This window comes from Microbacterium sp. GW821-FHT01D02 (assembly GCF_059422585.1).
Window position 1 is genome coordinate 56158 of sequence record NZ_JBWKXB010000004.1, and the last position, 56965, is coordinate 113122.

General features: G+C 70.2%; 51 protein-coding genes (2 of these 51 running past the window's edge). 18 read left to right on the forward strand and 33 right to left on the reverse strand.

Annotated elements, in window-relative coordinates; all coding sequences use genetic code 11:
- Together AC07VM_RS17325 and AC07VM_RS17330 are read left to right on the forward strand one after the other, a co-directional pair.
- Positions 1 to 1015, forward strand: partial view of an amidohydrolase gene (locus AC07VM_RS17325; protein ID WP_494912464.1) — the 3' portion only. 194 nt of this gene lie to the left of the window's left edge; only the last 1015 of its 1209 coding nucleotides appear in the window; the start codon falls outside the window, past its left edge; the stop codon is at positions 1013 to 1015.
- Entirely contained in the window at positions 999 to 2213 is a 1215-nt protein-coding gene (locus tag AC07VM_RS17330) for an MFS transporter (protein WP_494912466.1), read from the forward strand. Before AC07VM_RS17325 ends, AC07VM_RS17330 begins: the two co-directional genes overlap by 17 nt.
- Positions 2214 to 2285: 72 nt before the next feature.
- Here the strand turns inward: AC07VM_RS17330 and rpsO are convergent, their stop codons facing one another.
- The gene (rpsO, locus tag AC07VM_RS17335) at positions 2286 to 2555 is read right to left on the reverse strand and encodes a 30S ribosomal protein S15 (protein ID WP_005048780.1); all 270 of its coding nucleotides are present in this window, start codon (positions 2553 to 2555) and stop codon (positions 2286 to 2288) included.
- Positions 2556 to 2741: 186 nt separating this feature from the next.
- Here rpsO and AC07VM_RS17340 point away from each other — a divergent pair, with 186 nt between their 5' ends.
- Entirely contained in the window at positions 2742 to 4034 is a 1293-nt protein-coding gene (locus AC07VM_RS17340; protein ID WP_267418171.1) for an MFS transporter, read from the forward strand.
- Between the two features lie 34 nt (positions 4035 to 4068).
- Here the strand turns inward: AC07VM_RS17340 and AC07VM_RS17345 are convergent, their stop codons facing one another.
- The 4 genes from AC07VM_RS17345 to AC07VM_RS17360 form a co-directional block, all read right to left on the reverse strand.
- A complete protein-coding gene (locus tag AC07VM_RS17345; RefSeq protein ID WP_267418170.1) occupies positions 4069 to 4623 on the reverse strand; it encodes a YceI family protein in 555 nt (184 codons plus the stop codon).
- Positions 4624 to 4802: 179 nt separating this feature from the next.
- Positions 4803 to 5171, reverse strand: coding sequence for an FKBP-type peptidyl-prolyl cis-trans isomerase (locus AC07VM_RS17350; RefSeq protein WP_267418169.1), 369 nt, complete (start codon positions 5169 to 5171; stop codon positions 4803 to 4805).
- A 242-nt stretch (positions 5172 to 5413) separates the two neighbouring features.
- Positions 5414 to 6094, reverse strand: coding sequence for an alpha/beta fold hydrolase (locus AC07VM_RS17355; RefSeq protein WP_494912470.1), 681 nt, complete (start codon positions 6092 to 6094; stop codon positions 5414 to 5416).
- A gap of 45 nt (positions 6095 to 6139) precedes the next feature.
- On the reverse strand, positions 6140 to 7417 hold the full coding sequence (locus AC07VM_RS17360) for a PrsW family intramembrane metalloprotease (protein WP_494912471.1): 1278 nt from the start codon (positions 7415 to 7417) through the stop codon (positions 6140 to 6142).
- A gap of 89 nt (positions 7418 to 7506) precedes the next feature.
- Here AC07VM_RS17360 and AC07VM_RS17365 point away from each other — a divergent pair, with 89 nt between their 5' ends.
- Positions 7507 to 8376: a fumarylacetoacetate hydrolase family protein gene (locus AC07VM_RS17365; protein WP_267418166.1), complete on the forward strand. Its 870-nt coding sequence runs from the start codon at positions 7507 to 7509 to the stop codon at positions 8374 to 8376.
- Between the two features lie 63 nt (positions 8377 to 8439).
- Here AC07VM_RS17365 and AC07VM_RS17370 read toward each other — a convergent pair whose 3' ends face one another.
- From AC07VM_RS17370 to AC07VM_RS17385, 4 genes are all read right to left on the reverse strand, one after another.
- Positions 8440 to 9900, reverse strand: a complete 1461-nt coding sequence (locus tag AC07VM_RS17370) for an aspartate ammonia-lyase (protein ID WP_267418165.1) — start codon at positions 9898 to 9900, stop codon at positions 8440 to 8442.
- Positions 9901 to 9961: 61 nt separating this feature from the next.
- Positions 9962 to 10882: a phosphodiesterase gene (locus AC07VM_RS17375; protein ID WP_494912474.1), complete on the reverse strand. Its 921-nt coding sequence runs from the start codon at positions 10880 to 10882 to the stop codon at positions 9962 to 9964.
- Between the two features lie 106 nt (positions 10883 to 10988).
- Positions 10989 to 11324, reverse strand: a complete 336-nt coding sequence (locus AC07VM_RS17380) for a peptidase (RefSeq protein ID WP_267418163.1) — start codon at positions 11322 to 11324, stop codon at positions 10989 to 10991.
- Entirely contained in the window at positions 11321 to 12718 is a 1398-nt protein-coding gene (locus tag AC07VM_RS17385) for an inorganic phosphate transporter (RefSeq protein ID WP_494912475.1), read from the reverse strand. Before AC07VM_RS17385 ends, AC07VM_RS17380 begins: the two co-directional genes overlap by 4 nt.
- A 155-nt stretch (positions 12719 to 12873) precedes the next feature.
- On the opposite strand from AC07VM_RS17385, the gene AC07VM_RS17390 reads away from it, so the two are divergent.
- Entirely contained in the window at positions 12874 to 14973 is a 2100-nt protein-coding gene (locus AC07VM_RS17390; protein ID WP_494912476.1) for a S9 family peptidase, read from the forward strand.
- Between the two features lie 52 nt (positions 14974 to 15025).
- On the opposite strand, the gene AC07VM_RS17395 is transcribed toward AC07VM_RS17390, so the two are convergent.
- The 6 genes from AC07VM_RS17395 to truB form a co-directional block, all read right to left on the reverse strand.
- A complete protein-coding gene (locus AC07VM_RS17395; RefSeq protein WP_029263659.1) occupies positions 15026 to 16054 on the reverse strand; it encodes a 6-phosphofructokinase in 1029 nt (342 codons plus the stop codon).
- A gap of 201 nt (positions 16055 to 16255) precedes the next feature.
- On the reverse strand, positions 16256 to 18400 hold the full coding sequence (locus AC07VM_RS17400; protein WP_494912477.1) for a DEAD/DEAH box helicase: 2145 nt from the start codon (positions 18398 to 18400) through the stop codon (positions 16256 to 16258).
- A gap of 260 nt (positions 18401 to 18660) precedes the next feature.
- Positions 18661 to 19611, reverse strand: a complete 951-nt coding sequence (locus AC07VM_RS17405; protein WP_267418159.1) for a bifunctional riboflavin kinase/FAD synthetase — start codon at positions 19609 to 19611, stop codon at positions 18661 to 18663.
- A complete protein-coding gene (locus AC07VM_RS17410; protein ID WP_267418158.1) occupies positions 19608 to 20045 on the reverse strand; it encodes a hypothetical protein in 438 nt (145 codons plus the stop codon). The genes AC07VM_RS17405 and AC07VM_RS17410 overlap by 4 nt, the downstream gene beginning before the upstream one ends.
- A gap of 57 nt (positions 20046 to 20102) precedes the next feature.
- Positions 20103 to 20471, reverse strand: a complete 369-nt coding sequence (locus tag AC07VM_RS17415) for a hypothetical protein (RefSeq protein ID WP_267418157.1) — start codon at positions 20469 to 20471, stop codon at positions 20103 to 20105.
- Positions 20468 to 21361 (reverse strand): tRNA pseudouridine(55) synthase TruB, encoded by an 894-nt coding sequence (gene truB, locus AC07VM_RS17420; protein WP_494912478.1) that lies wholly within the window; start codon positions 21359 to 21361, stop codon positions 20468 to 20470. Before truB ends, AC07VM_RS17415 begins: the two co-directional genes overlap by 4 nt.
- A 97-nt stretch (positions 21362 to 21458) precedes the next feature.
- Between truB and AC07VM_RS17425 the strand changes: the two genes are divergently transcribed.
- Positions 21459 to 22355, forward strand: coding sequence for an HhH-GPD family protein (locus tag AC07VM_RS17425; protein ID WP_494912479.1), 897 nt, complete (start codon positions 21459 to 21461; stop codon positions 22353 to 22355).
- A gap of 37 nt (positions 22356 to 22392) precedes the next feature.
- Here AC07VM_RS17425 and AC07VM_RS17430 read toward each other — a convergent pair whose 3' ends face one another.
- The 5 genes from AC07VM_RS17430 to nusA all read right to left on the reverse strand — a co-directional run bounded on the left by AC07VM_RS17430 (position 22393) and on the right by nusA (position 29295).
- Positions 22393 to 24525 carry a helix-turn-helix transcriptional regulator gene (locus AC07VM_RS17430; protein ID WP_494912481.1) on the reverse strand — a complete coding sequence of 711 codons (2133 nt, stop codon included), beginning with the start codon at positions 24523 to 24525 and terminating at the stop codon, positions 22393 to 22395.
- Between the two features lie 105 nt (positions 24526 to 24630).
- Positions 24631 to 25056, reverse strand: coding sequence for a 30S ribosome-binding factor RbfA (gene rbfA / locus AC07VM_RS17435; RefSeq protein ID WP_267418151.1), 426 nt, complete (start codon positions 25054 to 25056; stop codon positions 24631 to 24633).
- 96 nt (positions 25057 to 25152) lie between these two features.
- Positions 25153 to 27900: a translation initiation factor IF-2 gene (gene infB, locus AC07VM_RS17440; RefSeq protein WP_267418150.1), complete on the reverse strand. Its 2748-nt coding sequence runs from the start codon at positions 27898 to 27900 to the stop codon at positions 25153 to 25155.
- Positions 27901 to 27994: 94 nt separating this feature from the next.
- On the reverse strand, positions 27995 to 28249 hold the full coding sequence (locus AC07VM_RS17445; protein WP_267418148.1) for a YlxR family protein: 255 nt from the start codon (positions 28247 to 28249) through the stop codon (positions 27995 to 27997).
- A 62-nt stretch (positions 28250 to 28311) separates the two neighbouring features.
- Entirely contained in the window at positions 28312 to 29295 is a 984-nt protein-coding gene (gene nusA, locus AC07VM_RS17450; protein WP_267418146.1) for a transcription termination factor NusA, read from the reverse strand.
- 132 nt (positions 29296 to 29427) lie between these two features.
- Between nusA and AC07VM_RS17455 the strand changes: the two genes are divergently transcribed.
- Complete coding sequence (locus AC07VM_RS17455; protein WP_494912484.1) at positions 29428 to 30783, forward strand: flavin monoamine oxidase family protein; 1356 nt, start codon at positions 29428 to 29430, stop codon at positions 30781 to 30783.
- On the opposite strand, the gene AC07VM_RS17460 is transcribed toward AC07VM_RS17455, so the two are convergent.
- On the reverse strand, positions 30752 to 31792 hold the full coding sequence (locus AC07VM_RS17460; protein WP_494912485.1) for an LOG family protein: 1041 nt from the start codon (positions 31790 to 31792) through the stop codon (positions 30752 to 30754). The two genes, AC07VM_RS17455 and AC07VM_RS17460, sit on opposite strands and share 32 nt — an antisense overlap.
- A gap of 138 nt (positions 31793 to 31930) precedes the next feature.
- Between AC07VM_RS17460 and AC07VM_RS17465 the strand changes: the two genes are divergently transcribed.
- Positions 31931 to 32434, forward strand: a complete 504-nt coding sequence (locus tag AC07VM_RS17465) for a pyridoxamine 5'-phosphate oxidase family protein (protein WP_267418143.1) — start codon at positions 31931 to 31933, stop codon at positions 32432 to 32434.
- Between the two features lie 18 nt (positions 32435 to 32452).
- Here the strand turns inward: AC07VM_RS17465 and AC07VM_RS17470 are convergent, their stop codons facing one another.
- The 3 genes from AC07VM_RS17470 to AC07VM_RS17480 all read right to left on the reverse strand — a co-directional run bounded on the left by AC07VM_RS17470 (position 32453) and on the right by AC07VM_RS17480 (position 36208).
- Positions 32453 to 34213 carry a proline--tRNA ligase gene (locus AC07VM_RS17470; protein ID WP_494912486.1) on the reverse strand — a complete coding sequence of 587 codons (1761 nt, stop codon included), beginning with the start codon at positions 34211 to 34213 and terminating at the stop codon, positions 32453 to 32455.
- A 52-nt stretch (positions 34214 to 34265) separates the two neighbouring features.
- Positions 34266 to 35036 (reverse strand): isocitrate lyase/PEP mutase family protein, encoded by a 771-nt coding sequence (locus tag AC07VM_RS17475; RefSeq protein WP_494912487.1) that lies wholly within the window; start codon positions 35034 to 35036, stop codon positions 34266 to 34268.
- A 116-nt stretch (positions 35037 to 35152) separates the two neighbouring features.
- Positions 35153 to 36208 carry a zinc-dependent alcohol dehydrogenase family protein gene (locus AC07VM_RS17480; RefSeq protein ID WP_267418140.1) on the reverse strand — a complete coding sequence of 352 codons (1056 nt, stop codon included), beginning with the start codon at positions 36206 to 36208 and terminating at the stop codon, positions 35153 to 35155.
- Between the two features lie 110 nt (positions 36209 to 36318).
- On the opposite strand from AC07VM_RS17480, the gene AC07VM_RS17485 reads away from it, so the two are divergent.
- The 3 genes from AC07VM_RS17485 to AC07VM_RS17495 all read left to right on the forward strand — a co-directional run bounded on the left by AC07VM_RS17485 (position 36319) and on the right by AC07VM_RS17495 (position 39095).
- Positions 36319 to 37734 (forward strand): RNB domain-containing ribonuclease, encoded by a 1416-nt coding sequence (locus AC07VM_RS17485; protein WP_494912489.1) that lies wholly within the window; start codon positions 36319 to 36321, stop codon positions 37732 to 37734.
- Positions 37735 to 37803: 69 nt separating this feature from the next.
- Complete coding sequence (locus AC07VM_RS17490; RefSeq protein ID WP_494912491.1) at positions 37804 to 38706, forward strand: hypothetical protein; 903 nt, start codon at positions 37804 to 37806, stop codon at positions 38704 to 38706.
- Positions 38703 to 39095 carry a GntR family transcriptional regulator gene (locus tag AC07VM_RS17495; RefSeq protein WP_267418137.1) on the forward strand — a complete coding sequence of 131 codons (393 nt, stop codon included), beginning with the start codon at positions 38703 to 38705 and terminating at the stop codon, positions 39093 to 39095. Before AC07VM_RS17490 ends, AC07VM_RS17495 begins: the two co-directional genes overlap by 4 nt.
- Positions 39096 to 39138: 43 nt before the next feature.
- On the opposite strand, the gene AC07VM_RS17500 is transcribed toward AC07VM_RS17495, so the two are convergent.
- Positions 39139 to 39996, reverse strand: a complete 858-nt coding sequence (locus AC07VM_RS17500) for a hypothetical protein (RefSeq protein ID WP_494912493.1) — start codon at positions 39994 to 39996, stop codon at positions 39139 to 39141.
- Between the two features lie 40 nt (positions 39997 to 40036).
- On the reverse strand, positions 40037 to 41167 hold the full coding sequence (gene ispG / locus AC07VM_RS17505; protein WP_494912614.1) for a flavodoxin-dependent (E)-4-hydroxy-3-methylbut-2-enyl-diphosphate synthase: 1131 nt from the start codon (positions 41165 to 41167) through the stop codon (positions 40037 to 40039).
- 81 nt (positions 41168 to 41248) lie between these two features.
- Here ispG and AC07VM_RS17510 point away from each other — a divergent pair, with 81 nt between their 5' ends.
- Entirely contained in the window at positions 41249 to 41875 is a 627-nt protein-coding gene (locus AC07VM_RS17510) for a pyroglutamyl-peptidase I (RefSeq protein WP_494912494.1), read from the forward strand.
- Between the two features lie 171 nt (positions 41876 to 42046).
- Positions 42047 to 43930: a chorismate-binding protein gene (locus tag AC07VM_RS17515; RefSeq protein WP_494912496.1), complete on the forward strand. Its 1884-nt coding sequence runs from the start codon at positions 42047 to 42049 to the stop codon at positions 43928 to 43930.
- Positions 43931 to 43935: 5 nt separating this feature from the next.
- Here the strand turns inward: AC07VM_RS17515 and AC07VM_RS17520 are convergent, their stop codons facing one another.
- Positions 43936 to 45249, reverse strand: coding sequence for a M50 family metallopeptidase (locus tag AC07VM_RS17520; protein ID WP_494912497.1), 1314 nt, complete (start codon positions 45247 to 45249; stop codon positions 43936 to 43938).
- A 66-nt stretch (positions 45250 to 45315) separates the two neighbouring features.
- Here AC07VM_RS17520 and AC07VM_RS17525 point away from each other — a divergent pair, with 66 nt between their 5' ends.
- The 3 genes from AC07VM_RS17525 (at position 45316) to AC07VM_RS17535 (ending at position 48408) form a co-directional block, all read left to right on the forward strand.
- Positions 45316 to 45900 carry a hypothetical protein gene (locus AC07VM_RS17525; RefSeq protein WP_494912499.1) on the forward strand — a complete coding sequence of 195 codons (585 nt, stop codon included), beginning with the start codon at positions 45316 to 45318 and terminating at the stop codon, positions 45898 to 45900.
- Positions 45901 to 46006: 106 nt separating this feature from the next.
- Positions 46007 to 46690, forward strand: coding sequence for a YcnI family copper-binding membrane protein (locus AC07VM_RS17530; RefSeq protein ID WP_494912500.1), 684 nt, complete (start codon positions 46007 to 46009; stop codon positions 46688 to 46690).
- A 95-nt stretch (positions 46691 to 46785) separates the two neighbouring features.
- Positions 46786 to 48408 (forward strand): Mur ligase family protein, encoded by a 1623-nt coding sequence (locus AC07VM_RS17535; protein WP_494912501.1) that lies wholly within the window; start codon positions 46786 to 46788, stop codon positions 48406 to 48408.
- A 40-nt stretch (positions 48409 to 48448) separates the two neighbouring features.
- On the opposite strand, the gene dxr is transcribed toward AC07VM_RS17535, so the two are convergent.
- A complete protein-coding gene (gene dxr / locus AC07VM_RS17540) occupies positions 48449 to 49531 on the reverse strand; it encodes a 1-deoxy-D-xylulose-5-phosphate reductoisomerase (RefSeq protein WP_494912502.1) in 1083 nt (360 codons plus the stop codon).
- Positions 49532 to 49571: 40 nt separating this feature from the next.
- A complete protein-coding gene (locus AC07VM_RS17545; protein WP_267418126.1) occupies positions 49572 to 50525 on the reverse strand; it encodes an FKBP-type peptidyl-prolyl cis-trans isomerase in 954 nt (317 codons plus the stop codon).
- A 123-nt stretch (positions 50526 to 50648) separates the two neighbouring features.
- Here AC07VM_RS17545 and AC07VM_RS17550 point away from each other — a divergent pair, with 123 nt between their 5' ends.
- Positions 50649 to 51446 (forward strand): lysophospholipid acyltransferase family protein, encoded by a 798-nt coding sequence (locus tag AC07VM_RS17550; protein WP_494912504.1) that lies wholly within the window; start codon positions 50649 to 50651, stop codon positions 51444 to 51446.
- A 17-nt stretch (positions 51447 to 51463) separates the two neighbouring features.
- Here AC07VM_RS17550 and AC07VM_RS17555 read toward each other — a convergent pair whose 3' ends face one another.
- On the reverse strand, positions 51464 to 51958 hold the full coding sequence (locus AC07VM_RS17555; protein ID WP_267418124.1) for an OsmC family protein: 495 nt from the start codon (positions 51956 to 51958) through the stop codon (positions 51464 to 51466).
- Positions 51959 to 52025: 67 nt separating this feature from the next.
- Here AC07VM_RS17555 and AC07VM_RS17560 point away from each other — a divergent pair, with 67 nt between their 5' ends.
- Entirely contained in the window at positions 52026 to 53021 is a 996-nt protein-coding gene (locus AC07VM_RS17560; protein ID WP_267418123.1) for an asparaginase, read from the forward strand.
- A 56-nt stretch (positions 53022 to 53077) separates the two neighbouring features.
- On the opposite strand, the gene AC07VM_RS17565 is transcribed toward AC07VM_RS17560, so the two are convergent.
- The 3 genes from AC07VM_RS17565 to AC07VM_RS17575 all read right to left on the reverse strand — a co-directional run.
- The gene (locus tag AC07VM_RS17565) at positions 53078 to 55813 is read right to left on the reverse strand and encodes an FtsK/SpoIIIE domain-containing protein (protein WP_494912505.1); all 2736 of its coding nucleotides are present in this window, start codon (positions 55811 to 55813) and stop codon (positions 53078 to 53080) included.
- 58 nt (positions 55814 to 55871) lie between these two features.
- On the reverse strand, positions 55872 to 56669 hold the full coding sequence (locus AC07VM_RS17570) for a PP2C family protein-serine/threonine phosphatase (RefSeq protein WP_494912506.1): 798 nt from the start codon (positions 56667 to 56669) through the stop codon (positions 55872 to 55874).
- 81 nt (positions 56670 to 56750) lie between these two features.
- Positions 56751 to 56965, reverse strand: the end of a protein-coding gene (locus AC07VM_RS17575; protein ID WP_494912507.1) for an aldo/keto reductase. Its footprint extends 769 nt past the window's final position; 215 of the gene's 984 nt are visible here — the last part of the coding sequence; its start codon lies beyond the right edge, outside the window; its stop codon occupies positions 56751 to 56753.

Sequence of the window (56965 nt, forward strand, 5' to 3'; positions counted from 1 at the left end):
GTTCCGCGAGCACACCGGGGCCCCTGGCGTCTGGGGCATGATGATGAACGACCGCGAGAACTGGCGTTCGGCGGAGATCGACCTCCCCACGCGCGTGGCCGGCACCCTCGAGCGGATGATCGCTCGCGGCACGACCCGCGTCCGCTCCTACGCGCAGGTCGACGTCGACTGCAAGCTGGAGAAGTTCGACGCCGTCATGGCCGCGAAGGAGAGGTTCGCCGCGCACGCCGACGTGCAGGTCATGACCTTCCCGCAGGCCGGCATCCTCCGCGAGGAGGGCACGGTCGAATACCTGGAGGAGTCTCTCAAGCAGGGTGCCGACGTGATCGGCGGCATTGACCCCTCACAGCTCGACCGCGATCCCGCCAGGCACCTCGACATCGTGTTCGGCCTCGCCGAGAAGTACCAGGTCGAGGTCGACATCCACCTGCACGAGCCCGGCGCACTCGGAGTCTTCAGCACCGAGCTCGTGATGGAGCGCACGCGCGCGCTCGGGATGCAGGGCAAGGTGACGATGTCCCACGCCTATGAGCTCGGCTCGGTGAACGAGGCCACCAGCCGACGCCTGATCGAGGAGTTCGCCGAGCTGGACATCTCGATGGCGACGGTCGCCCCGTCCACCAGCAACCACTTGTCGCTCGTGCAGCTCGTCGACGCGGGTGTGCGGATCGGACTCGGTCAGGACGGACAGCGCGACTACTGGAGCCCCTACGGCAACGCCGACATGCTCGACCGCACGTGGCAGCTCGCGTTCACGAACGGCTTCCGCCGTGACGACCACATCGAGATGGCGCTCGCGGTCGCGACGATGGGCGGAGCGAGCATCATGTCGCACACCTCGCCGCGCCTGGCCGACGTCGCCGATCGGCCCGGCCTCGCCGTCGGAGACCGGGCGGACCTGCTCCTGGTCGACGGAGAGACACCCACGAGCGCGGTGATGGACCGGGGCACCGACCGACTCGTCATCCACGACGGCCGTGTGGTCGCCGATGGTCTTCGTGTCCTCGCCCTCTGAGCATCGAGGCAGCGAGGTCCGCGACCGAGTGGTGGGGCTCGGCGCAGCCCTGCTGATCGGACTCAATCTGCGCCCGGCGATCACCTCGGTCGCCGCTCTGCTCGAACCGACGAGGGTGGCGTTCGACCTGGCTCCGGTGCAGCTGAACCTGCTGGCGACGCTGCCGGTCATCGCCTTCGGCATGAGCGCCCCGATCGGCCCCCTGCTCGCTCGTCGACTCGGTGTGACCAGGGCGCTGATCTGGACCATGGCGGCTCTGGCGGGCGCCCTTGCGCTCCGGGTCGTCATCCCCGGCGGGATGCTTCCCGGAACGTTCCTCGCCGGGGTGTCGATCATGGCCGCGGGCACGCTGCTTCCGCAGTATCTGAAGTCCCTCCGTGCGGGCGGCCTCTGGATCGGACTGAGCAGCATGTCCTTCAGCGCGGGTGCCGCGCTGGGAGCGGGACTCTCCGTGCCGCTGAGCACAGCGGCCGGCGGACCCGCCGTGGCGCTCGGGCTGTGGGCCGTCCCCGCGGTGATCGCGACGGGGGCCATGATCGGCGTGGCGCTGCGATCGGAGGCGCCATCGCCCTCGACGTCGCGGATGACGCTGTCCCGATCCTCACGACCGACCGTCGCTCTCGTCACGGCGATGTTCGGCCTTCAGGCGATGCTGTTCTTCGCCGTGGCGTCGTGGCTCCCCCGCATCCTCGGCGATCGCGGCGTGGATGCGCAGACCGCGGGCTGGCTGCTCGCCCTGACCAGCATCGCCGGCCTCGGCCCGACGCTGGTCGCGCCGATCCTCGCTCGACGCCACCGGGTGCTCCGCTGGTTCGGTCCGGGTCTCGGCGTCGTGATGTTCGCGGCGTTCGCCTGGCTCGCCTCCGGTGACGAGTCGTACGTGGCGATCGCCGTCGTGCTCGGCGCCGTCCAGAGTGCGACGTTCGGGCTCTCCCTCGCGCTCATCGTGATGCTCGCCGCGAACGAAGCCTCCGCGGGGATGCTGTCAGCCGTCGCGCAAGGCGTCGGCTATGCCTTCGCCGGCGCAGGGAGCCTCCTCGTCGGCGTCCTGCACGACCTCACCGGGGGATGGACCGCGAGTCTCGTCCTCATGATGGTGTGCGCCGCAGCGCTCACGCTCGTCGTGGGTCTCGTCATCCGCTGCCGCCCGGTCGATCTGCAGGTGCAGACGGCCCTGCCGGCTCTCCCCCGGACATGACGAAGGCCGCCCCACACCGTGGGGCGGCCTTCTCAAGAATGTTCTGCGCGATTGAACGCAGGATCGCCTTGCTTATCGACGCAGGCCGAGACGCTCGATGAGCGAACGGTAGCGGTTGATGTCGATGTCCTGCAGGTAACCCAGCAGGCGACGGCGCTGACCGACGAGGAGGAACAGACCACGACGCGAGTGGTGGTCGTGCTTGTGCTCCTTCAGGTGCTCGGTGAGGTCCTTGATGCGCTGCGTCAGCATTGCGACCTGCACCTCGGGGGATCCGGTGTCACCGGGGTGCGTCGCGTACTCTTCGATGATCGCCTTCTTGACGTCTGCTTCCAGTGCCATAGATTCGATCCCCTCTCTGCTTGTTGCGCGGCGCCCGACGCCTGATACGTGGGCTCTCTTTATCCGCGGCCGATCGAACGGCAACCTGACGAGTCTACCAGCCGGCGACCCCCTCGGGCGACACGGGCGCGGCCGATGCCCGGCCCGATTCAACTAGGCTCGAAAGGTGCTGAAGAAGATCGACGAGTGAGCGCGCGCCGCGGTCATCTGATCGACCTCACCCCGCTCAAGACCAGCCCCGCCTTCGCCCGGATGTGGATCGGGTCCACTCTCGCCGGCATCGGCGGGCAGCTCACGATCGTCACGGTGATGCTGCACGTCTTCGCGCTGACGCAGAGCACCTTCGCGGTGTCGATGATCGCGGTCGCCGGGCTCGTGCCGATGATCCTCGCCGGGCTGTACGGCGGCATGCTCGCCGATGCGTTCGACCGGCGCAGGGTGGCCCTGATCGCGGCCACGATCACCTTCGCATCGACCGCGCTGCTCGCCGCCCTCACCTGGACGGGCACCGAGACCATCTGGTGGCTGTACGCGCTGAGCATGATCAACTCGGCCGCCAACTCGGTCGGCATGGCCACGCGCACCGCCATCGTCCCCCGCCTCATCCCCCGCGAGAAACTGGCGGCGGCCTCGGCCCTGAACGGGGTGGCCTTCGGACTCACCGTGATGGCGGGCCCCGCACTGGCGGGACTCCTGGTCGCGCTCACGGGCTACGGCTGGACCTACACGATCGACGTCGTGCTGATGCTGTCCATGTTCCTCGGGCTGTGGACGCTCCCCGCCCTGCGCCCGGAGGGCGACGTCGTGCGCCCCGGCCTCGAGTCCCTGGTCGACGGCTGGCGGTTCCTGCGCAGGGCCGGCAACATCCGGATGCAGTACATCATCGACATCATCGCGATGACGTTCGGGCAGCCGCTCGTCCTCTTCCCCGCTCTCGGCACGGTGCTCCTCGGCGGCGGAGCGCTCACGACCGGCATCCTCACCGCGGCGGTCGCGGTGGGCACCTTCTCCTCGAGCCTGTTCTCCGGTCGCGTGGTGCACTACCGCTGGCACGGCCGCGGCATCGCCCGTGCGGTCGAGGCGTACGGGGCATCGATCCTGCTGTTCGGCGTCGTCCTCCTGATCGGCGCGTTCTCCTCGCCGGCGAGCGAGGAGCTTCCGCACGTCGGGCTGATCATCGCCGCCTGCGTCGCCCTGGCCCTGTCCGGAGCCTCGGACAACGTGAGCTCGATCTACCGCAACACGATGATGCAGGCGGCGGTGCCCGATGCGATGCGGGGGCGCCTGCAGGGACTGTTCATCGTGGTGGTCGCCGGCGGTCCGCGCGTCGGCGCCCTGTACGCCGGCACTCTCGCGACGCTGACCAGCCTGTGGTTCCCTCCCCTGCTCGGCGGGGTCCTGGTGATCGCCCTGGTCGCGATGCTCTCCCGCCGCAACCGTCGATTCCACGACTACGACGCAGAGAACCCCGAGCCCTGAGGGGCCCGGGGTCCGGAAGACGACCTGCGGAGGGTCAGTCCTGCTGCAGAGCGCCCTGCAGGTCGAGGCTGATCGTGATGTCCTTGCCCACGAGCACGCCGCCGGTCTCCAGCGCCGCGTTCCAGGTGAGGCCGAAGTCCTCACGGTTGATCACGGTCTTCGCCGACGCGCCGGCCTTGTAGTTGCCGTAGGGGTCGGTGCCGAACCCGCCGAAGTCGAGCTCGAAGCTCACCGGCTTGGTGATGCCGCGGATCGTGAGGTCTCCGTCGACGAAGAGGTCGTCGCCCTTGACGCGCGCGCCCGTGGAGACGAACTCCATGGTCGGGAAGTTCTCGGTGTCGAAGAAGTCGGCCGAACGCAGGTGCGCGTCGCGACCCTCGTCGTTGGTGTCGATCGAGGTCACGTCGACGCTCGCCTCCACCTTGGTGTCGAGCGGGTTCTCGGGAGCGATGAGCGTGGCGCTCTTGACGCCGAACGTGCCCCGCACCTTCGAGATCATCATGTGGCGGACGCTGAAGGTCACCTCGCTGTGCGAAGGGTCGAGGACCCAGGTGCCGGGACGGTAGCCGGGGATTTCGATGCTGGTCATGGGTTCTCCTTCAGAGACATCTGCCGCTGGCGCGGCGTCGGACAGGGGCCGCGGAGGACGCGACTCCTGTGACAACTTACATTCACCTGCATGTATTCCCCTGAATGGAGAACTTTTCCCGACACGCACGAAGCGCCCCACCCCCGAGGGGGAAGGGCGCCTCGTGAAGCGGCTCGGACTCAGCCGACGGCGACGAGATCGATGATGAAGATCAGCGTCTTGCCGGAGAGGAAGTGACCGCCGCCGACCGGGCCATACGCCAGGTGCGGAGGGATGATCAGCTCACGACGGCCGCCGACCTTCATGCCCGGGATGCCGTCCTGCCAGCCCTGGATCAGGCCGCGCAGGGGGAACTGGATGGTCTCGCCGCGGCCCCAGGAGGAGTCGAACTCCTCGCCGGAGTCGAACTCGACACCCGCGTAGTGGACCGTGACGGTGTCGCCGGGCTTCGCCTCGGCGCCGTCACCCTCGATGATGTCGCGGATGACGAGCTCCGAGGGAGCGGGGGCGCTGGGGGCATCGAACTCAGGCTTTGTGCGATCAGTCATGCCTCCATCAAACCCGAGGCCCCCGGACGGGGTCAACGCGAACGCACCTGCTCACAGCGAACACTTCGACAAGCTCAGTGCGGGCACTTCGACGAGCTCGACGCAGGCGCACCGACAAGAGGCTCTTGACACTCGTCAGGGGGCGGGTGCACCCTGATTACAGATCAACTCAGCGCCCGGGAGACTCGCAGGCATCGCCGCAGCACCGGGCGCTGAGTCTTGTCACCGGCAGGTTCCGGCTGTCAGCCGACGTAGCCGTCGAGCAGCGCCGCGACCTCGACGGGCCGGCTCAGCATCGCGCAGTGCCCGCCCGGGAGCTCGTCCGCCGTCACACCCAGCCGGTCCCGGGCGAGCTCGCGGAGGAAGGCCGCGGGGAAGAAGCGATCGTCCGTGAACAGGACGAACCTGGTCGGCACAGCCGACCAGGCCGCCAAAGGCCATGGCGTCTCCATGGCTGCCTGGGAAGGATGTGCGCGCTCCTGTCGCAGCGCCTCGTCCGCCAGCTCCCGGGGGACGTCGTGGTAGAAGCTCACGTAGGGGTCGTCGTTGCCGGTCAGCCCGCCGTCCCGAGCGGCCTGCGCCGCGGCGGCGGCCAGGTAGCCGGAGTCGGCCCACCACGCCTCCGGCGGCTCGCCCGGCGTCGGGATCATGCCCGCGACCAGCACGAGGAGGGTTGCGGACAGCCGTTCGGCGACGAGCGGCGCCGTGAACGCGCCGAAGGAATGACCGACCACGACCAGGTCGGGTCGCGTGCCGACCAGCCCCACGACCGCGTCGGCGTAGTCGTCGAGCGTCAGCGCGTCGTCGTCCGCGGGGAGGTCGGGCGCGAACACCTCGTGCCCGCGCGCCCGCAGCTCGGCGGCGACGAGATGCCAGGACCAGCCGACATCCCCACCGCCGTGGATCACGACGAAAGCACTCATGCCCACCGCCTTCCCTCCGAGAAGGGTACGCCGTCGTCGACCGCGTCAGTAGGCCAGCAGCGCCGCCCTGGCGGCACGCGTGCGGATCAGCAGCGCCCGCTCGTCCTCGACGGCCAGCGGGTCGCGACCGGTGATCGCACGCTGCCGGACGGCGGCCAAGGCCGTCGCATCCTTGATGAATTCGCGCATGAGCGGACGACGATCCCCGCGCAGCCCGGCCGCCCACGCCAGACCGGCCTTGCGTCCACTCGGTGTCGCGAGCATCGTGACCTCCTCCGGCGTGAACCAGCCGGCACTCGCGTACTCGGCCAGGCGCGCCCGCGTGAGACGCGCCTCCTCCCGACGCAGCGCGATGATGCCGAGGATGAAGCCCACGAAGAGCGGCACCTGCAGGGTGAAGTAGAGGCCGAAGAAGTCCGCGAACGTGGCGGATCCGTTCCACAGCCCATGCAGGAGGATCGCCCCCAGCATGCCCAGCAGACCGGCACCGGTCGCCGACCCCACGGATCCGTGACGACGGGCCACGAGACCGATCGCGAACCCGGTCACCGAGGTGAACATCGCATGTGCGAACGGCGAGAGGATCGCGCGCACGGCGAACGTGACCGTGAGCTGCTCACCGCCGCCCTCGATCAGGCTGACGGCGAAGTACTGGATGTTCTCGGTGAACGCGAACCCCGCACCCACCAGCGCCCCGTAGACGACGCCGTCGACCGGACCGTCGAAGGCGCGTCGGGCGAGCAGGAAGACCAGGAAGACACCGAGGCCCTTCCAGAACTCCTCGACGATGGGCGCCTGCACGACGGCCGTGAAGGCCTCCGACGTCGGACCGATGAGGATCTTCAGCCCCACGTCGACAAGGAGGGTGAGTCCCGCGGCGGCCAGCGCTCCCCAGGCGACGGCGAAGAGCACGAGACGCTTGGGCTCGGGCTCCCAGCGGTCGATGAGCCGGACGCCGAGGAACACGACGGTCAGCGGGATGAGCGCGAGCACCAGGCCGACCACGGACGCGACCAGTCCGAGCGCCCAGCCGAAGTAGCCGATCAGCGCGAGCAGCAGGAACCCGAGGAAGCCGAACAGCCAGAGCGAGATCGTGCGCCCCCGCTTGGTCGGCGTCGGCAGCGCGGGCAGCGACTCCGCGGGCGACGGCGCGACGGGGGCGGGCGGCGTGTAGGGCGTCGGCTGCGCCAGCGCGGACGCGTAGTCCGAACGCGTCGCCCGCGTCACCGGAGCGGACGGCTGCGGCGCGGCGAACCCCGGCTGCGCGGGCGGCGGCGTGTAGCGAGACGGCTGCTGCGGCGGGGGCGGTCCTCCGGAACTCATAGCCAAAGCTTATGGGGAACAAGACTGAGGCCCGCGGTATGACTGACTCCTCCACCCGCCGATCACCCGTCACCCGGTAGCGTAGAACCATGCGGTTCGCTCATCTGCGCCGTCCTGACTCACCTGGTGCGGTTCTCGCCGTGGTGCAGGACTCGGACGCCATCCTCGTCTCTGATCTCCTGACCGACGCCCCTGCCACGCTGCAGCAGCTGATCGAGGGCGGCGACGCTCTGCTCGACCGGCTCCGCTCCGCCGTGGCCGAGGGCGCTGCCGCGCGGCACCCGCTCGGGGACTGGGAGTTCTCGTCGGCGGTGCTCGCTCCCCCGGCCGTCCTGGCCGTCGGCCTCAACTACGCCGCGCACTCCAGCGAGCTCGGGTTGAAGACGGATGCCGCGCCCACGGTGTTCACCCTGTGGCCGAACTCGCTGACCGGCCACGAGCAGACCACGTCCTGGCCGCGGAGCCTGAGCGAGGCCGTCGACTACGAGGCCGAGCTCGGCGTGCTCATCGGCACGCCGGCCAAGGACGTCTCCGAGGCGGACGCCCTGTCGCACGTGTGGGGCTACACCGTCGTCAACGACATCACCGCGCGGAACATCCAGTTCTCCGAGGCGCAGTGGTCGCGCTGCAAGTCCTTCGACGGCTTCACCCCGACCGGTCCGTTCGCGGTCACTGCGGACGAGGTCGCCGACCCGCAGGACCTGCACATCTGGGCGGTCGTCGATGGCCACACGGTGCAGGACGCGAGCACCGACCAGATGGTGCGCTCGGTCGCCAAGCTCATCGCGCACCTGTCGCAGTCGCTCACGCTGCTCCCCGGAACGCTCATCTCGACGGGCAGCCCCGGTGGTGCCGGCTACTCCCGCGATCCGCAGATCTTCCTCCGCGACCACTCCACCGTCACGGTGGGCATCGACGGCATCGGCGAGCTCACCACGCACTGCCGGATCACCGACTGATCCGCACGATCACGACGAAGGGGACGGATGCCGCGGCATCCGTCCCCTTCGTCGTGTCGTCGCTCAGATCTCGATGAGGTCCTCCGGCGTGATCACCGGGATCGCCGCCGTGATGGTCTCGAGTCCGGACAGGCGCGCCGGCGAGAGCTGCTTGAGAACCTCGTCACGGGACATGAGCCCGGCTTCGACGACCAGGTCGGCGACGCTGCGGTTGGTCAGGAGCGCGGTCTTCGCGAGCGCGGCGGCAGCGGCGTAGCCGATGAACGGCGTCAGCGCCGTGATGACGCCGACCGAGGCCCCCACCATCGCACCCAGGCGGTCGCGGTTGGCGGTGATGCCGTCGACGCAGTTCACGCGGAGCGTCCACATCGCCTGACGCATCCAGGTGATGGACTGGAAGATCGAGTGCGCGATGACCGGCTCGAAGGCGTTCAGCTGCAGCTGCCCCGCCTCCGCCGCCATCGTGACGGTCATGTCGGCGCCGGCGACCGCGAAGGCGACCTGGTTCACGACCTCGGGGATGACCGGGTTCACCTTGCCGGGCATGATGCTGGACCCCGCCTGCATGGCCGGGAGGTTGATCTCGCCCAGTCCCGCCTGGGGGCCGGACGAGAGGAGACGGAGGTCGTTGCAGATCTTCGACAGCTTCATCGCGTTGCGCTTGAGCGTCGACGAGAACGACATGAACGAACCGGTGTCGCTGGTGGCCTCGACGAGGTCGCCGGCCGTCCGCAGGTCGAGCCCGGTGATCTCCCGCAGGTGCTTGAGCACGGCCGGTGCGTAGCCGGGGTGGGTCGTGATGCCGGTGCCGATCGCCGTCGCGCCCATGTTGATCTCGAACATGAGCGAGGCGTTCTCGGTGAGGCGCGTGTGGTCGTAGCCGAGGGTCGTCGCGAACCCGTTGAACTCCTGCCCGAGGGTCATCGGCACGGCATCCTGCAGCTGGGTGCGGCCGACCTTCAGCACGTCGTGGAACTCACGGGACTTGCCGAGGAACGACAGCCGCAGCAGATCGAGCTCCTCGAGCAGCGACCGCAGCGTCAGCGACAGGCCGATCTTCACGGCGGTCGGGTAGACGTCGTTGGTCGACTGGCTGCGGTTGGTGTGGTCGATCGGCGAGAGGAACGCGTAGTCGCCCTTCTCCCGGCCGGCCATCTCGAGCGCGATGTTGGTGATGACCTCGTTCGCGTTCATGTTCGTCGAGGTGCCGGCACCGCCCTGGATGACGCCGACCGTGAACTGCTCGTGGAACTCCCCGTCGATCACGCGCTGGGCGGCGCGGTCGATCAGGTCTGCGCGCTCCGGGTCGAGCACACCGATCTCGCGGTTCGCGCGGGCGCTCGCCTGCTTGACCATCGCGAGTCCCACCACCAGGTCGGGGTACACCGAGATGGGCCGCTTCGTGATCGGGAAGTTCGCGTCGGCGCGGGCGGTGTGGATCCCCCAGTACGCGTCGACGGGAATCTCCATGCTCCCGAGCGAATCGGTCTCGGTGCGGGTCAGGGTAGGCGCGGCAGAAGCCATGTCACATCCTCGTGGGTCGTGGCGGGTGAGAAGGGTGGGGGATGCCCCCAGTCTACGCCGCTCAGCGCCCGGGTTTGCGGGAGAAGGCGTCGAGTCGCCCCTCCGGCGTGAGCTTCGCCATGCGCTCGAGCCACTCCTCCGAGAAGTAGTCCCCGGTCGCCGCCTCCGTCACCGGGACGACGGTGTGGGTGATCGTGTCGGGGTACACATGCACGAGCTGGAAGGACTGCGCGGCGTCCATGCCGTTCACCTCGGCGGAGGGGCGCGCCACGTTCATCGTGTAGCAGGTGGCGGATGCCACGCTCACGGGAACCCCCGCGAAGGTCCCGTGCGACGAGTAGTGCAGGTGCCCCGCGAGGATGCCCCGCACGTCGCTGCCGCGGATGGCGTCGGCGAGCTCGTCCTGATGCCGCAGCTCGAGGATGTCGAAGAGCGGGAGGTGGCTCGGGATCGGCGGATGATGCAGCGCGAGCAGCGTGCCGTGCGGGGCCGGCTCGGCGAGCACGTCTGCGAGCCAGGACAGCTGCTCCGCATCGAGATCGCCGTGGTGCCACCCCGGCACCGTGCTGTCCAGCGCGATGATGCGCAGCCCGTCGAGATCCCAGACGCCCGTGACCGGCTCCTCGGTCGGCTCGAGGTCCAGCAGCCCCGCGCGCAGGGCCGGGCGCTCGTCATGGTTGCCCGCGACCCAGACGATCGGAGCGCCGAGTGCGGCGGCGACCGGTTCGACGGCCGCCCGCAGGCGACGGTAGGCATCCGGCTCGCCCAGATCCGCCAGATCGCCGGTGACGACGATCGCCGCCGGATGCGGGTGGACGGTGCGGATCGCCTCGAGCGTCCGCGCGAAGTTCTCCTCGACGTCGTAGCGGCCGCCCAGTCGCGCTCCCCCGGCGAGGAAATGCGGGTCGCTGACGTGGATCACCACGTGCGAGGCGGGCTCGTGTCGACCGAAGACGTAGGCGCTGCCGTTTGCTGCGGACATGCCATCAGCCTAGGCGGCCGGCCGACACGTACGGGCGTGGCAGTGCGGGGCGGCCGTCAGGAGACCGGCCCGATCCACGGCCCGACCCCTGGCCCGCTCGACGGGGTCAGTGCCCGATGACGATGATCAGGATGCCGGCGACGACGGCGGCGGCGCAGAGCGCGAAGCATCCGTACGCGCCCACGAGCGCCACGGACTTCTGCCCCTCGGTGAGCGGGCTCTTCCGCGCGGCCTTCGCCGCCTGCTTCTCGGCCCGCTTGAGCTCCTTCTCGGAGATCACGGTGATCGCGTCGGTGAACTCCGCGGGGCTCACAACGGGGGCCCGACCGCTGCGCACGAGCAGACGGAGGCCGAGGGCGTAGAAGGTGACGATGGCGGCCGCGCCGACGAGCGCCGCCGCGAACACCTGCAGGAACGCGAACCAGTCGATCACGACGTTCATTCGGACTCCCCGTTCCGCTTCGCATCCGCCTTCGAGGACGCAGACTTCTCGGCCTTGGACCCGGCCTTGGCGCCCGCCTTGGCGCGGGCCTTCTTCTCGGCCTTGGCCTCCGCGTCCTTCTTCGCGCGGGCCTTGGACTCGGCCTTCGCCTTCTCGCGGGCCTCGGCGCGGGCCTTCGCCTCCGCCTTGGCCTGCTCGATGCGCACCTGGCGGCGCGTGGGCGGCGGGGTGTCCGGGAGCTCGATGGCCCGGCCCGACTCCGCGACGTCGCTCATGGCGTTGGCGGGGGTCACGGCGTTCCGGCGCGAGCGCATGAACAGGCCGAGGATGATGACGAGCGCGATGACCGCGTCGATCGCGACGCCCCAGTTCCCGAGCCAGACGACCAGCAGCGCCGCCAGTGCGCCGACGCCTCCGGCCGCGGGGAGGGTGAGCAGCCAGCCGATGCCGATACGACCGGCCGTCCGCCAGCGCACCGTGGATCCGCGGCGTCCGAGTCCCGATCCGATGACCGACCCCGAGGCGACCTGCGTTGTCGAGAGCGCGAAGCCGAGGGCGCTGGACGCGAGGATGGTGGCGGCTGTCGAGCTCTCCGCCGCGAAGCCCTGCGCGGGCTTGACGTCGGTGAGGCCCTTGCCGAGCGTGCGGATGATGCGCCAGCCGCCCAGGTAGGTGCCGAGAGCGATCGTGAAGGCACAGGCGATGATCACCCAGAGCTCGGGCTCGTGGTGCGCGCCCGACTGCCAGCCGATCGTGATCATCGCGAGCGTGATGACACCCATGGTCTTCTGCGCGTCGTTCGTGCCGTGCGCGAGGGCGACCAGCGAGGAGGTGAAGATCTGCCCCCAGCGGAAGCCGTCACGGCCGTCGGGCTTGCCGTCGTAGCGCCGCGTGATCGAGTAGGCGATCTTCGTCGCCGCGAACGCGATCAGACCCGCGGTGACCGGGGCGATGAGCGCCGGCAGCACGATCTTCGAGAGCACCATGCCGAAGTCGATGCCGCCGAGTCCTGCGCCGACCAGGGTCGCGCCGATGAGTCCGCCGAAGAGCGCGTGCGACGAGCTCGAGGGCAGACCGAGCAGCCAGGTCAGCATGTTCCAGGTGATCGCGCCGATCAGACCGGCGAAGATCAGGGAGAGGAAGAGATCCGCCCCCGCGGAGAGGATCGCATCCTCCCGGATGATCCCGCCGGAGATCGTCTTCGAGACCTCGGTGGACAGGAACGCCCCCACGAGGTTGAGGACGGCGGCGAGGAGGACGGCGGTCTTGGGCTTGAGCGCGCCGGTGGCGATCGGCGTCGCCATGGCGTTCGCGGTGTCGTGAAAGCCGTTGGTGAAGTCGAAGAAGAGTGCCAGCGCGATGACAAGCACGACGATGAGGGCTGCGGTTTCCACCGTTCGCTTTCGGTCGTTGAGGAAGAAGGAGATGTCGACGGGATCGACGTGACGAACGAAGAGTTCACCGTGGGTTTGACTTCCGTTAACCGGCCCCGCTAAATCCTCCCACCGTCCCCCGTGCCGGTCAACTCGACCTGGGATAGCGTGGGACGGTGACTGACGCTCCCCTCGCTGCCCGCCGTTCCATCCTCCGCACGCACCACGGTGACACGGTCGAAGACCCGTACGAATGGCTGCGGGCGAAGGAGTCCGCCGAGGTCGTCGCCCATCTCGAGGCGGAGAACGCCCACACGGACGCGGAGACCGCGCACCTGGCCGACCTCCGCGAGCGGCTGTTCCAGGAGATCAAGGGCCGCGTGCAGGAGACGGACCTCTCGGTGCCGACCCGTCGAGGCGACTGGTGGTACTACAGCCGCACCGAGGAGGGCGCGCAGTACGGCATCCACTGCCGGGCGGCTGCCGAGCCCGGCGATTGGACTCCCCCGCGGCTCGAGCCCGGAGTGGCCGTTCCCGGCGAGGTGGTCCTGCTCGACGGGAACATCGAGGCCGAGGGGCACGAGTTCTTCTCCCTCGGCGCGTTCGACACCACGGACGACGCGACGAAGCTGCTCTGGTCGACCGACTTCGAGGGCGACGAGCTCTACACCGTGCACGTGCGCGATCTGGTGAGCGGCACCACGCTCGAGGACGAGATCCCGAACACCGGCGGCGCCTTCTTCACGCCCGACGGCACCGGCGTCCTCTACACGACGCGGGACGACGCCTGGCGCCCCGACACCCTCTGGCTGCACCGGCTGGGAACGCCCGTGTCGGAGGACGTCACGCTGTTCCACGAGCCGGACGAGAAGTTCTGGCTCGGCGCCGGGATCACCCGGAGCCGCCGGTACCTCGTCATCGGCGTCGGTTCGAGCATCACCAGCGAGGAGTACCTCGTCGATCTCTCCGGTGACCTCACGGCCGAGCCGCGCCAGGTCTGGCCGCGTCGCGACGGCGTCGAGTACTCGCTCGACCATGCCGTGGTCGACGGCGAGGACCGCCTGCTCATCCTGCACAACGACGGCGCCCTCGACTTCGAGCTCGTCTCGGTGGCGGCATCCGACCCGCAGGGCGCGCGACACGTCGTGATCGCCCATGAACCGGGCAGGCGCCTGCTGGGCATGGACGCCTTCCGCGACTTCGCCACCGTGGAGTACCGCAGCGAGGGCCTGGAGCGGGTCGGCCTGCTCGACTACGCCACGGACGCGGTCGAGGAGATCTCCTTCGACGAGCCACTGTACTCGGCCGGCGTGAGCGGCAACCCCGAATGGCACTCCCCCTTCCTGCGCCTCGGCTACACCTCGTTCGTCACACCGAGCACCGTCTTCGATCTCGACCTCGCCTCCAAAGAGCTGGTGCTGCGCAAGCAGGTCGCCGTGCTGGGCGGCTACGACGCCGCGGAGTACGGTCAGCGCCGCGACTGGGCCACGGCCGCCGACGGCGTGCGCGTCCCGATCTCCCTGGTCTGGAAGCGCTCGTTCGGCGAGCCGGGCGCCGAGGCACGACCGGTGCACCTGTACGGCTACGGCTCCTACGAGCACTCGATCGACCCCGGCTTCTCCGTCGCGCGGCTCTCGGAGCTGGATCGCGGTGTGATCTTCGCGGTCGCCCACGTCCGCGGCGGCGGCGAGATGGGGCGGCAGTGGTACGAGGACGGCAAGCTGCTCAACAAGCGGAACACGTTCACGGACTTCGTGTCCTGCGGCGAGCACCTGGTCGCGACGGGTGTGACCGCTCCGAGCCGCATGGTGGCCGAGGGCGGCAGCGCCGGTGGACTGCTGATGGGCGCGGTGACGAACCTCGCGCCCGAGCTGTTCGCCGGCATCCTCGCCGGAGTGCCGTTCGTCGACGCCCTGACCACGATCCTCGACCCGTCGCTGCCGCTGACCGTGATCGAGTGGGACGAGTGGGGCGACCCGCTCCACGACGCGGACGTCTACGCCTACATGAAGTCGTACACGCCGTACGAGAACGTGCGCGACGGCGTCGAGTACCCCCGCATCCTCGCCGTCACATCGCTCAACGACACGCGGGTCCTGTACGTGGAGCCGGCGAAGTGGGTGGCGCGCCTGCGGGAGGCCGGCGCGTCCGACGTGCTGCTCAAGTGCGAGATGGTCGCCGGGCACGGTGGTGTGAGCGGACGCTACAACTCCTGGAAGGAGCGGGCGTTCGAGCTCGCCTGGCTCCTCGACACGCTCGGCCTCGCCGAGGCGTGAGCCGGAGCGGTCGCGCTCATCCGCGAACGGGTGGGAGCGACCGCCACGGTGCTCAGCCGAAGAGCGCCGCGGCCTCGTCGTAGCGGTAGCGCGGGACCGTGTTCAGCTCGCCCAGTGCATCGGCGAACGGGACCCGGACGATGTCGGTGCCCTGCATGGCCACCATCTGCCCCCAGGCGCCGTCGACGAGCGCGTCCGCGGCGTGCAGACCGAGGCGCGTCGCGAGAACCCGGTCGAACGCCGAGGGCGATCCGCCTCGCTGGATGTGTCCGAGGATCGTCGCTCGCGTCTCGATGCCGGTGATGCGCTCGATCTCGGGGGCGAGCAGGTCGCCGATGCCGCCGAGACGCGGACGGTTGAAGGCGTCGAGGCCCTTGTCGCTGTATGCCTCGTCCATGCCGAGGAGCTTGAAGCCCTCGGAGACCACGACCAGCGGAGCGCGACCGCGGTCGTGGGCGCTCGTCACGAGCTCGGTGATGTCGTCGATCGACATCGGCACCTCGGGGATGCAGATGACGTGCGCGCCCGCCGCCATACCGGCGTGCAGGGCGATCCAGCCGACGTGGCGGCCCATGACCTCGGCGACCATGCAGCGCTGGTGCGAGTCGCCGGTGGTGCGCAGGCGGTCCATCGCGTCGGTGGCGATGTTCACCGCGGTGTCGAAGCCGAACGAGTAGTCCGTGGCCTGCAGGTCGTTGTCGATCGTCTTGGGGACGCCGATCACCTTGATGCCGTCCTTCGCGAGCCGGTCGGCCGCGGCGAGGGTGCCTTCGCCGCCGATCGCGATGATGCCGTCGATCTTGTGCCCGTAGAGGGTCTTGGCGATGTTCTCGGCTCCCCCGCGCTCGCCCTCGTAGGGGTTCGTGCGGCTCGTGCCGAGGATCGTCCCGCCGACCTTCGACAGCCCCTTCACCTCGTGACGGGTGAGCGGCATGAAGTCGCCGTCGACCAGTCCGCGCCATCCGTCACGGATGCCGACGAACTCGAGGTCGTAGGTGGTGGTGCCCTTGAGCACGATGCCGCGGATGACCGCGTTGAGGCCGGGGCAGTCGCCGCCGCTCGTCAGGATGCCGATCTTCATGAGGGTGCCTTCAGACGTTCGGGAGATGGGGGAAAGGCGACGCTGCCTTCGATCGACACTAGCGCCCCGGCGCACTCCCGCGCCATTCGGACGCGACGAAAACCGTCGATCTTGACGTCTCGATTCCCCGATATCGACGAACTTCTCGATCAGCCAGGTTCACCCCACGATATCCGCGTTAAGAACGGACCTTCTTGACGCCTATGCGGCGCCGAGAGCCTGACGCAGCAGGTGCATGAGCGCCGCCAGCTGCACCGGCTCGGCGGCCGACTCCTCGACGGCTTCGCCGTCGAGCGCGCGCGCCGCGAGCCCCTGCTTCTGGTCGATCAGCTCCGCGATCTTGGTGTCGATCGTGTGCGCGGCGATGATCCGCCACGCGGTCACCGGCTCGTCCTGGCCGATGCGGTGCACGCGGTCGATCGCCTGCGTCTGCTCGGCGGCCGTCCAGGACAGCTCCGCGAGCACGACGTTCGATGCGGCCTGCAGGTTCAGACCGACACCTGCCGCGGTGAGCGAGCAGACGGCGATGCCGACGGCGGGGTCGCTGTTGAAGTCGTCGATCGCCTGCTGGCGCGTCGTGGTCGTCTGGTCACCTCGGATGGAGACCGACCGGATGCCCGCGGCGGCGAAGTGCGCCTCCGCCTGGTCCATGACGTCGATGTGCTTCGCGAAGAAGACCACCTTGCCGACCGAGCGCTGGAGCTGAGCGGCGTAGTCGGCCGCCAGCTGCGCCTTGGCCTGACCGATGCGGCGGACCATGGTGAAGACGTTGTCTCCCCCGGCGCCCGCGGCCTTCGATTCCTCGAGCTCGTTCTGGGCGACGAGACGCACGATGTCCTCGTCGATCTCGCCCGGCGCCAGACCGCGGTCGCCCCGCGCCTCGATGATGCGGCGGTAGCGAGCGGCCAGCCGCTCCCCCAGCTCGCGCTCGGCCTGACGGATGCTGCGCCCGAACTCGTCGTCGAGCTGCACGGGCAGGTCGGCGATGAGCTTGTCCGGGAGGTCGGCGGCCACGTCCTTCTTCTTGCGGCGGACGATACCCATCGAGATCACGGCGTCGCGGGCCTCGGGGTAGAACGCCTTGTCGGCCGGCGTGAACCCGGTCGCGTCCAGCTTCTCCATGAGCTCCGGACCCGGCTTCTCCCCGGTCGTCCAGCCCAGGAAGCGCCAGATCGCGTCGAAGTCCTCGACGTCGTTGATCAGCGGCGTACCGGTGAGGGCGAGCATGAGAGGGTCGTGACCGGGCGTGCGCTCGCGCACCTGCGCGGCCAGCGAGAGCACGTTCTGCGACCGCTGCGAGGAGAGGTTCTTGATGAAGTGCGCCTCGTCGACGACCATGCCGCGCAGACCGATCGACGCCAGCCACGACATGTGCCGGTCGAGGATCTCGTAGTTCACGATGAACACATCGGCGAACGCATCGATGTCGTCGCCGTCACCCTGGATCACCGTCGCGCGTCGCTGCGGCGTCCAGCGCTCCACCTCGCGTGCCCAGTTCATCTTGACGACGTTGGGCACGACGACGAGCAGCGGGTAGGCTCCGGCGACCGAGGCGGCGAGCACCGACTGGGCGGTCTTGCCGAGTCCGGGCTCATCGGCGAGGAGGAAGCTGCGGTGACCGGCCTTCACGGCCTCGAGGAACCGGGACTGGTGCACCATGACCTCGAGGCCCTTGGGCGAGATGTGGTCGAACTCCGGTGCGGGCGGGAGATCCATCGATGCCGCGGATCCGCCGGCACCGGTCTCGAACGCCTTGTACAGCGGGCCCATGAGCTCCCAGCCGTCGAGACGACGGCGGGGCGTGGACGTCGAGCGCGGCGTCAGATCCGGGGCGAGGAAGGGGTTGGCCAGCTGCCGAGCCTCGACGGACGGCGGCGTGACCTGGCGCTCGGCGATCGCCGCGGGAACCACGGAGATCTGCACGGGCGCGGCGTCGGCGATGATGAGCTCCTCGGGAGCGAGCTCCGCACCGGATTCGAGCAGCCAGTCCCGGCGCATGCGCTTCGCGACCGGCGACGTCGCCTGGTCGGCCTCCAGCAGCTGGATGAGCGACGTGTCGCGTGCCGCGGTCTTCGCGAGGATGGTGGCGACACCGTCCAGTCGCTTGAGCAGCTCGGCGCGGGCGGGGTCGCCGATCTCGGCGTCCGCCTTGACCCTGGCGCGCTCTTCGCGCACCAGGAACGCGATCACCTGGAACTTCACCCGGTTCGTCGGGCCGAGCTTCCCCCGCTGGGACTTGGCCTCGATCTCGCGCACCTTGCGCGCGAGGATCGGGATGAGTGGTGCCTCGTCGTCACGACGGGACGTCTTCTTGCGCCGCGTGGCGGCGGTTGCCGTGGTCGGCATGCTCCTCCTGAGCGTGAAGGCTCCGGCTTCCCCATGAAGCCGTGGGCCGTTCTCGTTGTCCGCGTGTGGCGTGAGCCAGGACCGTACGAACAATGGATCTTCTTCCCACCGAGGCACGCGAGAAGCGCGGGAATCGGCGGGAGCCGATGTCCATTCTATGCCATCGGGCTCGGATCCCGGAGATCGCCCACGCCGTGCGGCGGACAACAGACGCCGCAGAGCCGAACAGGATGTGTCGCGCAGCCCCGTCGGAGCGCGGGTCAGCCGGGGAGGCCCAGAGCGCGCGCGGCGTCCGTGACGTCCGCGCCCATCTGGTCCATCAGCTTCTCGATGCCCTCGAAGGCGACCATCCCCCGCAGCCGCTCGACGAACTCGACCGTGACGTCATGTCCGTAGAGATCGAGTCCGGTCTCCCCCAGCACGTGAGCCTCGACCTGTCGCACGAGGACGTCGTCGAACGTGGGATTCGTGCCGACCGAGATCGCGGACGGATGCCGGATGCCGGTGTCATGGTCGACGAGCCAGCCGGCGTAGACGCCGTCCGCGGGGACGAAGGCATCCACGATGGTCGAGAGGTTCGCCGTGGGGAATCCGAGCTCCCGTCCGCGCTTGAGGCCGTGCACGACCTCGCCCCGCACATCGGGGTGGCGCCCGAGGGCCTTGGTCGCCGCGGCGACGTCGCCGTCCATCAGCAGCTCGCGGATCCAGCTCGACGACACGCGTCGCGAAGAGCCCGGGAGGTACACGTCCTCGACGACCTCGACGGCGAAGCCGTGGCGCGGGCCGAGTTCGCGGAGGAGCTCCGGCGTCCCCGCGCCCCGGTTGCCGAAGCGGAAGTCCTCGCCGACGAGGACCGTGGAGACGTGGAGCGCCCCGACGAGGATGTCGACGACGAAGTCCTCCGCGCTGCGGGAGGCGAGCTCCTCGTCGAAGGTGAGCATTAGTGTCGCATCGAGGCCGAGCTCGCCCAGCAGCTCCAGCTTCCGGTCGACGGTGACGACGTTCTCCGGGCACCGGTCCGGCCGGATCACGGCGAGCGGGTTGCGGTCGAACGTGACGGCGACGGAGCGGCTCCCCGTGCCGGCGGCCACCTCTTCGAGACGGGCGATCACGGCGCGATGCCCCGCGTGGACACCGTCGAACTTGCCGATCGCGACGGTGCTCGGGCCGAAGCCGTCCGGCACCTCCTCCGGGCTGCGGAAGACGATCACGCGTCCACCTCGACCGGCTGCGCGACATCGGCGGGCCGATGCGTGCGCAGCCACCAGATCCCGAAGACCGGCAGGACGAGAGGGATGAACAGGTATCCGCGGCCGAAGAGCGACCACACCGTCTCGTGCTGGAACAGGGCCGGCATCAGGATGCTCAGCAGGCCCACGACCAGGACTCCGGTGAGCTCGAAGACGATGGCGATCCAGGCGACCGTGTACCAGCCGCGCCGGCGGGCCAGGACGAGCGCGAGAGTGGCCAGGATGTACACGACGGCGGCGACGGCGGACAGCGAGTACGCCAGCGGCGCCTCGTCGAAGCGACGGACGATCTGCACGAAGCTGCGCCCCGTGGCGGCCAGCGCCATGACGGCGTAGACGATCACGAGGACACGACCGATTCCGGTCATCCGAGTGGAGGGGGCGGTGGAGCTCATAGCGCATTCCATCCTAGAGCCGTGGGAGCCGGCCGGACTCCGCTGCGCCCTCGGGCGTCATGCGACCTGGATGGTCCAGATCACCTGCATGCGCCACAGCATGATCGCGATGGCGAGTGCCGCGACCCCGAGGATGACCGTGCTCCAGCGGCTGCGCTCCATGAGCGCCCACAGCACCGCGCCGACAGGCAGGAGCAGGGCGGAGACCAGGTAGACCCAGTACTCGAGCAGATCACCGGTGGGCGGGTTGCCCGCCAGCGGCGCGATGATCGCGGTGACGATCTGCACCACCAGCAGTGCCTCGACGAGGGCGAGCGCGCCGACCGAGAAGTCGCTCGGTCGACGACCGATCAGTCCGGCCACCAGGCAGAAGATCCCGGCCGCCACGGCGACGGCGATCTGCACGATCGTGAACCACAGGATCATCGTTCGCCCTCCGGCATGTTCATGGCGCTCTTCAGATCGGCGCCGCGCTTCTCGACGATGCCGATCAGCACGCCGTCCGGGTCGATGGCGGCGGCGATCCTGCCCTCGAGCTCTTCGGCTCGTCCGGCGAGGCGCTTGCCGTGACGGAGGTCGCGTGCATCGTCGGCCGACATGTCCAGCACGGGCAGGATGCGGCTCGCGGCCTCCGCGGGTGTCAGGGTGGGCGCGCCCTCGAGCGCGTCGATGGCGACGGCATCGGTCACCTCGAACGGACCGACCCTGGTGCGGCGCAGCGCCGTCAGGTGCCCGCCGACGCCGAGGTCGGCGCCGAGGTCGCGGGCGAGCGAGCGGATGTAGGTGCCCGACGAACAGTCGACGATCACGTCGAGGTCGAGGTGCCCGTCGCCCCGACGACTCTCGAGCAGGTCGAAGCGGGAGACGACGACATCACGTGCCGCCAGCACGACCTCCTCGCCTGCGCGCACCCGGTCGTACGCGCGGCGGCCGTCGACCTTGATCGCGGACACGGCACTGGGCACCTGGGAGATCGCCCCGGTCAGGGATGCGATGCCCGCCGTGACGGCGTCGTCCGTCACCGACGCCCAGGCCTCGGGAGCGGCGGTCGTGAGGATCTCGCCCTCGGCGTCGTCGGTGCCGGTCGTCTGCCCGAGACGGATGGTCGCCCGGTAGGTCTTGTCGGCGCCCACGATGTACGTGAGCAGCCGCGTCGCGCCCTCGATGCCGATCACGAGGAGGCCGGTCGCCATCGGATCGAGCGTTCCGGCATGACCCACCTTGCGGGTGCCGAACGCGCGACGCGTGCGTGCGACGACGTCGTGACTGGTCAGCCCAGCGGGCTTGTCGACGAGGAGGATGCCGGGCGAGACCATCCCCCCAGCCTACCGACGGTGGGGCGATCACCCTGTCCGACGCCGGCGACGGACGGCCCGTCGCCGGGACTCCGACGCGCTCGCCTAGGCTGGACGGATGCCTCCGTCGTCGGCCTCGCTCGCGCTCCTGTCGCGCCTGCCGGAGTGGTATCGATCGACCGCCCGCGACCTGCCCTGGCGGCGACCGGCCTTCCATGACGAGTTCGGAGCCTGGGGCGTGCTCGTGAGCGAGTTCATGCTCCAGCAGACACCGGTCACGCGCGTCATCCCGCACCTGGACGCGTGGCTGGCCCGCTGGCCCACCCCGAAGGACATGTCCGCCGCGTCGACGGCCGAGGTGGTGCAGCAGTGGGCGAACCTGGGCTACCCGCGGCGGGCTCTCTGGCTGCACCGGGCCGCCGTCGAGATCACGGACCGGCACGGCGGGGTCGTCCCGCGGGACGTCGATGCCCTGCTCGCCCTCTCCGGCATCGGCGACTACACGGCGCGCGCGGTCGCCGTCTTCGCCTACGGGGACCGGCACCCGGTGGTCGACACGAACACGCGTCGTGTGCTCGCCCGCGCCGTCGAAGGTCGCGCGCAGCCCGGTCCGCCGTCGCGCCGCGATCTCGACCTGATGAGTTCCCTGCTCCCCGACGACGTCGCAGCGGCTGCCGAGTTCAACGCGGCGGCGATGGAGCTCGGCGCCACGGTCTGCACCGCACGGTCTCCCCGGTGCGAGCTCTGCCCGCTCGCGGACGGCTGCGCGTGGCTCGCGGCAGGACGGCCCGACACGGGCGACGAGCGCCGACGGCAGGCCGCGTACGAAGGATCGGACCGTCAGGCCCGGGGCGCGGTGCTGCGCCTCCTGCGCGGCAGCGCGCCGGATGCCGTCCCCCTGGTTGCGGTGATCCCCGACTGGCCGGACCTCCGTCAGCGGGATCGCGCGATCGATTCGCTGATCGCGGACGGACTCGCCGAGGCGGACGGCGAGGGGCTCTCCCTCCCCCGCTGACGGCATCGTCCGTCCGCCGCTGACGGCATCGTCCGGCTCAGAGGTGCTTGTTCGTGCGGTGTGCCAGGACCGTGAGTTCGACCCTGCTCCGGACGTCGAGCTTGGCGAACACCCGCCCCAGGTGCACCTCGACCGTGCGGATCGACACGCTCAGCTCCTCGGCGATGTCGCGGTTCGCCGCGCCGCCGACCGCGCGCATCGCCACCGCCAGCTCGCGCCCCGTCAATCGGAGCGCCCACGCCGCTCGGCAGGCGGCCAGCGGATCCACCGCGGGCACGATGCTCCCCTCCCTGGCCTCGAGGCGATCCAGACGGTCCCGGAGCGCCCGCGCCCACGCCGTCGCCCCCGACAGCTCGAACAGCCGCTCCGCGTGCTGGAGATGGATCCGCGCCGATGCGTGATCGTCCCGGATCGCGCACTGGGTGCCGAGCATCGTCTCCACCCGCGCCCGCGCGAACGGTGAGCTGAGCGCCCGGGCGGCCTCGCCGACCTCCTCGCGCTCGGCACGCCAGCGCCCCTCGCCCGCGGTCGCGATGCGGATCCGCAGCCGTTGCGCGAGCGCGATCTCCGGCGGTTCGATCGCGGCCACGGCGACCGGTCGCTCGTCCGGGAGCAGGGCGAGCTCGTCCAGCGCGGGAACGGTCATCGCCGTGCGCGGTGCCCCGAGGTCGGCCCACAGGCGCACGGTGGCCGCGGCATCGTCGAACGAACCGGCGAGGAACGAGCGGATGCCCTGATCCACGAGGTGATCGATCCTCGCCCCGGCGGGAAGCGCGACCGTGAGGGCTCGCGAGTAGGCGCCGATCTCGCCCCGCACCGCGAGATCCAGACGGCGGGCGAGCACCACGCCGAGCCCGGCGAACGGCATCGCCACGGGCAGCTCCAGCGCCGCCTCGATCAGTCGGTCCCGCGCGAGCCCGATGTCGCCGCGCCAGGCGAGGAGCAGCACCTCGACCACGGCGCGGTAGGCCCGGACGATCGGGCTGCGCTCGTACCCGGGGACCACCGGATCGGGTTCCGCCGACATCCCGGAATCGCTCAGCGCGAGCAGACGCAGCCCCAGATCGACGTCTCCGCCCATCGCGGCCCGCAGGGTCCGGAGCATTCCCCCGCACACCGGCCCGGAGGCGGGGACCTCGTCGACGTCGTGCTCGCCCACGATGACCCAGCTCAACGCCACGACGGGGTCGCGCAGCTCCCGCTCCGCGTCGAGCCGCGCCGCCCCCTCGCGGACGGCATCGAGCCACGAGCGCATCGCCGGCCGATCTCCGCGCTCGGCGCACATCAGGGCGGCGAGGGCGGCGGCTCTGGTCCACTGGCACCAGTCCTCGAGCGCGTCGGTGGTCGGACGCAGAGCGCTCGGCCCCACCTCCGGTACCGCGCCGAGGAAGGACTGCGCCACGACCAGCGCGCCGAGGCCCTGCAGACGGCAGCTCTCCTCGGCGTCGGGATAGAGACCGCTCAGCCAGGCGACGGCCTCTGCGGCGAATCCTGCTCCGACGGCCGAGGCTCCCGCGACGAGACGGGCCTCGTCCTGGTCCGTCCCGACCGCGTGCTGTGCGGCCTCCCGAGCGAGCTGCAGAGCGCGATCAGGATGCCCCGACTCGCTGAGCTGCCGTGCGATGACCGTGAGTTCGGGTGCCGCCGCCGGATCGCCCTCGAGCGCCGCGCGCGCCCGGTGCCAGTCGGTGCCGAGCCGATCACCGCGACGTCGGAAGATCGCGCTCAGCCGCTCATGGACGGCGGCCGTCGCGGCGGTGCAGGTCGTCGCCTGCACCCAGATCGACAGGCGCGCGTCGGCGAGACGCGCACGGCCGGCGCGCAGCGTGAGGTGGTCCCCCACCGGGGTCGACGCGATCTCCGTCGCCGTCCTCCCGTCGAACTCGAGAAACGGTTCGAGCGCGTCGGAAAGGCTCACCGAAAGCGCGAGGATCAGCTCGCGGTCGCGGGCGTCGAGGTCGAGGCCCGCGAATCTGCGCGCGACCGCGGGCACGAGCGGCAGCGGTTCCGGCAGCGGACGCTGGCCGTGTCGCTGCGCGGGCGAGAGTCGCTGTACGATCTCTCGGACGGCCACGACATCGGCATCCAGGTCGGCCGTCAGCCGCGCGACCACGTGAGGGGCGCAGCCGAGATCCAGACGGAGCAGCTCCTCGAGGATCAGCTCGACCACGGCGGGCGCGACGAAGAGGCCCCCGGACGCGCTCGTTCCCTCGATGCCGATCCCCCTCAGCTTCGCGGGAGGCGATCCCGCGAAGCCGAGCGTATCAAACGGCGCTCACTCCGAGTCGTCGTCCGTGCGGTAGGGGTCGGCGTCGCCGGCGTGCGATGCGGAGGACGCGAGCTTCGCGACGTCGGCATCCCGCTGCTGGGCCTCGCGGAGCAGCGCACCGATGTGGTCCGCGTTCTCCGGAAGCGCATCGGGGATGAACTCCAGCGTCGGCACGAGACGCGTGCTCAGCTGCCGGCCGACCTCGCTGCGCAGCATCCCCGTCGCCGAGGTGAGTGCCGCGCCGCTCGCGACGCGCTCCTCCTCGGTGCCCAGCACCGTGTAGAACACGGATGCGTGCTGGAGGTCGCCGCTCACTCGGACGTCGGTGATCGTGACGAAGCCGAGGCGCGGGTCGCGCAGCCCCTTCTCCAGCCGCTCGGCGAGGATCACGCGGATGCGATCCGCGAGACGGGCCTGTCGTTCGCCTGCCATTGTTCTCTCCCTGTCCAGGAACCCTCAGGGCGTCCCCCGACTCCGCGCTCCGGAAGGAGCGGGAGCGAAGGGACGCCCGAAGGTGTTTCGAATTGATCAGCCGCGAGGCTTCTCGACGAGCTCGGTCGTCTCGATCTCATCACCGATCTGGATGTCGTTGTACTTGCCGAGGCCGATACCGGCCTCGTAGTCCGTACGGACCTCGGTGACATCGTCCTTGAAGCGACGCAGCGACTCGATGGCGAGGCCATCGGCCAGCACGACGCCGTCGCGGATGACGCGAGCCTTGGCGTTTCGCGTGATCGTTCCCGACCGCACGATGACACCGGCGATGTTGCCGAACTTCGAGGAACGGAACACCTCGCGGATCTCGGCGACACCCGACTGGACCTCTTCGTACTCCGGCTTGAGCATGCCCTTGAGCGAGCTCTCGATCTCGTCGATCGCGTTGTAGATGACGGAGTAGAAGCGGATGTCCACGCCCTCGCGAGCGGCGCGCTCGCGCGCCTTCGTGTCGGGACGGACGTTGAAGCCCACGATGATCGCGTTGTCGATCGTCGCCAGGTTCACGTCGGACTCGGTGATCGCACCGACACCGCGGTGGATGATGCGCAGCTGCACCGAGTCGTCGACCTCGATCTTGAGGAGCGACTCCTCCAGCGCCTCGACGGCACCGGAGACGTCACCCTTGATGATGAGGTTGAGCGACTCGACCTTGCCCTCTTCGAGAGCACGGGTGAAGTCCTCGAGCGAGATGCGCTTGCGGGCCTTGGCCAGCTGGGCGTTGCGCTCGACTGCTTCACGCTTCTCAGCGATCTGGCGGGCCATGCGGTCTTCCTCGGTGACGATGAAGACGTCGCCGGCGCGGGGCACGGAGTTGAGACCCTGCACCTGGACCGGACGCGACGGGTAGGCCTCGAGGACCTGCTCGCCGTTCTCATCCGCCATCGCACGCACACGGCCGTATGCCGTACCCGCGACGATCGCGTCACCGACCCGGAGCGTTCCGGACTGGATCAGCACCGTGGCGACCGAACCGCGACCCTTGTCGAGCTTCGCCTCGATGGCGACACCGCGAGCGGCCTTGTTCGGGTTGGCGGTCAGGTCGAGACCGGCGTCGGCGGTGAGCAGCACGGCGTCCAGGAGGTCCTGGATACCGGTGTTCGCACGAGCGGAGACGTCGACGAACATGACGTCGCCACCGAACTCCTCGGCGACCAGACCGTACTCGGTCAGCTGCTGACGCACCTTCGAGGGGTTGGCGTCGGGCTTGTCGACCTTGTTCACCGCGACCACGATCGGCACGTTCGCCGCCTGGGCGTGGTTCAGCGCCTCGACCGTCTGCGGCATGATGCCGTCGTCGGCGGCGACCACGAGGATCGCGAGGTCGGTGACCTGCGCACCACGGGCACGCATGGCGGTGAACGCCTCGTGACCCGGGGTGTCGATGAACGTGATGGCCCGCTCGATGCCCTCGTGCTCGGTCCAGACCTGGTAGGCACCGATGTGCTGGGTGATGCCGCCGGCTTCACCCTCGATGACGTTGGTCTGGCGGATCGCGTCGAGGAGGCGCGTCTTACCGTGGTCGACGTGACCCATGACGGTGACGACCGGAGGACGGATCTCGAGGTCGTCTTCGCTCTCGTTCTCCAGCTCGGCCTCGAGGTCGAGACCGAAGCCCTCGAGGAGCTCCTTGTCCTCGTCCTCGGGCGAGACCATCTGGATCTTGTAGCCGAGCTCGGCACCCAGGACCTCGAACGTCGCCTCGTCCAGGGACTCGGTGGCCGTGGCCATCTCGCCCAGGTTGAAGAGGATCGTCACGAGGGTTCCGGGCTGGACCGTGTAACCGGTCAGCGTCTCGATCTTGTCGGCGAAGTCCGCGATCGATGCGCCGCGGCGCATGCGGATGATCTCTCCGTTACCGCGGGTGACGTTGACGCCACCGACGACCGGAGCACTCCGCATCTCGAACTCTTGCCGCTTCGCCCGCCGCGACTTGCGCTGCTTGCTCTTGCCGCCGCCCTTGCCGAAGGCACCTGCGGTGCCACCGCCGGGACCACGGCCACGACCGCCACCGCCACCGGGACGACCGGCGAAGCCGCCGCCCGGACGAGCTCCGGGACCGCCGGCGCCGCCGGGTCCACCGGCACCGCCGGGACGACCGGGGCCGCCGGGACGCTGCTGGAACGGAGCACCGGGACGACCGCCCTGGCCACCGCGAGGTGCACCGGGACGAGGCGAGCCGGGACGCGGAGCACCCGGACGGGGTGCACCGGGACGCGGAGCCTGCGGACGCGGGATGTTACCCGGCGTCGGGCGCTGGCCCATGCCCTGCGCCGAGGCGAAGGGGTTGTTGCCCGGTCGGGGACCGGTCGGGCGCTGGCCCATGCCCTGCGCGGAGCTGAACGGGTTGTTGCCGGGGCGCGGAGCCCCGGGAGTCGGAGCGCCACCCTCGGCGGGCTTGGCCGCCTCGGGCGCGGCTGCGGCCGGAGCCTCTGCCACGGGGGCAGGAGCGGGCGCAGCAGGCGCGGGCGCCTCGGGGGCGGGTGCCTCCGGGGCAGGCTTCGGACCGGGCTTCGGGCCCGGGGTGGGTGCCGGCTTGGCACCCGGCTTCGCTGCGGGCTTCGCCGCAGCGGGCTTGGCTGCCGCGGGGGCGGCGTCGGCCGAACCCTTGAGCGAGCCGTCGGCCTCGATCGCCGCGCGCAGCTTGCGCGCCACCGGCGGTTCGATGGTCGAGGAGGGGCTCTTCACGAACTCACCGAGTTCTTTGAGCTTCGCAAGAGCGACCTTGCTGTCGACGCCGAGTTCGGCGGCGATCTCATGTACGCGTGGTTTACCAGCCACAATTCTCCTGTCTGAGTCGGTCCACCCAGACAGGGCAGACCACTAGTCGCGGACGGGTCTCATTTCGAGCCGTTCACTTTGTTTCCATAGCTGTTCAGCCTTTGTTTCTTGGTGGGTGCTGTTCGAAGGTCCGTGTGTCCAGCTGAGTGGTCACACGCAGTGCTCGTCCGAATGCGCGACGCCGCAGAGCGGCATCCATGCATTCCTGTGTCGGATGCACCCACGCGCCGCGCCCCGGCAGGACAGCACGCTCATCGACGATGAGGGTGTCGTTCTGTGACACCACCCTGAGAAGGGCGGAGCGGGGAGCACGCGTGCGACAACCGACGCACGTTCGTACGGGTTCCATCTTACACCTGCGTTTCACCCCGCCTCGCCCGCACTCGGGGCGCGTCGGAAGGCCGGAGCCGGTCAGTCGAGGACGCTGTCCGGCTGGATGTCGATCTTCGCACCGGTCAGCTTGGCGGCCAGACGGGCGTTCTGACCCTCCTTGCCGATTGCGAGCGACAGCTGGTAGTCGGGCACCAGGGCGCGGACGGCCTTGGTGCCGGCGTCGAGCACGAACGAGCTCGTGACCTTCGCCGGCGAAAGCGCGTGGGCGACGAACGTCGGAAGGTCGGCGTCGTAGTCGACGATGTCGATCTTCTCTCCCGCCAGCTCCTCGGTGACGGCGCGGACACGTCGTCCGAGCTCGCCGATGCAGGCGCCCTTCGCGTTGATCGAGGGGTCGTTCGCGCGCACCGCGATCTTGGTGCGGTGCCCCGCCTCGCGAGCCAGCGCGACGATCTCGACCAGACCGGCGGCGATCTCCGGCACCTCGAGCGCGAACAGCTTGCGGACGAGTCCGGGGTGCGTGCGGGAGACCGTGATCTGCGGGCCCTTGAGCCCCTTGGCGACGCTCGTGACGTAGACGCGCAGGCGCGAGCCGTGCGTGTACTCCTCGCCGGGCACCTGCTCCTCGGGCGGGAGGATCGCCTCGACGGCACCGAGGTCGACGTGGATCATGCGCGGGTTGGGACCCTGCTGGATCACACCGGCGACGATGTCGCCCTCTTTGTCCTTGAAGTCTCCGAGCACCACGTCATCCGCGATGTCCCGCAGACGCTGGCTGATGACCTGCTTGGCGGCGAAGGCCGCGATCCGTCCGAAGTCGTCGGGGGTCGCATCCTCCTCGCCGATGATGGCGTCTTCCTCGTCGCGGACGACCTGCAGGATCGCGACATGCCCGGTCTTGCGGTCCAGGTGCACGCGGACGCCCTCGGGCGTCGCACCATCTTCGGAGACGTGCTTGGAGTACGCGGTCAGGATCGCCTGCTCGATGATCGCGACGAGTTCGTCGAAGGGGATCGCCTTCTCCTTCTCGATCCCTCGCAGAAGACTCAGTTCGATGTCCATGACGGCCTCTCTATTCAGCTCTCGTCGCGCCTGTTCGCACGCGCGACATCCGTACCACGATACCCTGTGCGCACCGGCCCCTGCCACGACGGCACCGCCGTCCGGGACGGGGAGCCGCTCGAGGAGGAGCACGTGAGCACATTCGACACGATCGTGATCGGCGCGGGCATGTCCGGCGTCACCAGCGCTCGGATGCTGACGGACGCCGGTCAGCGCGTCCTCGTCCTCGAGGCGCGTGACCGCGTCGGAGGACGGATGAACACCGACCGGAGCGCCGGATTCCCCGTCGATCTCGGCGCCTCGTGGATCCATGGCATCGACGGCTCGCCGCTCTGGGAGCTCGCCCAGGCGCTGCACATCCCCACCATCGAGTACACGGTCGGCAGCTTCCAGGTCGGCGGGCGGCCGATCGAGAACTTCGACGGCGAAGGGCGTGCGATGGCTGCCGATGCCAGCGCGCAGTGGATCGCCGACGTCGACGCCGCCGATCGCCTGCTCGTCGAGGAGATCTCCGCCTCCTCCGCCGGCGACACCTATCTCGATGTGACCGAGCGCGCGCTGGACCGTTCCGGCCTCTCCCCCGAGCGCATCGACGACATCCGCGAGTTCTTCCGCCACCGCGTCGAGGAGCAGTGCGGCGCCTGGGTCGGCGACCTCGACGCGCACGGCCTCGACGAGGACGCGATCGAGGGCGACGAGGTGATCTTCCCGCGGGGGTACGACGAGCTGCCGAGGCGGATCGGCGCCGACCTCGACATCCGCCTCGACACGACGGCGACCCGGGTGACCCTCTCGACGCAGGGTGTGGTGGTCCACACCGAGGCCGAGGAGTTCACCGCCGACCGTGTCATCGTGACGGTGCCGCTCGGCGTCCTGAAGGCGGGGACGATCGCCTTCGAACCGCCCCTGCCGGACGCCGTCGCCGGGCCCATCGCGCGGCTCGGCATGGGTGTCTTCAACAAGGTCTTCCTGCAGTTCCCGGAGCGTTTCTGGAACGAGGAGAGCTATGTGCTGCGCGCCCTCGGCGAGGCCGGCGAGCACTGGCATTCCTGGTACGACGTGTCCGCGGTCAGCGGGCTGCCCACGCTGCTGACGTTCGCCGCCGGCCCCTTCGGGCGCCGCATGCAGGAGCTCTCCGACGAAGAGGTCGTCGCCGACGTCGTCCGGGCACTGCGGGCGCTCTACGGCGACGCGGTCGGCGAGCCGCGGGCGCACTGGATCACGCGCTGGGGCCTCGACCCGTTCTCGAACGGTTCGTACTCGCACCTGGCGCTGGGCTCGACCCACCACGATCACGACGCGCTGGCCGGTCCCGTGGACGACGTGCTGCACTTCGCGGGCGAGGCCACCTGGGGCGACGAGCCGGCGACGGTCGGTGCCGCGTTCTACTCCGGGCACCGGGCGGCGGAGCGCATCCTCGGCCACCCGGTCGATCTCGGCGCGTTCGCCGCCGACATCATCGCGCGGGAGCAGAAGGCAGGGCGTTGATCGCCCCGATCAGCCGGAACAGGTTCCCGACCTGACGCTGATCGAGGTGCAGGGCCAGACGCGGCAGGTCCAGGAGATCCTCGTCGGCGACCTCCGGCTGCCGCGGCGCCGTCCGTTCGATGCGCCCCGAGGACAGCATCCCGCCGAACTGCTCGTTGAGCGACGCGATCTCCTCATCCGTCGGCTCCGCCCGCAGCCGCAGCACGAGGGCATCGCCGACCCACCGCAGCGAGTCGTAGTTGTGCCAGAACCCGGTGATCTCGGCTCGCGCCGCCTCGACGGAATCCGTGATCACGACGCGGTCGAAGTCGCCCGGCGAGATGACGCCGGTGGGAGCGAGGTGATCATCGATGAAGCTGCGCAGGCCCTGCCAGAACGTCCCGCCCGGCTGGTCGAGGAGCACGATCGGCGTCGGCTCCGCCTTTCCGGTCTGCTGCAGCGTGAGCAGCTCGAACATCTCGTCGAGGGTGCCGAACCCGCCGGGAAGGCAGATGAAGCCCAGGGACTCCTTGATGAGCATCAGCTTGCGCGTGAAGAAGTACTTCATCGCGACGACGTGATCCTGGCCCGCGACGAAGCCGTTCGGCTTCTCCTCGAAGGGCAGTCGGATCGACACGCCGAGCGACAGCGCGGGGCCGGCCCCCTCGGAGGCGGCCTGCATGATGCCGGGGCCGGCACCGGTGACGACCATCCAGCCGTCGCCCGCCAGCGCCGAGGCGACGTCGCGAGCGGTCAGGTAGAGCGGATCGTCCTGCCGCGTGCGGGCGGAGCCGAAGACGGTCACCTTCGGGACACCGCGGAACGGCGCGAACAGTCGGAAGGCGTCGCGCATCTCGGCGAGGGCCGCGGAGGCGATCTTCAGGTCGAGGCGGTCCGCGCCGTCCTCGCCGAGCAGGATCGCGGTGCGCAGCATCCGCATCACCAGGCGTCGGTCGGCGTGCACGCCCGCGTCGTCGAGGACGGCGTTGATCTCGGAGCTGAGGGCTTCGGGCAGGGGTTCGTCGATCATGACTCCAGCGTGTCATGAGGCGGGGCGACCCCGCCTCGCAACGCCGGGCTTCGCGTCGACACGGTCGGGTCCGTGCCACGACCCGGCCCCGGTGTCAACGCCCGTGCCCTCCCCCGCACTCCAGGGCACGCTGGCACCATGACAGAGATCACCGGACCCGAAGCCCTCGCCCGCGTCGCCGAGCTCGTGGAGGACATCGACATCACGATGCTCACCACGGTCGACGACGACGGCAACCTCGTGAGCCGACCGATGTCGACCCGGCAGATGGATGACGCCGGCGACATCTGGTTCTTCACCGCGGAGGACACCGAGAAGGTCGAGGAGGCGCAGCGACACCACGACGTCGGTCTCGCCTACTGCGACGCCAAGGGGATGCGATACGTCTCCGTCGCCGGCACCGCAGAGGTCGTCCATGATCGGGCGAAGATGGAAGAGCTCTACTCGGCGTCGCTGGAGATCTGGTTCGCCGACGGCCTCGACACCCCCGGCATCGCCCTTCTCAAGGTGACGCCGACCGTGACGGAGTTCTGGGAGCCGGCGAAGGGCAAGCTGGCCATGGCGGCCGGCGCCCTCAAGTCCCTGGTCACCCGAGACACTCCGGATGACGACATCATGAACCACGGCCGCATCGTCTGCTGACGACGCGGCCGGGGTGGCTCACTCGGCGGCGGTGAGTCCCTCCACGGCCTCGGCGACGGTGACGGCGTCGCGGTCACCGGTGCGACGGTCCCACAGCTCGACCTGGCCGTCGGCGGCGCCGCGTCCGACGATGACGATCTTCGGCACACCGACGAGCTCGGCGTCGCCGAACTTCACGCCGGGCGACACCTTGGGACGGTCGTCGTACAGCACGTCGAGCCCGTGGGTCTCGAGCTGGGCCGAGAGCGACTCCGCCACCTCGAACGCGACCTGATCGCGACCGGCGGCCACGACCTGCACGTCGAAGGGCGAGACGGACGTCGGCCAGATGAGGCCCTTTTCGTCGTTGTTGAGCTCGGCGATGATCGCGAGGATGCGCGTCACGCCGATGCCGTAGGAGCCCATCGTAACGGTGACGAGCTTGCCGTTCTCGTTGAGCACCTTGAGGCCGAGCGCCTCGGCGTACTTGCGACCGAGCTGGAAGACGTGACCGATCTCCATGCCGCGGGCGAGCTCCACGGGGCCGGAGCCGTCGGGGGCGGGGTCGCCGGCGCGCACGTTCGCGATCTCGATGATGCCATCGGCCTCGAAGTCGCGCCCGGCGACGACCGAGTGCGCGTGCTTCTGGTCGATGTTCGCGCCCGTGATCCAGCTCGTGCCCTCGCTGACCCGCGGGTCGACCAGGTAACGGATGCCGGTGGCGGACTCCTCGCCCAGCACGGCGCCGGTCGGCGACCAGGGGCCGATGTAGCCCTTCACGAGCAGCGGGTTCTTCTCGAAGTCGTCCGCCGTGGCGGTCTCGACCTCGGCGGGCGCGAAGGCCACCTCCGCACGCTTCTCGTCGACCTCGCGGTCGCCGGGGATGCCGACGATGACCAGCTCGCGCGTGCCGTCGAGGTGCGTGAGCGCCAAGACCACGTTCTTCAGCGTGTCCGCCGCGGTGTACTCGCCGTCGAGCTCGCGATTCGCGTGTGCGACGAGCGTCTCGATGGTCGGCGTGTCCGGCGAGTCGAAGACCACGGGGGCTGCGTCGGCGTCGTAGGCGATCGCCGCGGGAACGGCCGTCGTGAACGCCTCGACGTTGGCGGCATAGCCGCCCGCGCTGCGCACGAACGTGTCCTCGCCGACGGGAGTCGGGTGCAGGAACTCCTCGCTGCGGGATCCACCCATCGCCCCGGCATCGGCCTGGACGATGACGTACTCGAGGCCGAGGCGCTGGAAGATGCGCTCGTACGCATCACGCTGCGCCTGGTAGCTGGCGTCGAGCCCCTCGTCGGAGGCATCGAACGAGTAGGCGTCCTTCATCGTGAACTCGCGGCCGCGGAGCAGACCGGCGCGGGGGCGGGCCTCGTCGCGGTACTTGTCCTGGATCTGGTAGATCGTCAGCGGCAGGTCCTTGTAGGACGAGTACAGGTCCTTCACGAGCAGCGTGAACGCCTCCTCGTGCGTCGGGGCGAGGAGGTAGTCGCCGCCCTTGCGATCCTGGAGTCGGAAGAGCAGATCGCCGTACTCCTCCCAGCGACCGCTCGCCTCGTACGCCTCCCGCGGCATCAGCGCGGGGAAGTGCACCTCCTGCGCACCGGCCGCGGACATCTCCTCGCGGACGACGGTCTCGATCTTCGCCTTGACGCGCAGACCCAGTGGCAGCCACGCGAAGATGCCGGCCGCCTGCGGACGGATGTACCCCGCCCGGATCAGCAGCTTGTGGCTGGCGACCTCTGCGCCTGCAGGGTCTTCACGGAGAGTACGGAGGAAGAAGTTCGAAAGACGAGTGACCACGGAGCAAGTCTAGTGAGCCGTGGCCACCCGTCTTCGACGCCGATGACGTCAGTCAGTTGAGCGCCGGGAGGTTCGCCGGGACCACGCCGCCCGCGTACAGGTCGGCGGCGAGCTCCTGCAGTGCGGTCAGCGCGACGCGCTGCGGGAGGGGGCCGTAGGAGATGCGTGCGACACCGAGCTTCTCGTACTCCGACGCGGCGAGGGCGCCGGGGATGCCGATCACGCTGACCTTGCGCTCCCCGATCCCCTCGACGAGCTGGCGGGTCACGTTCATGTCGAGGATGCCGGGCACGAAGACCGCGGTCGCGCCGGCGTCGAGGTAGGCGCGACCGCGCTGGATCGCATCGGCGATGCTCTCCTGCACCGGGCGCCCGCCGGCGCGCACGAACGCATCGGTGCGGGCGTTCAGCGCGAAGGGCACGCCCTCGGCCTCGGCGGCCTTGACGATGGCCTCGACCGCGGCGACGGATTCGTCGAGCGGCTTGAGACGGTCCTCGACATTCGCGCCGACGACACCGGCGCCGATGGCGAGTCGGGTGGTCTCCCCGGCGTCACCGTACCCGTCGTCGAGGTCGGCGGTGACCGGGACGTGGACAGCGGCGGCGATCCGGCCGACCATGTCGATCATGATCTCGCGCGGGGTGGCGCCGTCGTCGTAGCCGAAGGAGGCGGCGATGCCGTGTCCGGCGGTGGCGATCGCCTTCGTCTCCGGGAGGGCGGCGACCGCTCGCGCGGAGACGACGTCCCACACGTTCACGACGCGGAGGATCTCCGGGGCGTCATAGAGTCCGACAAGGGTCTGGGCCTTGGCTGCAGTGGTCATGTCTCCACGCTAACGCGCGCGGTGCACGACCGGGCCGACTCCTTCGAGAAAGGAGGATCGATCCAGGCAGACGGATCGGGTGGAGCCGAGGCGCTCGACTCCACCCGATCGCCGCGTCAGGCGTTGAGCACGACCTTGAGCGCCTTCGTCTCGGCCGCACGGCCGAACGTGTCGTAGGCGCTCTCGATGTCGGCGAGGGCGAACCGGTGGCTCACGAATCCGCTCGGATCGATGCGCCGCTCGGCCACGAGCTTCGTCAGCATCCGTGCGGTGTTCGCGTTCACCAGGCCGGTCGTGATGGTGAGGTTCTGGATCCATAGCTCATCGAGGGGGAACGCGACGGGCGCGCCATGCACGCCGACGTTCGCCACGTGTCCTCCCGGACGGACGATGTCGAGCACCATGTCCCACGTCTGCGGGATGCCCACCGCCTCGATCGCCACATCGACGCCGAGCCCGTCCGTCAACGCCATCACCTGATCGCGCCAGTCGGCCGCGCTCGAGACCACGGCGTGCGTGGCGCCGAAACCGCGAGCGAGCTCCACCCGGTTGGCGTCCAGGTCGATCGCGATCACCTTGCTCGGGCCGTACAGCTGCGACGTCATGATCGCGGCGAGTCCGACCGGACCGGCACCGACGACCGCGACGACGTCGCCGGCCTTCACGCCGCCGTACTTCACACCGATCTCGTGGCCTGTCGGCAGGATGTCGCTGAGGAGGACCGCGGTCTCGGGCGACAGACCGTCGGGCAGCCGGTGCAGCGACGTCTCCGCGAACGGGATCCGCGCATACTCCGCCTGGGTCCCGTCGATGAGGTGCCCGAGGATCCAGCCGATTCCCGGCGCCCCTTCCTCCGCCCGGCAGTGGGAGGCCAGCCCGGCCACGCAGAAGTCGCACTTGCCGCACGAGCTCACGCACGAGATGATCACGCGGTCCCCCGGCGAGAGCTCCGTCACGGCATCGCCGATCTCGGTGATGACGCCGACTCCCTCGTGGCCGAGGATGCGTCCCTCCGTCACCGCGGGCAGGTCGCCCTTCAGGATGTGGAGGTCGGTACCGCAGATGGTCGTGCTCTCGATGCGGACGATCGCATCGGTCGGAGCCAGGATCTTCGGATCCGGGACCTCGTCCCAGCTCTTGCGACCGGGACCGTGGTAGACGAGTGCCTTCATGGGTGTCTCCTCCCTCGGACCTCGTCCGAGCTCATGGTAAGTGAAATGTTACCTTTCGGTCGACCGAGGGGCAAGGGCTCTCCTCCGTGTCGCCCGCCTAGTGTGGAGCCATGCCCCAGCGCCGATCGCACGTCGCCCCGTCCGCCGCCCAGACCGAGCTCGCCTCCGCACTGGCCGCGCTGCGGGAATCGCTCGACGGACCGGTCGACTTCCCGGCCGAGGTGCTCGCCGAGGCGGAGCGGTCGACGGCGACCGCGCCGGTTCTGGATCTTCGGGAGATCCCCTTCGCGACGCTCGATCCGGAGGGTTCCCGGGACCTCGACCAGGCGTTCCACCTGGAGCGCGCGGGATCCGGCTTCACGGTGCGCTACGCGATCGCCGACGTGCCCGGCTTCGTGATCCCGGGGGGCGCCGTGGATGCGGAAGCGCGCCGGCGCGGGCAGACGCTGTACGCGGCAGACGGCAGGATCCCGCTGCACCCGGCCGTCCTGAGCGAGGATCGCGCGTCCCTGCTCCCCGACGTGGACCGCGCGGCACTGGTGTGGACGTTCGCGCTCGATTCCGACGGCGTCGTCACGGACTTCCGTCTGGAGCGCGCCCTCATCCGCTCGCGCGCGCAGCTCGACTACACGACCACGCAGCAGACCCTCGACCGCGGCGAGGAGGGACCGGCGACACTCCTTCCCGTGATCGGCGCGCTGCGGCTCGAGCAGGAGCGCCGTCGGGGAGGAGCGAGCCTCAATCTCCCCGACGAGGAGGTCGTGCGCGCGGACGACGGAACGTACGCCATCGAACGGCGGAGCCCTCTTCCCGTGGAGGAGTGGAACGCCCAGCTCTCGCTCATGACCGGAATGGCGGCCGCCTCCCTGATGCTCGACGCCGGGGTGGGCATCCTCCGCACGATGCCGGAGCCGGACGATGCGGCCTTCGACACGTTCCGCCACCAGACGGAGGCGCTCGGTCGCCCCTGGACGACGGGCACCTACGGCGAGTACCTCCGCGGCCTCGATCGCAGCGACCCGATGACCCTCCCCGTGCTCGAAGCTGCGGCTTCCCTGTTCCGCGGCGCGGGGTACCTGGTGTTCAACGGCGAGGCGCCACGAGATGCGGTGCAGGCGGCCATCGCCGCGCCATACGCGCATGCGACCGCTCCCCTGCGCCGGCTGGTCGATCGCTGGGTCCTCGCGATCTGCCTCGCGGCGGCGAACGGCGAACCTGCGCCGGAGTGGGCGCGTGCCTCGCTCTCGGAACTCCCTGCCCTCATGCAGGAGTCGGGTCAGCGCGCTTCCCGGTTGAACGCGGCCACCGTCAACGCGGTCGAAGCGGCACTGCTCACCCCCTTGGTGGGGACGACGATCGATGCGACCGTGATCGAGCTGCGCGGCGAGCGGGCGAGCATCCAGATCGCGGAGCCCGCGGTCACCGCCACCGCACCGCTGCCCGCGGACGCGAAGCCCGGTGACATCGTGCGCCTGCGCGTCGTCCGGGCCGACATCGCCCGGGGCGAGGTGGAGTTCGCTCTCTGACGGGTCTTGAAGTGTGTCACGGGTTTGGTACATAGTGTATCAACGGGATGATGCACCTTGGAGGCTCCGATGTTCCTGTTCTACCTTCTGATGTGGGGCCCGCTCGCGCTGGCCGCGTGCATCGCCGTCGTCCTCCGGCTGACGCTTCTTCGTGGTGCCCCACGCCTCGGAACGCGAGACGCCGTGCTCGCCGCGGTCGCCGGCGGAATCCCCGTCGTGGTGACCGCCGCCCCGCTCCCCGGCGACTTCGGGCTCGGTCCGGTTCTCTGGTGGGACGACGGCACCCGAGCAGCGCTCCCGTTGATCGTCGGCATCCTCGGGGTCGTCCTGCTCTCGTTCCCTCCGCGCTCGACGTCCATGAACGCCTCGGCGCAACTGGTGCCGCGCACGCTCCGGACGTTCCTGCGTCCGAGCCGGCCGATCGTCCTGGGCGCCCTCGTCGTCCTCGCGGTCATCCTCGCGCTGGCCGCCGGCGCCGCCTCCGAGACCGACGACCTCGGGCACCACACCCTGTTCTCGATCACCCTCGGCACGTCCGGGACGGCAGCGTCGTCAGGGATCTACGGGTGGTACTACTCGCTTCCGTCCCTTGCTCTGCTCGCCGCCCTTCTCGTCGTCACCACCATCGCCTGGCTCCGGATCCCGCGTCCCGCCTGGGGCGATGACGTGGATCTCGACACCGCGATCCGACGCCTCCGCGCCGCGAACATCACGCGCATCGCGTGCGCTGCCGTCCTGCTGCACCTCGCCGTCGTGTTCAACTCGCTGCGTGGCACCGCCTCGATGATGCTGTCCGCTCAGGCCGGCACGATCGGCACCGTGTCGCTGGGGACCCCGTTCGCGGCGATGGGGCCCGCCCTCTTCGTGGCCTGGGCGATCGCGACCGTCGCCGGCCTCGCCCTCTGCCTGATCACCGTGCTCAGCGGTGTGCCGATGGGCGCGCGGAAGACGACACCGGCACTCGCGTCATGATCATCACCATCCGCCGAGACGCCGGCGAGTCGCCCGCAGAGCAGGTCCACGATCAGATCCGCGGACTGATCACGACAGGTCATCTCCTCGCCGGGGACCGTCTCCCCTCCGTCCGCCAACTCGCGTCGGACCTCTCGATCGCGCCCGGCACCGTCGCCAAGGCGTATCGGCTCCTCGAGGACGACGGGCTCGCCACCTCGCGGATCGGATCCGGCACACGCGTGAGCGACACCGCCCGACCGGCCGCGGGTGGCATCGCCGACGCGGCCCGGGCGCTCGCCGAGATCGCCAAGGCGGAAGGACTCGCGCTGGCCGATGCTCAGCGCGTGCTCCGCGCGGTCTGGCGTCCGACGGACGAAGACCCCGCCCCGTCAGGCGCGCGCCCCTGACGACACGGGCGTGCCAGGACCGTCGAGCGTTCCGCCGCCGAGCCTATGCCCGCGCCGACGTCGTCATCACGAGCAGCTGAGGATCGCTCAGGTCGAGCGACACCGTGACGGACGCGAACTCCGACAGGGAGGCCACGTGGGTGCCGCCGCACAGGATCACGGCCTCCCCCTCGGGGAGTTCGCAGTGCCAACGGCGACGATCGACGATGGTCGGCCCTTCCGTCTCGACACGACTCGTGGCCGCCGACGCGATCCAGGCGGCGAGCTGGGAGTTGATCCGCGCCTCGCGCTCGTCGATCGTCGCGGCGAAACCCTCGGTGTCGAAGCCGGCCCTCCGCAGGCTCTTGCCGAGGCGATACTCGTCCACGGCGCCGTCCTCGTGGATGCGGCTGGACTGATTCGCGCGGCTCTCGAAGTCCGGGTTCCCGAGCGCGTCCTCGCCCGGCTCCTTGCGCCAGAGATCGGCGAGGGCGAGGTCGAGCGCCAGAGACGCCAGGTGGCAGGCGGTGTGCCCGCGGCTGAGACCCGCCCGTCTGGCGGTGTCGACGGACAGCTTCACGTGCGCGTCCTCGGCCACCCAACCCGGCGCCTCGCCGTCGAGCAGATGCGCCACGAGCCAGGTCCAGCCTTCGGTGCCGCGCTTCGCGGGGATGTCGCCGCCCACAGCGAACTCGCCCTCATCGCTCACGGCGGCCATCACGGCCTCCGTCACGCGCACGTCGGCCGTGCCGTCCCCGAGCGAGCCGGAGTCGCCGGGCTGATCGGGCCAGGTGTGGTCCACCGGGTGGAACGGCGTCGCGTCGACGACGACGACCGTGCCTCGCGGTGTCGCCTCGACCCGCGAGACGACACCATCGCCGGAGACGGCCCCCTCGGCGAAGGACACGATCGTGGCAGACATGGGACTCCTCAGGATCGAGCGGTCGGAATGCGGGACGGAGTCAGACCGTGACGACCTGAGCGGTTCCGAGCGGCGCTTCCGGCCCCATCTCGGCGGCGATCCGGTTGGCCTCTTCGATCAGCGTCGCGACGATGTCGGCCTCCGGCACGGTCTTGATGACCTCGCCCTTCACGAAGATCTGGCCCTTGCCGTTGCCCGAGGCGACCCCGAGGTCGGCCTCACGCGCCTCACCGGGGCCGTTCACGACGCAGCCCATCACGGCGACGCGGAGCGGGACGGTCATGTCCTTGAGCCCCTCGGTGACGTTCTCGGCGAGCGTGTACACGTCGACCTGGGCGCGACCGCACGACGGGCACGAGACGATCTCGAGCTTGCGCTCCCGGAGGTTGAGAGACTGCAGGATCTGGTGGCCGACCTTGACCTCTTCGGCGGGCGGAGCGGACAGCGAGACCCGGATCGTGTCGCCGATGCCCTCGCCGAGGAGGATGCCGAACGCGGTCGCGCTCTTGATCGTGCCCTGGAAGGCGGGCCCGGCTTCGGTCACACCGAGGTGCAGCGGCCAGTCGCCCCGCTCGGCGAGCTGGCGGTAGGCCTTGACCATCACGATCGGGTCGTTGTGCTTGACCGAGATCTTGAAGTCGTGGAAGTCGTGCTCCTCGAACAGCGATGCCTCCCAGACGGCGCTCTCGACGAGAGCCTCGGCGGTGGCCTTGCCGTACTTGGTCAGGATGCGACGGTCGAGCGAACCGGCGTTGACGCCGATGCGCAGCGAGACGCCGGCGGCTTTGGCCGCCTCGGCGATCTTGCCGACGTTGCCGTCGAACTCGCGGATGTTGCCCGGGTTCACCCGGACCGCCCCGCACCCGGCGTCGATGGCCGTGTAGATGTAGCGCGGCTGGAAGTGGATGTCGGCGATCACCGGGATCTGGCTCTTCATCGCGATGATCTTCAGCGCGTCGGCATCGTCCTGATGCGGCACGGCGACGCGCACGATCTCGCAGCCAGACGCCGTGAGCTCGGCGATCTGCTGCAGGGTCCCGTTGATGTCGGTCGTCTTCGTGGTCGTCATCGACTGCACGCTGACGGGAGCGTCGCCGCCCACGAGCACCTTGCCCACCTTGATCTGGCGGGACTTGCGACGGGGGGCGAGGACTTCGGGGATCTTCGGCATTCCGAGGTTCACTGCTGGCACGCCTCAAGCCTACGCCGCCAGGATGCGTGAGGGCTGGACGGACGCACATACGCTGAGGAGATGGCGGTCATCCTTCTCACCGGCTTCGAGCCCTTCGACGGCGCAGCACGCAACCCCTCGGCCGATGCGGTGAACGCGGTCGCAGCCGGGTACGACGGCCCGCACGACCTCGTCGTCGCGACGCTTCCCGTCGCCTTCGAGGGCTCCGCTCGACGTCTGCGTGCCCTGATCGCGCAGCACTCCCCCGACGCCGTCATCGCCACCGGACTCGCCGGCGGGAGTCCGCGCGTCGCGGTCGAGCGCGTCGGCGTGAACCTGATGGACGCGCGGATCCCGGACAACGACGGGGCACAGCCGGTCGACGTCCCCAGCGAGACCGACGGACCTGCGGCGCGCTTCGCCACCCTTCCGGTCAAGCGCATCGTCCAGGTGCTCACCGCTCACGGGATTCCGGCGCAGCTCTCACTGTCGGCCGGCTCCTACGTCTGCAACCACGTGCTGTACACCGCGCTCGGCGCCGTCGAGCCCGGCATCCCCGCGGGATTCGTGCACCTTCCGTGGTCGTCCGGCACGGCGCCGTCGGGCGCGCCGCACCTCGCCGAGGAGGAGCTCGCCCGCGCCGTGCGGCTGGCCGTCGACCACGCTCTCGACGCCGAAGCACGGGAGCCCGGCGGCAGCATCTGGTGACGACATCGCGCTCAGGCGGACACCCGCGATGTGGTAGTTTCGGCCCCATGCTCGCGAACTTCACCTGGTGGCCCGCCTTCTAGGCGGTGTGTTCGCGTTCCCACGAATCCAGACCGCCTCCGGGGCGGTCTTTTCGTTGCGCCGAGCCGGAGCACTGCACAGGAGACATCGATGACCCTCTCACGACTCGCCGAGCTCAGCGCCGATCCGACGGCATCCTTCGTGCTGATCGCGCGCGACGGCGCCGACACCGTCGAGCTCCTCACCGGCGACGTCGTCGACGTCGACCTGCTCGCCGACATCCCCCTGACCGTCGACGGCGCCGCGCGCGAGGTCTTCGCCATGGTCCCCTACCGTCAGGTGCGCGAGCGCGGGTTCGTCGCGCAGGATGACGGGGCACCGCTGCGCTGCGTGATCGTCGACGAGCACCTCGACCTGCCGACCGCCGACCTCCTCGCCGCACTCCCGAGCGCACCGGTGCCGCTGCACGACGACGGCTTCGACATCGCGGACGAGGAGTACGCCGCGATCGTCGAGAGGGTCATCGCCGAGGAGATCGGCCGCGGCGAGGGCGCGAACTTCGTGATCCGACGGGACTTCACCGCGAGCATCGACGTCGACGACCGCACGGCCGCGCTCACCTGGTTCCGCGCACTCCTGACCCACGAACGCGGTGCGTACTGGACCTTCGCGGTCTTCACACCCGGACACATCGCCGTCGGCGCGAGTCCCGAGGCGCATGTCGTCGCGCGGGAGGGCATCGTCACGATGAACCCCATCTCCGGCACCTTCCGCCACCCGGCGGGCGGGGCCACCAAGGAGACGCTGATCGACTTCCTCGCCTCCACGAAGGAGACCGAGGAGCTGTTCATGGTCGTGGACGAGGAGCTCAAGATGATGAGCGCCGTCTGCTCCGACGGCGGACGGATCACCGGGCCGCATCTGAAGGAGATGTCACGGCTCACGCACACCGAGTACATGCTCCGGGGACGCAGCTCCCTCGACCCGCGCGACATCCTCCGCGAGACGATGTTCGCCCCGACCGTCACCGGCTCCCCCATGCAGAACGCGTGCGCCGTGATCCGACGCCACGAGCAGAAGCCGCGCGGCTACTACTCCGGGGTCGCCGCACTGTTCACCCCGAACGCCGACGGCGGGCACGACGTGGACGCCCCGATCCTGATCCGCACGGTGTATCTGCAGGACGGCACGCTGCGCGTCCCGGTCGGGGCGACGCTGGTGCGCCACTCCGACCCCCTGGGCGAGGTCTCGGAGACGCATGGGAAGGCCGCCGGCGTGCTCGGTGCGATCGGCGCCATCGACCGCGACCGCGTGGCGGAAGCACGCAGCGACGCGGATGCACCCGGAGAGACGCGCGCCCTCGCCGACGACCCCGCCATCGCCGAGCTGCTGTCCTCGCGCAACGCCCGTCTGGCGGAGTTCTGGCTCAACCCGCAGGGCGAGGACTTCACCGGCCCGTTCGCCGGCCGCACCGCCCTCGTCGTGGACGCGGAGGACCGGTTCACGACCATGCTCGCCCACCAGCTGCGCCACCTCGGCTTCGCCGTCACGATCGCCCCCTGGAGCGAGGTGCGGGATGCGGATCTGGATGCCGCCGACCTCGTCGTCGCGGGCCCCGGCCCGGGCGACCCCCGGGACACCGAGAACGGACGGATCGCCCGGATGCGCGAAGTGGTCGCCCGTCGCCTCGATGCCGGCGCCCCGCTGCTGGCGGTGTGCCTGAGCCACCAGATCCTCGCCGACCGACTCGGGATCGCCCTGACTCCGCTGGATGCCCCGCATCAGGGTCTGCAGAAGTCCGTCCCGGTGTTCGGAGAGAACGCCTCGATCGGCTTCTACAACACGTTCACCGCACGCGTCGCCCCCGGCACGACGACGGTCGGACCGGCAGAGATCTCGGCGGACGTCGCCTCCGGCGATGTGTACGCCCTCCGCGGGGCGCACTTCTCATCCGTGCAGGGTCACCTGGAATCGATCCTCTCGCGCGACGGGATCCGCACGCTCGAGCGCCTCGTCGGGCACGCGTTCGCCTGAGGCGCTCAGCCGAGGATCTTCATCGGGTTGAAGACGTCGGCAAGCAGGAGCACCGCGCCCATCGCGATCAGCAGCACCGCGACGACCACGGTCAGCGGAACGAGCTTGGTCGCGTCGACGGGCGCGGGCGGGGGCCGGCGGAAGATCTTGGCCCACACCCGTCGGATGCCGTCCCACAGCGCCACGACGACGTGCCCGCCGTCGAGCGGCAGCAGCGGAATCAGGTTGAAGACGAAGAGAGCGACGTTCAGCGAGCCCAGCAGGCTGAGGAGGATCGCGAACCTGTCGAGGATTGGTGCATCGGTCGCCGCGACCTCCCCGGCGATACGGCCGACGCCCACCACGCTCAGTGGACCGTTCGGGTCGCGTTCGCTGCCGGTGACGAGGGAGACGCCGGTGTCCCAGATCCGCACCGGGAGCGTGAGGATCATGGAGCCCACCCGTGCGACCGTGTCCGCCGTCATCTGCGGACCCGCGTTCAGCGGTTGCTGCACGTAGCCCATCTGCGATGTCATGCCGACGTAGCCGACGTCCTTGACGACGGGCTCGCCGGCGTCATCGAGGATCGGCCGACCGCCGGCGTCGGTGATGGTGCGCTGGGCCTCGATCGGCGTGATGCTCAGCGGCTTCTCCACACCGTCGCGCCGGACCACCATCGGGAGCGTCTCGCCCGGCGCCGCCTGCACGATCGCCGTCGCCTCCGCGAAGGTCGACACCGGGGTGCCGTCGACCGACACGATCACGTCGCCGGGCTTGATCCCGGCCTCGGCGGCGGGCGACGCCGGATCGTCCGCGGAGCACTCGGTCGCCGTGGAGCCGGCGGGCACCACGCACTCGTTGACCGAGGCGATCGTCGTCGTCCCCTGCTGCAGTCCGATCCCGGAGAGCAGCACGGTGAAGACCACGGTGGCGAGGATCAGGTTCATCAGCGGTCCGCCGAGCATGACCACGACGCGCTTCCACACCGGCAGGCGGTAGAAGACGCGGTCCTCCGCCCCCTCGGCGATCGTCTCGTCGTTCGCGGATCGTGCGTCCTGGATCAGCGAGCGGAACACGCCGGAGGCCGGACCCGAGCTCTTCGACTCCGGGTACATGCCGGACATCGAGATGAAGCCGCCGAGGGGCAGCACCTTGAATCCGTACTCCGTCTCGCCGATGCGCTTCGACCAGAGCCGCGGTCCGAAGCCGATCATGTACTGGCCGACGCGCACGCCGAAGAGCTTCGCGGGGACGAGATGGCCGACCTCGTGCAGGCCGATCGAGAGGCCGAGGCCGATCAGCATGAAGAGGATGCCGCCCAGATAGAGCAGGATTTCCACGTGCCAACGTTACTGCCCCCCAGCTAGGAATCCGCCCGGCACCTGCCGCACGGCTAGGCTGTCAGCGTGAATGCCCGGCAGCTGCGACTCGTACGCGCTGCCGTCGTCTCCTCCGTCGCGACCCTGCTCGCCGCGCTGTCGCACACGCTCGGCGGCGGAGCGGCCCCGCATCCGCTGCTGATCCTCGCCGTCGCGACCCTGCTGACGCCGCTCTCCGCACTCCTGGTCGGCGTGCGGCAGTCGCGCGGGCGCGTCGCGGTGGCCGTCGTCGTCTCCCAGGTCGCCTTCCACCTGCTGTTCCAGGCACTGGGGTCGCCCACCGGGGTCGACCTCGCGGGCGGCACCGGACATGTGCACCATCTGACACTCTCGGCACTCGCACCCGCATCGCCCGCGTCGGCCCCCGCCACCCTGATGCTGTTCGCGCACGCGGTCGCAGCCCTGCTCACCACGCTCGTGGTCTGGCACGGAGAGACGGTCGTGCGGGCCGTGGTCCGCTGGGTCGAGGCGCTGCTGCGTCGGGCCGCCGCGATCGCACCGGTCGAGCACCGACGCCCCCTCCGCCCTCGCGCGATCACCCTTCCCTCGTTCGACGCCGCGGCCTCGTCCGCCGTGTCGCGACGGGGCCCTCCTGCGCTCATCTGCGACTGACTTCCGTCGCACCGGATTCCGCCGCCCGCATCGGGCGGCCCCATCCCTCTCGCGGGAACGCGCCATCGTGGCGCGCCCGCATTCCGAGCACACAGGAGATTTCCGCATGTCCCGCAACACCCGCACCAGCCGCACCCGCCGCACCGCCCTCGCCACCGCCGGAGTCCTCGGCGGTGCCGTCCTCGCCCTCGTGGTCCCCGCGATGGCCAGCGCCCACGTGAGCGTCAGCCCCGACGAGCTCGTCGCCGGCGACCACGGCGTGCTCACGTTCTCGTTCTCCCACGGCTGCGAGAACTCCCCGACCACGGCACTGCGCATCACCATGCCCGACGGACTCGCGTCCGTGGCACCGACCCTGGACGGCGACTGGAGCATCCAGGTCGAGCGTGGCGACGACGGTCTCGTCAGCGAGGTCACCTACACGGCGCTGACGCCCGTGCCCACCGACCTCCGCGGCGCCGTGAGCATGGGCGTCGGTCTGGACGAGAGCACTCCGGCGTCGCTGGCGTTCCCCGTCGTGCAGGAGTGCGTCGAGGGCTCGACCGAGTGGACGCAGCTCGCCGAGAAGGGCGAGGACCCGCACAGCCTGGACGCTCCGGCACCGGTCGTCACGGTCACCGAGGCCGCCGCCGGCGGTCACGGCGAGCACGACGCGGCCGAAAGCACGGAGGACACGGCGGCCGCCTCGACCGCGAACGACGTCACGGGCATCGCGCTCGGAGCCGGCGGACTGGTCGCGGGCATCGCGGCCCTGATCGTCTCCGTGCTCGCCTACCGGCGCCGCGCCTGACCCCGGTCACGACTCCTCGCGCATCGCCTCTCCGGCGCGCGAGGGGTCGTGCCGCACAGAGGTTCACCGCGCCGTCATGAGATCATGGAGGCGCCATGTCGATTGAACAACAACCGAGCCTGCCTCCCGTGCTCCGCCCCGCGAACCCGCCCCGGCGTGAGCTGTCCGAACTCGCTTCCCGTTTCGCTCGCGCCGTGCGCGGCGATGTCGACGGGATCGCCCTCTCCGGCATCACCCTCGCGACGGCCGACCTGCGCCCCGGCGAGGCCTTCGTCGCGATCCAGGGTGTGAACCGGCACGGTGCGGACTTCGCGGTCACCGCCGCCGAGAAGGGCGCGGTGGCCGTCATCACGGACGAGGCCGGCGCCGCCATCGCCGAACCGGCCGGGCTCCCGATCCTCGTGGTCGACGACCCCCGAGGCGTCCTCGGAGATCTGAGCGCCTGGGTCTACGGCACTGGTGCGGACGATCCTCTCCCCCTGCTGTTCGCGACCACCGGTACCAACGGGAAGACCAGCGTGTCCCACCTGCTGGAGGGCATCCTCGATCAGATCGGGGTCGTCACCGGGCTCTCCTCCACCGCCGAGCGCCACATCGCCGGCGAGATCATCGTCTCCCGGCTGACCACGCCGGAGGCCTCGGAGATGCACGCGCTCCTGGCGCTGATGCGCGAACGTGCGGTCGAAGCCGTCGCGGTCGAGGTCAGCGCCCAGGCCCTGTCCCGCCACCGGGTCGACGGCATCCGCTTCGACGTCGCCGGTTTCACCAACCTCAGCCACGATCACCTCGACGACTACGCCGACATGGAGGAGTACTTCGAGGCGAAGCTGCCGCTGTTCCGTCCCGACCGTGCGAAGCGCGGCGTCATCTGCCTCGACTCGCCCTCCGGCGCGATCGTCGTCGACCGCGCCGAGATCCCCGTCGTCACGGTGGGCACGCCGTCCATCGCCGCCGACCCCGCCGCGGCCTCCGCGGCGGACTGGGTCGTCGTCATCGACGACGAGCGCGCGGCCGGCACGACGTTCACGATGACCGGACCGGCGGGGTCGCTCACGACCACGGTGCCGGTGATCGGTCCACACATGGCCGCCAACGCCGCACTCGCGATCGTGATGCTCCTGGAGGGCGGCTACGCCTGGGACCGTATCGTCGACGCGCTCACGCGCGACGGGGGCATCCGCGCCTATCTCCCGGGTCGCACGCAGCTCGTCTCCGGCGACCGCGGTCCCGCCGTGTTCGTCGACTTCGGGCACTCTCCCGACGCGTTCGAGAAGACGCTCGCCGCCGTGCGCCGCGTGACGCCGGGCAAGGTCCTGATGCTGTTCGGCGCGGACGGCGACCGCGATGCCAGCAAGCGTTTCGACATGGCGCGGACCGCGGTCGAGGGCAGTGACATCCTCGTCGTCACCGACCACCACCCGCGTTTCGAGGATCCCGCCTCCATCCGCGCGACCCTCGTCGAGGGCGCCCGCACGGCACGACCGGACGCCGAGATCCACGAGGCCTCGCCGCCCGAGAACGCCATCGTGACGGCGGTCGGACTCGTCGGCGACGGCGATGCCATCCTCTGGGCCGGCCCCGGCCACCAGGACTACCGGGACATCCGCGGCGTGCGTACGCCGTACTCGGCGCGCGAGCTGGCACGCCGAGCGCTGCGCGCGGCAGGGTGGCCGGTTCCCGAGCCGCGCTGGCCGGTGCCCTACCCCGACGAGGACTGAGTCCACGCACCCGGGCGGCGCCTGTCGCCCGGGGCTCGGCTCAACTCGCGGCGATCATCCGATCGGCCGTCGTGCGGGCCCAGGACTCCGCGGCGGCGAGCGTCTCGACCGTCAGGGCGTCGGGGGCCTCGTGGGCGTCGACGACACGGGCGATCGTGTCGACGATGCCGAGGAACGACAGCCGCCCCTCGTGGAACGCGTCGACGGCCTGCTCGTTGGCCGCGTTGTAGACGGCCGGGAACGTGCCGCCCGCGCGTCCGACGGCCTTCGCGAGAGCGACCGAGGGGAATGCCTCTCCGTCGAGCGGCTCGAACGTCCAGGACGTCGCGGTCGACCAGTCGAGCGGTCGTCCGACGCCGCCGACGCGATTCGGCCAGTCCAGGCCGAGGGAGATGGGCAGACGCATGTCCGGCGGCGACGCCTGTGCGATCGTCGAGCCGTCGATGAACTCGACCATCGAGTGCACGATCGACTGCGGATGCACGACGACCTCGATGTCGTCATAGGCGACGTCGAAGAGCAGATGCGCTTCGATCACCTCGAGGCCCTTGTTCACGAGCGTGGCGGAGTTGGTGGTGACCATCCGCCCCATGTCCCAGGTCGGATGCGCCAGCGCCTCCGCGGGCGTGACCTCGGTGAGCTCCGCGCGGCTGCGGCCCCGGAACGGCCCGCCGGACGCGGTCACCACGAGCCGGCGGACCTCGGCGTGCGTCCCCGCCAGCAGCGCCTGCGCGAGGGCGGAATGCTCGGAGTCCACGGGGACGATCTGACCGGGAGCGGCAGCGGCGAGCACCAGATCGCCGCCGACGATGAGCGATTCCTTGTTCGCGAGCGCCAGAGTGCGTCCCGCCTTCAGCGCGGCGAGGGTCGAACCGAGACCGATCGATCCGGTGATCGCGTTGAGCACGACGTCGGCCTCGACGTCGCGGACGAGCTGCTCGGCCTCGACCGCACCGAGCGCCGTGTCCTCGACCTGGAACTGCGCGGCCTGTGCGGCCAGCATCTCGGCGTTCGAGCCCGCGGCGAGTCCCACGAGCTCGAAACGGCGGGGGTTGGCGCGGATCACATCCAGCGCCTGGGTGCCGATGGAGCCGGTGGAGCCGAGGACGATGATGCGACGCATGACGCCAGCCTAGGACACGACCCCGACTCCTCCGCGGCTGCTACTGGACGGGAGTGGTGGCGAGGATGTCGACGACGAACACGAGGCTCTCCTTCTGGAGCTCGTGGCCTTCGCTCGCGCCGTAGCCGTCCGACGGCGGCATGACGACGACGACCTGCGAGCCGACCTTCTGGCCCTCGAGCGCCTTCTGGAACCCGGCGACGACGCCCGTGGTCTGGAACTGGGAAGGCGCGGCGTCACGGCTCCAGGAGGAGTCGAACTCCTTGCCGTCGGACCACTTCACGCCGAGGTACTGCACGACGACGAGGTCGCCGGATCCGACGGTCGCCCCGTCACCCTGCTTGAGGACCGCGACCTTGGTCTCGGTCGGCGCGTCGCCCTTCGGGATCTCGACGGACGGCTTGCCGTCGTCGTCGAGCTTGACCGTCGGCATGCCGGCGGTCGGGTCGACGGGGGTGCCCGTCGCGACCTCGGGGAGCCGGTCGACGGCCTGCGCGTACACGACGACGTTGTTCTGGCCTTCGCCCAGCGCACTGCCGGGGATCGCGAGCGCGACGCGGGAACCGGCCGGCTCGCACTCGAGGGCCGCGACGAAGAGCGAGGACTGGTTGGTGTCCAGCAGCACGGGCAGCACGCCGCCCTCACCCCTGGCGGACGAGTCCAGCACCTTGTTGTCGGTCGCGTCCACGATCTGGTACTGGACGGAGACCAGGTCGTTGATGTGCAGGTCGTCGCCGTCGCCCTTCGAGATGACGGTGCGCTCGACGTTCTCGAACGCGGCGTCCGCGGGCACGGTGACCTTCGTGTCGGCCCCCTCGCCCTTGACGACGACGGCGTCGGAGGTCGCGCCGGCTGGTGCGTTCACGACGCACTCGCTGGACGCGGACGGGTCCGGGGTGCCGGAGCTGGACGGCGCGGTGCCGCCGGAGCAGCCCGCCAGCAGCAGGGTCGCCGCGGCGACGGTGGACAGGACGATGAGCGGACGCTTGCGCACAGTGAGACCTCGGGATCGCGGGCGGGACACTCCATCCTGCCCCATACCCCTTTGCCCTCGCTGGGAGACGCGGCGCGGATCTTCATTCCCACGAAGGCATGGGTCCGGGAGTAACCTGCTCTGATGACCTCTGCGCAGTCCGTCGAGCCCGAACCCGCGTCAGAAGAGGAACCCCCGTCCGAGGAGACCGCGAAGCCTCGCCATGCGGGATTCGCCTACACGCTCGGCCGGAGCCTCATCACGCCGCTCGCCCGACTCGTCTACCGACCCCGGATCGAGGGCCGCGAGAACGTCCCGCTGACCGGACCCGTCATCTTCGCCAGCAACCACCTGTCGTTCATCGACTCGATCGCGATCCCGGTCGCCGCGCCGCGTCCGGTGCACTTCCTCGCCAAGTCGAGCTACTTCGAGGGCACCGGTTTCCAGGGCTGGATGAGCAAGACCTTCTTCGAATCGATCGGCGCGATCCCGGTGCGTCGCGGCGCCGGGCAGGCCGCCCTCGACGCCCTCGACCTGCAGCGTCAGCTCCTCGAGGAGGGGCTCGCCGTCGCCCTTTACCCGGAGGGGACCCGCTCCACGGATGGGCGGCTGTACAAGGGCCGCACCGGTGTGGCGTTCCTCGCGCTGCAGACCGGTGCTCCCGTCGTCCCGGTCGGCCTGATCGGCACGGACAAGGTGATGCCCGTGGGTGCGAAGGTTCCCACCCTCAAGGAGCGCATCACCGTGAGATTCGGCGAGCCGCTCGATCTCTCTCCGCACGGCCCCGCCACGAGCGGACGCGCACGCCGCGGAGCGACCGATGAGATCATGGCCGCGATCCACGGCCTCTCCGGCCAGGAGCTGGCCGGCGCCTACAACGAGGCGCCCGCCCAGGGCACCATCGAGAAGATCAAGCAGGCGCTCCCCCACGAACGCCGCTGACACGGCGCCGAGGGACGTCAGGCGAGCGCGGTGACCGTCGCCTGGTGGCGAACGGGGAAGTTCATCGAGTTCGCGATGAAGCACCATTCGTTCGCCTGAGCGTGCGCTCGCTCGGCGGCCTCGATCATCGATGCCTCCGCGACCACGACCTCGGGACGGAGCATCACCTCGACGAACGAGCCTCCGCCCTTGCCGTCTTCGCGCATCATCCCGCTGGCCTCGTCGCGGTACGACACGACCACGACGCCCGCCGTCACGCAGGCATGCAGGTACGACAGCAGATGACACTCGGACAGGGACGCGAGCAGGAGATCCTCGGGATTCCAGCGCGACGGGTCGCCGCGGAAGGGCTTGTCCGCCGAGGCGAGCAGCTCCGGCTTCCCGGCCACCTCGATGGTCACGTCGCGGCGGTAGTCCCGGTAGCCGGACGTGCCGGAACCTGCATTCCCGGTCCAGATCGAGGTGAGCGCGTAGTGATGTTCGCCGAGGGCGCGGGGAGTCGACTCTGCCATGTCGACAGTCTGCCAGGCGCCTCCGACGTGACGTGAGCCGGTGCGGGCCCGGCGCTAGAGTTGACGGGTGCTGGAGACTCTCACCGTTCAGGATTCCGTGGAACTCGCCGTCGTCGAGCGGAGCGGATTCATCGAATCCCGCCACGTCGGCGCCGCAGTGGTGCTCTCGCCCGACGGAGATGTCGTCGCACGCCACGGCAACGCCGATGCGCTGATCCTGCCGCGTTCGAGCCTCAAGCCGCTGCAGGCGGTCGCCTGCATCACCGCCGGTGCGGTCCTCGACGGGGAGCAGCTCGCGATCTCGACGGCGAGCCACACCGGCACCGACCGTCATGCCTCCGTCGTGCGCGACATCCTCACCGAGGGCGGTCTCACGGAGGATCACCTGGGCTGCCCACCCGCCTGGCCGAGCGACTCCGCGACCCGGGACGAGATGGTCCGCGAGCACGGTGAGCCGTCGCGGGTGCGGATGGGCTGCTCGGGCAAGCACGCCGCGATGCTGCGCGCCTGCGTGGCGACCGGCTGGCCGACCGAGGGCTACCTCGACCCCGCGCATCCGCTCCAGGTGCACATCCGCGAGGTCGTCGAGCGCCTCACCGGCGAGAAGGTCGCCCACACCGCGATCGACGGATGCGGAGCCCCCGTCCACGCCATGACGCTGACCGGACTGGCGCGCGCGATCCACCGCATCGGCACCGCCTCCGACCGGTCGCCGTTCGCGCTTCACCGCGTCGCCGGCTCACTGGTGCGCGCCGTGCGGGAGCACCCGTGGACGATCGAAGGCCCCGGTCGACCGGACACGATCGCGATCGAGAAGCTCGGCGTGTTCACGAAGTACGGCGCCGAAGGCGTGATGGTGATGGTCGCTCCGAACGGCACGACCGTGGCGCTGAAGATGCTCGACGGCGCCACGCGCGCCTCCACGATCGTCGCCGCCACCCTGCTCGCCCGGTCGGGCGGCCTCACCGATGCCGACGTGGCGACGCTCGGCGACGCGCTGCCGCTCACCGTCCGCGGCGGTGCGGCGGACGTCGGCGCGATCCGTCCCGGTGCGGGCCTCTGACACGTCGCCCACGCCCGCGCTGCGGGCTGCCGTCCTCTCCGGACGCCTCCGGGCCCTCACGGCGACAGCTCCGCAAGGATCACGCGCCGGGGTGATTCCGCGCCGCGGACCGACCACGCCCGGCCCGCGTGCGGAAGGGCATACGGCGGCAGCTCCCGGACACCGGCGAGCTGCCGAAGATCGGCGGGATGCTCGGCGCGGATCAGCACCTCGCCCTCGGCACGGATGCGCTGCCAGACCGACCAGTTCCGCTGCCAGGTCTCCGCGTCGGCCACGAGGATGCCGGCCCCCGACGGAATGTGCGGCTCCGCGCTCGCGAGGACCACATCGAAACCGGGGTGTGCATCACGGAGCCGTGCCGCCACGTCGACCGCCCCGGCCGTGACGACGGCAGTGAGCGCGCTCGAGGGCTCCCAGGCCCGCAGCCTCGATCCCGTCCCTCGGACGAACGCGTGCTCGTCGGTCCAGGCGATCTGCACGTCGTGCTCACCGATCCGGGCCCGCCCGGGAGCACGGTCGCGGACGAAGGTCGCCGCTTCTCCCCCGGCTGCGAGATGCTCCACTCTGCTCGGCATGCGCAACAGCGCACGACGCGGCAGCGCCTCGAGCGCTCGCCCCAGCGATCCCGCAGCCCTGGCAGCCGTCAGAGCGAAGGACGTGCCAGTGCTGGTGCGGAGGATCTGCTCCCAACGCTGTGCGAACGGCTGACCGTACTCCGGCGGCAGCAGCGCGAACAGGGCGTCGACGTCGTCGCACAGCACGAGCTCCGGCGGACGCTCTCCTCCGCGAGCCCAGGTCTCGACGAGATCCCATGCCTCCTCGGGGTCCTCCGGCATCCAGTACGCCTCGGGTCGCTGCGCGGCGAGGGCGCGGAGGGCGGCGGTGCGACCGGATCCGGGCGCTCCGAGGAAGAGGATCCCTCGGTCTCCCCCGCACGACATCACCTCCAGCGGCTGCGACTGGTGCACCGGGTCGTCGGCGCGCCCGAGCACGACGGCATCAGGCGGCGCGTCCAGGTCGGCGAGCAGGTCCGCGAGAGGAAGGCGCGTGGGAAGGGCCGGAAGCCACGGACTGCGCGGTCGGGGCTCTGTCGCCCAGCGGATCCCGATGCGTCGCAGATCGGCGGCACCGGTCAGTGCGATGCGCAGAGCGATCGGCTCGGCGTCGGCGGGACGCCGCACGAGACCGATGCCGCGAGACTCCGTACCGCCCGGCAGCTCCGACGCCGCATCGGTTCCGATCATGAGTCGGCTGTCCGCGGCGTCGCCCACGCGCAGGCTGATGCGGAGCGGGCAGTTGGCCGCCAGCGCGTCGCGCACGACGCCGGCGGCTCGTTGGGTGCCGAGGATCAGGTGCATCCCGAGAGCCCGGCCGCGAGCCGCGACGTCCGTGAAGACCGCGCCCAGGTCGGGATGCTCCGCCAGGAGCGCCGCGAACTCATCCACGACGATGACCAGACGGGGCATCGCGACGTCGCGCACGTCCCGGGCGCCCGCCGCGGCCAGCACTCCCTCGCGGCGACGCAGCTCGGCGGTGAGGCTCGACACGCCGCGTCGGGCACCGTCCTCATCGAGGTCCGTGATGACGGCCGCCACCTGTCGCAGCTCGCGCAGCGGCTCGAAGGCGGTGCCGCCCTTGAAGTCGGCGAGGACGAACGTCACCCGATCGGGTCCGTGCTCCGCGGCGATGGCGGCGACCCAGCTGACGAGGAGCTCGCTCTTCCCCGTCCCGGTCGTGCCGGTGACGATCGCATGCGGCCCGTCCTCGACGATGTCGACCACGATCGCGCCCCGTTCGCCGCGTCCGATCGCCGCAGCCAGGCCTTCGTCCGCATGCGGCTGCTCCAGCTCGTCCAGTGTGACGGTATCCGGGAGCGTATCGACATGCTCTTCCCGCTCTGCAAGGTCGCGCGCGATGAGACCCGCCTGAGACCCGGACAGACACTCGACGGCGATGACCGCAGCCCCCTGCGGTGTGCGGAGGCGGGCACGGGCGGGTTCCCCGATGTCGATCACCGTCGTGACCCCCTCGGGCACCTCTGCGTCGGTCGACGTCAGCCAGATGAGAGCATCCGCCTCCAACCGATCGCTCTCCGGCGAGCAGACCGCCAGCCGGAATCCGCCCCGGCGTGCGCGCGCTGCGTGCGGGAGCGCACCGAGACCGACCGCGATGAGCTCCGCGCCCACGAGAGAGAGCTGTGCCGCACCGAAGCGCATGCTCAGCTGGACGACGAGCGCTCGTGCGGCCGCGACCACCAGGGGTCTCGCGCCACGCAGACAGATCCCGCCGCCGAGAGGAACCGTGATCGGAGCTTCCGTGAGCGTGCCGCAGCGCTCTCGGAAGCTCCGGCCGCGGGGATCATCCGCTCCCCCGCATCGGATGCCGCTCGTCGTGCTGCCGGCGCCCACCACGACCGGGGTCGTCGAGTCCGGGGGCCGTGCGTTCCGGAGGGGCGGTTGGACGAGGGCGGCCGCGGCGTCGGGCAGGCGCAGCCACAGCGCGTCGCGCTCCTCTCGCTGCCGGCGGAGAAGCTCTTCCTCGGCTGCCGTCCACTCACGCTCCATCTGGGCTTCCGTCTGCCGACGTTCGCGTCGCCGGCTGCGAGCGGCGTCGAGGAACGAGGCGCAGATCATCAACGGACCGAGCGCCGCGAAGCACAGCGCGAAGACCGATCCCGTGATCATCCACAGCGCGACGCCGGAGACGATCGGCACGACGGCGGCCAAGAACGGCAGCGACGCGCGACGCGAAGGGGCGGGAGCCGCCGGGAGGACGATCGGAAGGGTTTCCATGAACCCCAGTGGACCGCATGCGCGATCAGGAATCCGCGCTCTCCACAGCGCGGAGCGGCTACTCCGCGGTGTCGCCGATTGGGGAGGACGAGTCGTCCTCGTCCGTGACCTGCACGATGATGAGGGTCACGTTGTCGCGGCCGCCGTTCTCCAGCGCCGCGGCGAGCATCGCCTCGACGCCCGTGCCCGGGTCGGAGTTCTCGCGGAGGAAGTGCTGGATCCCGTAGTCGGTGAGCTCCTTGGTGAGCCCGTCCGAGCAGATGACGAATCGGTCGCCGGCGCGCACGTCGATCGTGACGTAGTCCGGGGCCGTGAGCTCGCTCGCGCCGACCGCGCGCGTGATCACGTTGCTGTACGGATGCCCTTCGGCCTCCTCCGGGCTGAGCTTGCCCGCCGTGATGAGCTCCTGGACCACGGAGTGATCCGTCGTGACCTGCAGGAGTCGGTCGTCGCGGAGCAGATAGACCCGGGAGTCGCCGATGTTCAGCACGACCCACTGGGCCTCGTCGCCGGCACCGTCCAGGTACACCCCGGTGAGCGTCGTCCCGGTGCCCTCGTCGGTCGTCTCCGGATGGTCGGCGATGTCGCCCACGGCGAGCTCGAGAGCCTTCTCGATCGCTGCGTGGTTGACCTCGCCGGCAGAGACCACAGCCTGAAGGCGCTCGACCGTGCTGCGACTCGCGATCTCGCCACCGGCATGACCGCCCATGCCGTCGGCGACGATGAAGAGCGGGTACTCGGCCAGGAACGCATCCTGATTCGTCTCACGGCGTCGACCGAGATCGGTGACCCCGGCCCAGGACAGCAGCAGCGGGCGCTGCGCAACCGTGACGCGGTGCGTCTTCGTCTCAGCCACGTGCTGCCTCCGATGAGCCTGCGTCGGGTCGGGCGGTCGCAGGATACTCACACATCGTAGTAGAACTCACCCGTGCCGCGGTCACACTCGGGCGCCCGGATCGGCGGGCAGCGGGAACAATTCGTCGATGATCTCGAGGTCAGCCGCGTCCGGGCGCCACGCATCGCCCGCCGCCGCATTCGCTTCGACCTGTGCGGCCGAGGTCGCGCCGGCGATCACGCTGGACACCGCCGGGCGGGCGAGGAGCCACCCGAATGTCGCCTGCAGCATGGTGATGCCGCGCTCGTCGCAGAACC

Excerpts from the sequence above, each read along its gene's own strand:
- rpsO (WP_005048780.1), bottom strand. The coding sequence starts at position 2,555 with ATGGCACTGGAAGCAGACGTCAAGAAGGCGATCATCGAAGAGTACGCG.
- AC07VM_RS17345 (WP_267418170.1), bottom strand. The coding sequence starts at position 4,623 with ATGACCAGCATCGAAATCCCCGGCTACCGTCCCGGCACCTGGGTCCTC.
- AC07VM_RS17350 (WP_267418169.1), bottom strand. The coding sequence starts at position 5,171 with ATGACTGATCGCACAAAGCCTGAGTTCGATGCCCCCAGCGCCCCCGCT.
- AC07VM_RS17355 (WP_494912470.1), bottom strand. The coding sequence starts at position 6,094 with ATGAGTGCTTTCGTCGTGATCCACGGCGGTGGGGATGTCGGCTGGTCC.
- AC07VM_RS17360 (WP_494912471.1), bottom strand. The coding sequence starts at position 7,417 with ATGAGTTCCGGAGGACCGCCCCCGCCGCAGCAGCCGTCTCGCTACACG.
- AC07VM_RS17365 (WP_267418166.1), top strand. The coding sequence starts at position 7,507 with ATGCGGTTCGCTCATCTGCGCCGTCCTGACTCACCTGGTGCGGTTCTC.
- AC07VM_RS17370 (WP_267418165.1), bottom strand. The coding sequence starts at position 9,900 with ATGGCTTCTGCCGCGCCTACCCTGACCCGCACCGAGACCGATTCGCTC.
- AC07VM_RS17375 (WP_494912474.1), bottom strand. The coding sequence starts at position 10,882 with ATGTCCGCAGCAAACGGCAGCGCCTACGTCTTCGGTCGACACGAGCCC.
- AC07VM_RS17380 (WP_267418163.1), bottom strand. The coding sequence starts at position 11,324 with ATGAACGTCGTGATCGACTGGTTCGCGTTCCTGCAGGTGTTCGCGGCG.
- AC07VM_RS17395 (WP_029263659.1), bottom strand. The coding sequence starts at position 16,054 with ATGAAGATCGGCATCCTGACGAGCGGCGGCGACTGCCCCGGCCTCAAC.
- AC07VM_RS17400 (WP_494912477.1), bottom strand. The coding sequence starts at position 18,400 with ATGCCGACCACGGCAACCGCCGCCACGCGGCGCAAGAAGACGTCCCGT.
- AC07VM_RS17410 (WP_267418158.1), bottom strand. The coding sequence starts at position 20,045 with ATGAGCTCCACCGCCCCCTCCACTCGGATGACCGGAATCGGTCGTGTC.
- AC07VM_RS17415 (WP_267418157.1), bottom strand. The coding sequence starts at position 20,471 with ATGATCCTGTGGTTCACGATCGTGCAGATCGCCGTCGCCGTGGCGGCC.
- truB (WP_494912478.1), bottom strand. The coding sequence starts at position 21,361 with ATGGTCTCGCCCGGCATCCTCCTCGTCGACAAGCCCGCTGGGCTGACC.
- AC07VM_RS17425 (WP_494912479.1), top strand. The coding sequence starts at position 21,459 with ATGCCTCCGTCGTCGGCCTCGCTCGCGCTCCTGTCGCGCCTGCCGGAG.
- rbfA (WP_267418151.1), bottom strand. The coding sequence starts at position 25,056 with ATGGCAGGCGAACGACAGGCCCGTCTCGCGGATCGCATCCGCGTGATC.
- AC07VM_RS17445 (WP_267418148.1), bottom strand. The coding sequence starts at position 28,249 with ATGGAACCCGTACGAACGTGCGTCGGTTGTCGCACGCGTGCTCCCCGC.
- nusA (WP_267418146.1), bottom strand. The coding sequence starts at position 29,295 with ATGGACATCGAACTGAGTCTTCTGCGAGGGATCGAGAAGGAGAAGGCG.
- AC07VM_RS17460 (WP_494912485.1), bottom strand. The coding sequence starts at position 31,792 with ATGATCGACGAACCCCTGCCCGAAGCCCTCAGCTCCGAGATCAACGCC.
- AC07VM_RS17465 (WP_267418143.1), top strand. The coding sequence starts at position 31,931 with ATGACAGAGATCACCGGACCCGAAGCCCTCGCCCGCGTCGCCGAGCTC.
- AC07VM_RS17475 (WP_494912487.1), bottom strand. The coding sequence starts at position 35,036 with ATGACCACTGCAGCCAAGGCCCAGACCCTTGTCGGACTCTATGACGCC.
- AC07VM_RS17480 (WP_267418140.1), bottom strand. The coding sequence starts at position 36,208 with ATGAAGGCACTCGTCTACCACGGTCCCGGTCGCAAGAGCTGGGACGAG.
- AC07VM_RS17485 (WP_494912489.1), top strand. The coding sequence starts at position 36,319 with ATGCCCCAGCGCCGATCGCACGTCGCCCCGTCCGCCGCCCAGACCGAG.
- AC07VM_RS17490 (WP_494912491.1), top strand. The coding sequence starts at position 37,804 with ATGTTCCTGTTCTACCTTCTGATGTGGGGCCCGCTCGCGCTGGCCGCG.
- AC07VM_RS17495 (WP_267418137.1), top strand. The coding sequence starts at position 38,703 with ATGATCATCACCATCCGCCGAGACGCCGGCGAGTCGCCCGCAGAGCAG.
- AC07VM_RS17500 (WP_494912493.1), bottom strand. The coding sequence starts at position 39,996 with ATGTCTGCCACGATCGTGTCCTTCGCCGAGGGGGCCGTCTCCGGCGAT.
- ispG (WP_494912614.1), bottom strand. The coding sequence starts at position 41,167 with ATGCCGAAGATCCCCGAAGTCCTCGCCCCCCGTCGCAAGTCCCGCCAG.
- AC07VM_RS17510 (WP_494912494.1), top strand. The coding sequence starts at position 41,249 with ATGGCGGTCATCCTTCTCACCGGCTTCGAGCCCTTCGACGGCGCAGCA.
- AC07VM_RS17515 (WP_494912496.1), top strand. The coding sequence starts at position 42,047 with ATGACCCTCTCACGACTCGCCGAGCTCAGCGCCGATCCGACGGCATCC.
- AC07VM_RS17530 (WP_494912500.1), top strand. The coding sequence starts at position 46,007 with ATGTCCCGCAACACCCGCACCAGCCGCACCCGCCGCACCGCCCTCGCC.
- AC07VM_RS17535 (WP_494912501.1), top strand. The coding sequence starts at position 46,786 with ATGTCGATTGAACAACAACCGAGCCTGCCTCCCGTGCTCCGCCCCGCG.
- dxr (WP_494912502.1), bottom strand. The coding sequence starts at position 49,531 with ATGCGTCGCATCATCGTCCTCGGCTCCACCGGCTCCATCGGCACCCAG.
- AC07VM_RS17550 (WP_494912504.1), top strand. The coding sequence starts at position 50,649 with ATGACCTCTGCGCAGTCCGTCGAGCCCGAACCCGCGTCAGAAGAGGAA.
- AC07VM_RS17555 (WP_267418124.1), bottom strand. The coding sequence starts at position 51,958 with ATGGCAGAGTCGACTCCCCGCGCCCTCGGCGAACATCACTACGCGCTC.
- AC07VM_RS17565 (WP_494912505.1), bottom strand. The coding sequence starts at position 55,813 with ATGGAAACCCTTCCGATCGTCCTCCCGGCGGCTCCCGCCCCTTCGCGT.